Below are 55,394 nucleotides of genomic sequence, written 5' to 3'. Positions count from 1 at the left end.
ATGTGTCCTTAAATCGTCCTCGATTTAAGGACACAGACATGCAGCAATTCAACGTGCGACAGCGGCCTTTGCGCGTAAAGACGCGCGGCGCTGTAGGTAATCAAGCCGAGACGTTGGTCTTCTCCTCGGAGCGATCCGAGTAGATATAGAGCGGTCGTGCCGTTCCCTTGACCACTTCGTCCGAGATCACCACTTCGCGAACGCCCTCAAGCGTCGGCAGTTCGAACATGGTGTCGAGCAGGATCTTTTCCATGATCGAGCGCAGCCCGCGCGCGCCCGTCTTGCGGACGATGGCCCTTCGGGCGATTTCGCGCAGCGCGTCCTCGTGGAAGGTCAATTCGACGTCTTCCATCTCGAACAGCCGCTGGTACTGCTTGACGAGCGCGTTCTTCGGCTCCGAGAGGATCTGTATCAGGGCATCCTCGTCCAAATCCTCGAGCGTGGCGAGAACCGGAAGACGGCCGATGAATTCCGGAATGAGGCCGAACTTGACTAGGTCTTCCGGCTCGAGATCGCGCAGCACTTCGCCGACCCGGCGATCTTCCGGTGCACGAACCGTGGCGCCGAAGCCGATCGAGGTCTTCTCGCCGCGGGCGGAGATGATCTTGTCGAGGCCGGCGAAAGCGCCGCCGCAGATGAACAGGATGTTCGTCGTATCCACCTGCAGGAATTCCTGCTGCGGATGCTTGCGGCCGCCCTGCGGCGGAACGGAGGCGACGGTACCTTCCATGATCTTCAGAAGCGCCTGCTGGACGCCCTCGCCCGAAACATCGCGGGTGATCGACGGGTTGTCTGACTTGCGCGAAATCTTGTCGACCTCGTCGATGTAGACGATGCCGCGCTGGGCGCGCTCGACATTGTAGTCGGCGGCCTGGAGCAGCTTCAGGATGATGTTTTCGACGTCTTCGCCGACATAACCCGCTTCCGTCAACGTCGTGGCGTCGGCCATGGTGAAGGGAACGTCGATGATACGGGCGAGCGTCTGCGCCAGATAGGTCTTGCCGCAGCCGGTCGGGCCGACGAGCATGATATTCGACTTGGCCAGTTCCACGTCGCTGCTCTTTGCCGCATGGGCAAGGCGCTTGTAGTGGTTGTGCACGGCGACCGACAGGATGCGCTTCGCCTGCTGTTGCCCGATGACATATTCGTCGAGAACCTTGATGATTTCCTGCGGCGTGGGAACGCCGTCGCGGGACTTGACCATCGAGGTCTTGTTCTCTTCCCGGATGATGTCCATGCAGAGTTCCACGCACTCATCGCAGATGAATACCGTGGGCCCGGCAATCAGCTTGCGCACTTCGTGCTGGCTCTTGCCGCAAAACGAACAATAGAGGGTATTCTTCGAGTCACCGCCGTTGCTACCGCTGACCTTGCTCATTTTCACTTCCTTCCAGCACGCCGGACACCTTCGGAAAGATATCACGGACCAGTCAATTCGCCTTGCGCACAGCAAACAGCGCCGCGCAAGGTTCCTGGGAGTACTCACCGCCTCAGGGCAATGCCTGATTTCGGTTGCAACGACTCTCCCGTCGAAATCCGAATGCTATACCCTAAACACCGGCACAGCATTAACGGTTCATATTAACGGCTTTGCCCTTCCGATAAAGCCCTCAGCCGTTACAATTGTGTCACATTCGCGTCTGCGGCGGCAGACGCGCCTGGCTTCAACCCTGTTCGCCGCCCTCCGCGGCTTCGCGCGAGGTGATCACCTTATCGATCAGGCCCCAATCGAGCGCCTCGTCGGCACTCATGAAATGATCGCGATCGAGCGTCTGCTCGACTTCCTCATAGGTGCGGCCGCAATGCTTGACATAGACCTCGTTCAAGCGGCGCTTCATCTTGAGGATGTCTCTGGCATGCCGTTCGATGTCGGAAGCTTGGCCCTGGAACCCGCCGGAGGGCTGGTGCACCATGATGCGCGCATTGGGCGTCGCAAAGCGCATGTCCTTGTGGCCGGCCGCCAGCAGCAGCGAGCCCATCGACGCTGCCTGGCCTATGCAAAGCGTCGAGACCGCCGGCTTGATGAACTGCATGGTGTCGTAGATCGCCATGCCGGCCGTGACGACGCCGCCCGGCGAGTTGATGTAGAGGGCGATTTCCTTCTTCGGATTTTCCGCTTCCAGGAAGAGCAATTGCGCGCAGACGAGCGTCGCCATGTGGTCTTCGACCGGGCCCGTAAGGAAGATAATGCGCTCCTTGAGCAGCCGCGAATAGATGTCGTAGGACCGTTCGCCGCGGTTGGTCTGCTCAACAACCATCGGCACAAGAGCCATGGCCGTATCAACTGGATTTCTCATATCGAACCTTCATAGTCGGGCCCGCAATCCCTTCGCGGACCGGGAATCATCGGATAAGCCTCAGTCCTTACATAGAGTGTCAATGCCCTTCACTTCAAGTCGCGAACATTCGATAAGCTTAATGGTCGCAGCGCTTGGAACCAACGTTTTTCATTGACCCCGTCGTCCTGCCGATAAAACACTTTTCCAGGTCCGCCACCCGATGGCATCGCCATTTCAGCCTTGCTCACAGGCATTCGCGGCGTCGGGGTAAACGATCCGTAAAGCTGATGCCCCGGCTGTCAGAGTTGGGATTCGAGCGGCAGGAAACGGATCGCTCCGGCAATCAGGCGACGGTGGGCGCCGGCGTCGGGCTCGCGCGCGAGCAGCCGGATCGCTCCGTTCGCCCGGTCGCGCCAGACGAGCCTTCCGCCTTCGAGTGCCAGCCGATAACTCCTCTCCGGCAGCGTCTCCTCGTCGAAGATGGACTGGAGCTCGTCGGCGAGCGCCGCGTCGGAGAAGATCACTCCCATCTCGGTGTTGAGGGAAGCGGAACGCGGATCGAAATTCATCGATCCCACATAGCCGAACCTGCCATCGACGACGAAGGCCTTCGTGTGCAGGCTAGCATTGCGGGCGCCGAACAGCGACATGCGATGGCGGTCGATCACCTCGCCGTATTCCTTGAGTTCATAGAGCTCGATGCCCCCCTCAAGCAGGCCCTTGCGATACTTCATATAGCCGCCGTGGACGGCTGCGACGTCCGTTGCGGCAAGCGAGTTCGTCAGCACGGCCACGCGCACGCCTTTCTTCGCGAGCGCCGTCAGCTGGCGCGTTCCCTCAGCCCCTGGAATGAAATATGGCGACATGATGCGCAGGTCGCGCTCGGCGTCGTTGATCAGCGGAAAAAGCTCGCGCAGCAGCCAGTTCTGCCGCTTCTGCAGCAGGGCCTTTTCGGGCGGGTCGAAGGCGAGCCGGACGCCGTCGCTCCGGTGAAGCCTGCGGCCGCCCCAGTAGAGATCCGCTCCGGCGTCGGCGTCACTCACTCTTTCCAGATAGAAGCGTGCCGCCGCGGTGCGCGCCAGCGTATCGAGTGTTTCGCAGAGCGCCGGCAGGTAGTGCTTGCGCGGCGTCCGGAGTGCTGCGATCGGCAACACGGATGCGCTGTTCCAGTATTGGTCGAACATCGCCGTGGCCTGATCGGCGACGGGTCCCGTGAGCCAGACATCCAGGTCGCGGAAATTCGACAGTTCGGCCGCATCAAAATAGGCGTCGCCGATATTGCGTCCCCCGGCGATCGCTACCCGGCCATCGGCAATCCACAATTTATTGTGCATGCGCCGCGTCGCGCTCAAGGCGCGCACCGCCATTTCAAAGCCGCGGCGGAACCGATCGGTGCGCGCCCGGCTGGGATTGAACAGGCGCACGTCGATATTCGGATGCGCGTCGAGCGCTATGCAGAGCCGGTCGTGGATGCCGGCATTGATGTCGTCGAGCAGCAGCCGCACCCTCACGCCCCGGTCGGCCGCCTTGATGATCTCGCGGGTGAGGAGAAAACCTGTCAGCTCGTCCTTCCAGTAGTAATATTGCAGGTCGAGACTGCGGCCAGCGGCGCGGGCGGAATGGGCACGCGCGACGAAGGCCTCGATGTTGTCCGAGATCAGCGCAACGGCGCACTCGCCGGGACTGGCGGAAAGAAGCGAAGCAACGCTTGCATCGATCCGGGTCGGCTTGCCGCCGACAGGCAGGGCGAAGGACCTGGGGGCCTGCGGACGGCGCCCGAACACGCCGTAGACATATAATGTCGCGGCGGCGACAAGAACCAGGAGAACGGCAAGAAAGAACGCAATCCAGAAGAACATCCACGCCGTCCACAGCATCGGCTGCGTCCTCAGACGCGCCGCGGCTCCTTTAACATCTTGGGTTCTCGACCAATTCTACTTGAAATCGAACCCGATTTAAGAGGCTGTTCGGACGGCTTCACGCCGACGCCAGGTCGATCAGCCCTGCCCGGTTGTCGGTGCCGCCGTCCTTGAGAGCAGCCTTGAGATCGATCGACGCCTTCACCGGAAGGTGATCGGACGCCACCCGCGCCAGCGGCGTGTCGTGCACCGACACCGACGTCACGAGATGATGCGGATTGCCAAGCACGCGATCGAGCGGCAACAGCGGGAAACGCGATGGAAAGCTCGCAACTGTCGCATGGGTCGGGTCGAAAATGGGACTGAGGAAGCTCAGCGAAGAACGTCTACCCATGCGCCACTCGTTGAGGTCGCCGATGAGCAGCGTCGGCCGGCCGACGCCGTCGGCCGCAACCCGCAGGATACTCTCCGCCTGCCGCGCCCGGGAGTGGCGCAACAGGCCGAGATGGGCGGCGATCACCCGCAGCGGTCCGGCCTTGAGATCAAGATCGACGACCAGCGCGCCACGCGGCTCGACGCCCGGAAGATTGAGCTGCCGAACGTCGGATACGGCGCCTTCCCTGAGCAGGAGGACATTGCCATGCCAGCCGTGCCCCTTTTCCGAGAAAGGGGAGATCGGCACCGAAACAAGATGGGCCTCGCGTCGCAGATGCTCGAGATCCAGGAGCCCGGCGCGTTCGCCAAACCGCTGGTCGGCCTCCTGGAGCGCGACGATATCCGCGCCGATCTCGGTGATGACCTGAGCGATGCGGCCCGGATCGAAGCGCCCGTCCGTGCCTACGCATTTGTGGATATTGTAGGAGGCGATCACGATATCGCCACGGCTCACGGCCGCGTCGCGATTGACCACGGTCGGCCGCCGTTTCCGGATCGCGGCCATGATGCCCGCGGAAAAACTGCCTTGCGTTTTTGCCATGCCGCTCCCTGCTGCTGCCGCATCATGCTCAATGAGATCAATCATTGCCACTGAAAAAGTCGATATTGCGGATGTTGTTCCTTGAGGCCGATGCCGATCGATTGCTCTTGCCGCAGTCCCGCCCGGCGCAATAGAGATGGGGGTGGAAGCATCAGCCTGCCTATTTATCGAGAGCCCGATATCATGTCTCCAGCCCCCGGCATTACCATCGACGGCCCCGCGCGGCGCGTTTCTCTCGACGTTCGCAACCCCGACTTTTTCCGCAATCCGCTGCCGGCCTATAGCGCACTCCATGCGCAATGTCCGGCCTTCTTCTGGGAAGAACCGCAACAGTGGTATTTCGCAGGCTACGACCAGGTGAACGCCCTTCTGCGCGACCGGCGCTTCGGCCGGCAGATCCTGCATGTGGCGACGCGGGAGGAACTCGGCCTGCCCGCACCGAAATCGCATCTCAAGGATTTCGACGCGCTCGAAGAACATTCGCTGCTGGAGCTCGAGCCGCCGGCCCATACGCGGTTGCGCACGCTCGTCAACCGAGCCTTCGTTTCGCGGCAGATCGAGCAGCTTCGGCCGGATATCGAAACGCTCTCGCATGCGATCATCGACGGCTTCGAAAAGGACGGCGAGGTCGAACTCTTGAAGACCTACGCCGAGACGATCCCGGTCACCATCATCGCCCGCATGCTCGGCATTCCGGTCGAGAGCGCTCCTCGCCTCCTCGACTGGTCGCACCGGATGGTGAAGATGTATGTCTTCAATCCAAGCTTCGAGACCGAACTCGACGCCAACCGGGCTTCCACCGAATTTGCCGCATATCTGAAGGATATCATCGCGGAGAAGCGCGTCAGTCCGGCAGACGACCTGCTGACCCATATGATCAGCTCGGAGAAGGACGGCGAGCGCCTCTCGGAGGCCGAATTGATCTCGACGACGGTGCTGCTTCTGAACGCCGGTCACGAGGCGACCGTGCACCAGATCGGCAATGCGGTCAGCACCATCCTGAAATCCGGCCTTTCTCCCGACACGCTGTTTGCGAGCGAGGAAGCGACGGCTCGAACGGTGGAAGAATGCCTGCGCTTCGCCGCGCCGCTCCATATCTTCCAGCGCTACGCCCTCTCGGATATCGGACTGGAAGACGGCATCTCTCTCAGGAAAGGCGACAAAATCGGCCTGATGCTCGGGGCGGCCAATGTCGATCCGCGCAAGTTCACTGCCCCGGACACGTTCAGGCCGGACCGCAACGAGGGCGCCAATGTCTCCTTCGGCGCCGGCCTGCACTTCTGCATCGGCGCGCCGCTCGCACGGCTTGAACTCAATCTTTCCCTGCCGATCCTGTTCCGCCGCCTGCCCGGGCTGCGGCTCAAGCGCGAGCCGCCGGTCAAGGACAGCTTCCACTTTCACGGGCTGGAGCGGCTGGATCTCGTCTGGTAGCCGGAAAGGCACACCTTCGTTCAGAGTCGATTAAGCATAAGGCCCTATTCGGCTCTGAACGGAACCGTCACAGGAGCCTGCCGATGTCGCCGATCAAGTTCACAAGCCTGGTTCTCCTCAGCCTTGCCTTGAGCGGCTGCCAGAGCGAGCTGGCAACAGTTGCCGACGCAGCTTTCAGGAATCCGCCCCTGGTCGCGCAACCTGACACGGGCCGGCCAACCACGCCCACAACGCCAGCCGACCCGCCGACACTTCCCTCCCCTCCGCCAGTCGAGACTGTCGATGCCAAGCCGGGCTGCGACGCGGAGGTTCAATCCAAGCTGAAGGCGCCCGGAACCAATCCGGTGACACTTGCCTGCAGCCTTCGGCTGACCTCTGCCGATGTCATCACCCATCCACTGGTCTTCGAGGGAAGTGCCGCGTCCGGATCGGTGCTCGACTGCGGCGGCGGAACGCTCGGTGTCAGTGCAGGTCAATCGCGCAAGGAGAAGACCGCTGTCGCCGTTCGCTCCAGGAAAGCGGGCTCCGGCCCCTGGGATGCGCCGTCGAACGTGACGATCCGCAATTGCAGGATCAAAGGCTTCGTCCGCGTCTACGGCCTCGGCGAGAACGCCAACGGCGGGACCATGAAGGCATCATCGCGCAACCCCGACCACACGGCTTTCGCCCAGGCATCGGCTCCGAGGAACGTGCGGCTCGAAAACATCGCCTTCGACGCTCCGGATGGAATACCCTTCTATGTGGGGCCCGGCGTCACCAACGCGGCTCTCGTCAACTCGCAGATCGACGGCCGGTCGACGGCCGTCGCCGTCTATCTCGATGCGGAGTCCGCCAACAACACGATCAGCAACAACGTCTTCGGGATCTCCACGGAGAAGCGCGAATTGATCGCCATCGACGGCTCGGCGAACAACCGGATCACCAACAACATCTTCGAGCGCTCCGACAATGGCGGCATATTCGTTTACCGTAACTGCGGCGAAGGCGGCGTCATCCGGCACCAAAAACCGCAGCACAATCAGATCGTCGGCAACACCTTCCGCTACCGGTCCTCATTCCTCGCCCGGCCGGCGGTCTGGTTGAATTCCCGCAACGGCAGCAGCAGCTATTGCTTCACGGACCCGGCCTACCCCTTCGGCAGCAGCGCCAGCAATCGCGATTTCGCGCAGAACAATGTGGTGCGCAACAACAAGCTCGAAGGCGGATCGGACAGCCTCATCCGCAATGACGATCCCACCAACGACATCGGCGCGAATACCGCGACCGGCGGATAGGCGGTCGAAAACCGCCGCGCGTCAAAGCCGGATCACGTAATCCTTGCGGGTCGTCTCGACGACCTCCCAGGTTCCGGCAAAACCCGGCCGCAGCACTAGGCTGTCGCCGGGCTTGAGGTGCATCGGCCCGCCGCCGTCCTCCGTCACGACCGAATGGCCGGAGAGGACGTGGAAATACTCCCATTCGTCATAGACGATACGCCACTTTCCGGGTGTCGCCTCCCAGATGCCGGCATAGAGCCCGTCCGGCGCTTCCTCGAAATTCCAGGTGCGGAACTCCGGGTTTCCCGAAATCAGCCGATCGGGCGCCGGGGCACCGATTTCCGGCTCAACCGAAGCAAGGTCGAATTTCAGCACGTAACTCATGAGCCCCCTCCGTCGCAGCGGCGCGTCCGTCGCCGGTTCAAATTGCAGTTCCTCGCATACGACGCGGCCCGATCCTACGACGCTGAATTCAAATGCAGGAATATGCTTCGTTCACCTGCGCTCATGGCAGGCTCGGCGGCGAGATGAACTGATAATAGGCCCACACCAGGACCAACGCGGCTATAACCGCGATCCAGATAAGCGCTTTCCGCTGCAGTGGGCTGGCAGTCCTCTGCTCCTGCTTTGGTTTCCGTCGTTCGAACTTAACGATATTGTCGTGGCTCATGTCATACCCTCAGTCGGCGGTGAATCTCGTCAAATTGCTGCAAGCGCCTGCTCCAGGTCGGCGATGATGTCGTCGACATCCTCGATGCCGATCGACAGCCGCACGACGTCGGGACCCGCCCCGGCCGCGACCTGCTGTTCGGGCGTAAGCTGCCGATGGGTCGTCGAGGCGGGGTGAATGACCAGCGAACGGGTGTCGCCGATATTGGCAAGATGCGAAAACATCTCGAGGCTCTCGACGAAGCGCTTTCCCGCCTCGTACCCGCCCGCGAGACCGAAGGTGAAGACCGCGCCCGCCCCTTTCGGCGAATAGCGCTTCTGAAGCGGATGGTTCGGGTCGTCCTCGAGCCCGGCATAGCGCACCCACGAGACTTTTTCCTGCCGCTGCAGCCACGCCGCGACGGCGAGCGCATTGTCGCAATGGCGCTGCATCCTCAGCGGCAATGTCTCGACGCCGGTCTGGATCAGGAAGGCGTTGAAAGGCGAGATCGCCGGACCGAAATCCCGAAGTCCCAGAACACGCGCGGCGATCGCAAGGGCAAAATTACCGAAGGTCTGGTGCAGCACGATCCCGCCATATTCCGGACGTGGCTCGGAGAGAAGCGGATATTTCCCGGATTTCGACCAATCGAACGTGCCGCCATCGACGATGATCCCGCCCATCGAGTTGCCGTGGCCGCCGATGAACTTGGTCAGCGAGTGGACGACGATATCGGCCCCATGCTCCAGCGGCCGCACCAGATAGGGCGTCGCCATCGTGTTGTCGACGATCAGCGGCAACCCGTGCCGACGCGCGACTTCGGCAATCGCGGCAATATCGACGAAGATGCCGCCGGGGTTGGCAAGGCTTTCGATGAAGATCGCTTTGGTCTTCTCGTCGATCTGCGCCTCGAAGCTTTCGGGGTCGTCGCCATCGGCCCAGCGCACCTGCCAGTCGAAGGACTTGAAGGCCTGGCCGAACTGGTTGACGGAGCCGCCGTAAAGCTGCCTTGCGGCGACGAAATTGTCGCCCGGACTCATGATCGCATGGAAGACGAGAAGCTGGGCCGCGTGCCCGGAGGCGGTGGCCAGCGCCGCCGTGCCGCCCTCGAGCGCTGCGATGCGCTCCTCCAGCACCGCCTGCGTCGGGTTCATGATGCGGGTGTAGATGTTGCCGAATTGCTGCAGGCCGAAGAGCGCCGCCGCGTGATCCGCGTCATTGAAGACGAAGCTCGTCGTCTGATAGATCGGCGTCGCCCGCGCGCCGGTCGTGGGGTCGGGCTGCGCTCCCGCATGGACGGCGAGCGTGCTGAAGCCGGGGCCGGTCTTCATCATTCCTAACTCCATGGTTGGCGGGTCAGCCGATCAGGCGCGGATATTCGATCGCCGGACACCGGTCCATGACCACGTTGATGCCCGCCGCCTCTGCCTTGGCGGCCGCCTTGTCGTCGCGGACCGACAACTGGCCCCAAATGACCTTGGGCAGATTCGGCAGCGAAAGAATTTCGTCTACCAGTGCAGGCAAGGCGTGGGCGGCGCGGAAGACGTCGACCATGTCTACAGGCTCGTCGATATCCGCGAGCCGTGCCACCACGGTCTGGTCGAGGATCGTCCGGCCCGCATGGCCCGGATTGACCGGGATGACGCGGTATCCCTTGCGCAAGAGGAAGGCCATGACGCGGTGGCTCGGTCGCTCCGGCTTCGGCGACGCGCCAACGAGAGCAATGGTCCTGGTCTCGCGCAGGATGTCGGCGAGGTAGTGATCCGGGTAGACATCGTGGTTCATGCTTGCGTCCAAGTATTGTTGTCGTTGCCGCGCGATAGTTGGGGCGGCGCGGCAACGAGTCAACCAAGGCTGCGTTCGCATCCGGCCCTATGCACCGTTTCGTAGCCGTGAGCGCTCTCTCAACGCCAGTTCTCCAAATCCGGTTGCATTTCGGGGGAAGCAAGGCGACAAACGCGGAGAATTCCCTCCAAGTCGCCCGTAGAGGTTCACCTTGCCGCTTGATGTCATCGCGCTCGTGCTCTTCGGGGCGCTGCTGCACGCGATCTGGAACGCGCTGGTCAAGGCGGGCGCGGAAAAATCGCTGGATGCCGCCATGATCGCGCTTGGCGCCGCTGTCGTGGCGCTGCCTTTCCTGCCGTTGCTGCCGCTGCCCGACGCCGAAGCGTGGCCCTATATCCTTGCTTCGGCAGTGCTGCAGTTCGCCTATTTCCAGCTCGTGGCGGCCGCCTACGGCGCCGGGGACATCGGCCTCGTCTACCCGCTGATGCGCGGCGTGGCGCCGCTCATCGTCGCCGCCACCAGCAGCATCGTCGTCGGCGAGCATCTTACCGGCGGCGCGCTCGCCGGCATCCTGACGATCTCGGCCGGCGTGCTGACGCTCGCCTTCGAATCGCGCAAGGGCGGCAAACAGGCGATCGGGCTGGCGCTCTCAAATGCCTGCGTGATCGCCAGCTACACTTTCGTCGACGGTATCGGCGCGCGGGTCTCCGGCAATGCCATTTCCTACACGCTGTGGATGGCGCTGCTGCCGCCCGTCCTGCTCTTTGCTTGGGCCTTCGCCAGCCGCGGCGTCAAGCCCGTGCTCCGCCACGTCCGGCACCACTGGTGGCGCGGCCTCATCGGCGGAGCGGGCTCGATCGGCGCCTACGGACTGGCGCTCTGGGCCATGACCAGGGCGCCCGTCGCGACCGTCGCGGCGCTTCGCGAAACGGCGATCCTTTTTGCGGTGGTGATTTCCGTCGTCTTCCTCAAGGAGCGCGTCAGCGTCTGGCGCATAGCCGCCGCCGGCGTCATTGCCCTTGGTGCCTTGCTCCTAAGACTTGCCTAGTCTTCCTTCCACTCCGGCATGCGTTTGCCGATAAACGCGCCGATCCCTTCCTGCGCATCGCGTGCCAGCATGTTCTCGACCATCACGCCGACCGCATAGTCATAGGCGTCGGCGAGCGGCATCTCTGCCTGGCGGTAGAAGGCCTCTTTGCCGATCCTCAGTGCCTGCGGCGACTTCGAGGCGATGACGGAGGCATACTTGTCGACCACCTGACGCAGATATTGCTGCGGCACGATCCGGTTGACGAGGCCGAAGTCCTTCGCGGTCGAGGCGTCGATCGTTTCGCCCGTCAGCAGCATTTCCATCGCCTGCTTGCGATGGGCCGCGCGCGACAGGGCGACCATCGGAGTCGAACAGAAGAGACCGATATTCACGCCCGGCGTGCAGAAGGTCGAGCTGTCGGTGCAGATGGCGAGATCGCAACTCGCGACCAACTGGCAGCCGGCCGCGGTGGCGAGACCGTCAATCTCGGCGATGACCGCCTGCGGCAGCTTCGTGATCTTCAGCATGATGTCGGCCGCCAACCGAACGGCACTCTCGAAGAAGGCCCTGCCGCCATCCTCATCGGCGCGATTGCAGCGTCATTTCCTTCAGGTCGTGGCCGGCGGAAAAGACCTTACCCGTGGCCGCGATGACGACGACCTTGATCTCCTTGGCGCCGGCAGCGGCGTCGAGTTCGGCCGCAAGCGCCTGCATCAGCGCAATCGACAGTGCGTTGGCCGGAGGGTTGTTGAGCGTCAAGCGCAAGACCGGACCGTTCGTCTCTCGCAGCAAAGGCCCGTTCGGCTCTTCCTTCTTGAATGCAACGACATCCGCCATGGTCTTCTCCGGTTCGCCGTAGGTCGGCCCGTGGTACGCCGCCGCTACCGCTCTTTCAACCCCGGGGCAGCATCTCCGGCTAAGACCATTTTTCGGCTTGCGCGGCGGGCTCGGACGTCCTGTAACGGGTGTAAGCAATGGAGGGATGCGCATGAGCTTGCAGCCGATCATGACCGTCGAGGAGCTCAATCGCTTCCTCGACACGGATTTTCCGCAGGTCCATACGGACGGCAAGGTCTTCGCCGTGACGGCGACCGGCCCCGGTTTTGCGACGATGCGGCTTGACCCGAACGAGCGCCACATCCGCCCGGGCGGCACCGTTTCCGGGCCGACGCTGTTCGCGCTTGCCGACGTCTCGGCCTATATAGCACTGATCGCGCATATCGGTCCGGTCGCGCTCGCGGTCACCACGAACCTCAACATCAACTTCCTGCGCAAGCCTGAGCCCGAGCCGCTCGAATGCACCTGCCGGATCCTGAAGCTGGGCAAGCGGCTTGCGGTCCTCGATGCCTCAATTGCGCCCGTTGGCGGCGACGATCTGGTGGCGCATGCCACCGCGACGTATTCGATTCCGCCTCGCTGAGATGTGGTATTATAAAACCATAGTTCTAAGGATTTGATTTTACATAGAAATCTTTTAGGATCTCAGGAACGTGGCACTTGACCTAACTTTTGCGCTTGCGTATAAGCTGCCCCCAGATCGCGGTCCATTTTGGGCCGCCTTCTTTTTTGGCCTCCTCAGAGCCAAAGCAAGCAACAAGAAACGCCCGGCTCGCTTCCGGGTCCAACGAAAGAGTTTAGATATGGCAACCTTCGTTCAGAAGCCTGCAGAGGTGGAGAAGAAGTGGATCCTCATCGACGCCGAAGGCCTCGTTGTCGGTCGCCTCGCTTCCATCATCGCAAACCGCCTGCGCGGCAAGCATAAGGCCACCTTCACGCCGCACGTCGACGACGGCGACAACGTCATCGTCATCAACGCCGAGAAGGCCGTTCTCACCGGCAAGAAGTACACCGACAAGAAGTACTACTGGCACACCGGCTATCCCGGCGGCATCAAGGAGCGCACCGCTCGCCAGATCATCGAGGGCCGCTTCCCGGAGCGCGTCATCGAGAAGGCCGTCGAGCGCATGGTTCCGCGTGGTCCGCTCGGCCGTCGCCAGATGAAGAACCTGCGTGTCTACGCCGGTACGAACCACCCGCATGAAGCACAGCAGCCGACCGTCCTCGACGTCGCCAAGCTGAACAGCAAGAACACAAGGAGCGCCTGATAATGGCTGACCTTTCCGCTCTCAAGGATATTGCCACGACCGCGGAACCGGCCGCTCCGGTTCACGTCAAGAAGGTCGACGCGCAGGGCCGCTCCTACGCGACCGGCAAGCGCAAGGACGCCGTCGCCCGCGTTTGGGTTAAGGCCGGCTCCGGCAAGATCACCGTCAACGGCAAGCCGTTCTCGGCCTACTTCGCCCGCCCGGTCCTGCAGATGATCCTGCAGCAGCCGATCGTCGCCGCTGCCCGTGACGGCCAGTTCGACGTCGACGCGACCGTTGCCGGCGGCGGCCTCTCCGGCCAGGCCGGTGCCGTTCGTCACGGCATCGCCAAGGCGCTGACCTACTTCGAACCGGGCCTGCGCTCCGTTCTGAAGCGCGGCGGTTTCCTCACCCGCGACAGCCGCGTCGTCGAACGCAAGAAGTACGGCCGTGCGAAGGCACGCCGTTCGTTCCAGTTCTCCAAGCGCTAATCGCGCTCACGGATTACGAGATCGAAAGGCGGGGCTTTCAGCTCCGCCTTTTCTTTTGCGGATCGGTCACGGGAGCGTCGGATGCCCTTCGCCAAATTGCCTGCCCCGCCCTACTACGTCGTCTGCTTCTCTTCCGCCCGAACCGACGGCGACAACGGCTATGGAGACATGGCCGACGCGATGGAGAAACTGGCGCGGGAGCAGCCCGGCTTTCTCGGCCTAGAGAGCGCCCGCGGCAATGACGGCTTCGGGATCACCAATGCCTTCTGGCGCGATGAAGATTCCATCCGAGCCTGGAAAAGAAACGTCGATCATCTCGCCGCGCAAAAGCGCGGCCGTGCCGAATGGTACAGCCACTATGAGGTGCGCGTGGCGCGGGTCGAGCGCGCCTATGGCTTCAGCAAGACAGAGGGTTGAAGATGGCTCCGAAATCCATCGATCACGCGATTACCGCCGGTTCGCTGCACGGTGCCGCCACGGACCCGACCCATGCCGGCGTGCTTTCCTTCATGCGGCGCAAATATTCGAAGCGGCTGCAAGACGTGGATGCCGTCGTCTGGGGCATTCCTTTCGACGCCGCCACCTCGAATCGCCCCGGCGCGCGTTTCGGTCCGCAGGCGATCCGCCGGGCGTCGGCGATCTTCGACAACGATCCCCAATACCCGTTCCAGCGCGATCTCTTCGCCGACATGGCGACGATCGACTATGGCGACTGCCTGCTCGACTATGGCAACCATGCGAAGACCCCAGCCACGATCGAGCGCGAGGCGGCGAAGATCCTGAGGTCGGGCGCCTATCTGCTGACGCTTGGCGGCGACCATTTCGTCACCTATCCGATCCTCAAGGCGCACGCAGCGCTCCACGGCCCCCTCGCGCTCGTGCAATTCGACGCGCATCAGGATACCTGGCCGGATGAAAAGGGCCGTATCGACCACGGCTCCTTTGTCGGTCGGGCCGCGCGCGAGGGGCTGATCGACGTCGAGCGGTCGATCCAGATCGGCATCCGCACGCATGCGCCGGACGACTGCGGCATCCGCATCGTCCACGGCTACGAGGTCGAGGAGATGCGCGCCGAAGAGGTCGCCGACACCATCGTCCGGCATGTCGGCAGCCATTCGGCCTACCTGACCTTCGATATCGATTGCCTCGACCCGGCTTATGCTCCGGGCACCGGCACGCCGGTTGCGGGCGGTCCGTCCAGCGCCAAGATCCTCTCGGTGCTGCGCAAGCTGGGAGCATTGCATATCGCCGGCAGCGACGTCGTCGAGGTGGCGCCCGCCTATGACCATGCCGACCTGACCGCCATTGCTGGCTCGACCATCGCCATGTATATGCTGGGCCTTCGAGCCGAATGGCTGGCGGAACGGCGCGGCTGATCGCCGCCGCTCAAGAAACTGATTCAATTCTATGCCAGATTGAATCCGGAAACCCCGGTAACCATCTGCAGGAGCAGGAAAATCATGAAACCGAAGATCTTCATCGATGGCGAACACGGCACGACGGGCCTGCAGATCCGGACCCGCATGGCCGGTCGTTCCGATCTCGAGCTCCTGTCGATCCCGGAAGCGGAACGCCGTAACGCGGCGATGCGTGAAGACCTTCTGAACAGCGCCGACATTGCCATCCTCTGCCTGCCGGACGACGCCTCGCGCGAAGCGGTCGCCATGGTCGCCGGCAACAATCGGGTGCGGATCATCGACACATCGACAGCGCACCGCGTCGCGCCCGACTGGGCCTATGGCTTTGCCGAGATGGACAAGGCACAGCCCGCCAAAATTCGCGACGCGCGGCACGTCTCAAATCCCGGCTGCTATCCGACCGGCGCCATCGGCCTGATCCGGCCGCTGCGCCAGGCGGGCGTCCTGCCGGACGGCTACCCGGTCACCGTCAACGCCGTCTCCGGCTATACCGGCGGCGGCAAACAGATGATCGCGCAGATCGAGGACGAGAACCACGCCGACCGCATCAGCGCCCCACACTTCCTCTACGGCCTCCCGCTCAAGCACAAGCATGTGCCGGAAATGAAGATGCACGGTCTGCTCGAGCGCGCGCCGGTCTTCTCACCCTCGGTCGGCAAGTTCCCGCAGGGCATGATCGTCCAGGTGCCGCTTTATCTCGACGACCTCGCCGCCGGAACGACGCTCGAAAGCATCCATGCCGCGCTCGCCGCGCACTATGCCGGCCAGTCGATCGTCGAAGTGGTTCCGCTTGCCGACAGCGCAAAGCTTGCCAGGATCGACGCCACCGAGCTCGCCGGCAAGGACACGATGAAGCTCTTCGTATTCGGAACCAGCGGCGGTGCCCATGTGAACCTCGTCGCCCTGCTCGACAATCTCGGCAAGGGCGCCTCGGGCGCGGCCGTCCAGAACATGGACCTGATGCTGTCTGCCTGACAAAGGCTCAGGAAACAAAACCCCGGCAGTCATCGCTGCCGGGGTTTTTCTTTGCGCCTTTCGAGCCGCGGATCAGTTGCGGATTTCGATCGCCGTCGGTCTCGGATATTCGCCGACGAAGCCGCGCCAATGGGCGATCGCGAAGCCGAGCACGACAAGCGCGCCTGCCTGGTGAAGCACGCCCCAGCCGATCGGCACCTGCAGAACGAGCGTCGTGATACCGATCGCGGCCTGGATGGCTATCAATGCAAGGAGAAGCACTGAACGGCGTGCATGCGTCGTGCCCGGCGCGGCTCGAAGGGAGGCGACCATGTGCACGAGCACCAGCGCAAACAGCAGGTAGGCGCCGGCGCGGTGCAGGAACTGCACGGTCTTCGGATTCTCGAAAAGGTTGATCCAGGCGGGCTGCTGCACGAAGAGATCCCCCGGTACGAGGGCGCCATCCATCAGCGGCCAGGTATTGTAGCTCAGGCCGGCGTCGAGACCGGCGACGAGCGCGCCCAGATAGATCTGGAAGAGGCTGATCACTGCGATGATGGCGGCCATCATTCGCGACCTTTGCGTCGGCGCCGCATCGCCGGAATGCGGCGAAAGCCCGCGATAGATCCACATGCAGGCAGCAAAGATCAGACAGGCGATCACCAGATGCGTGGCAAGGCGGTACTGGCTGACCTCCGTGCGCTCGACGAGACCGGAGGAGACCATCCACCAGCCGATGAAGCCCTGAAAGCCCCCGAGCGCCAGAATGCCGAGGAGCGGCAGCCGCAATCGCGGCTCGATCCGCCGGGTCAGCCAGAAGAACAGAAGCGGCAGGGCGAAGACCACGCCGATCCCGCGCGCGAGCAGCCGGTGCGCCCATTCCCACCAGAAGATCGTCTTGAACTCCTCGACGGTCATTCCCTTGTTCATCTGCTCATATTGTGGAATGCGCTGGTAAAGGCGGAACTCCTCCTCCCATTCCTCCGCGGACAGAGGCGGAACGACGCCATGGATCGGCTTCCACTCAGTGATCGACAGGCCGGACTCCGTCAGGCGCGTCGCACCGCCGACAATCACCAGGGCGAACAGGGCGAACAGGACGACCGCGAGCCAACCGCGGATCTGCCGGCGATTGCGCTCGGCTCTGTCGATCTCGCGCCGCAGCGTCTGTTCCGTTGCCAGTTCGGCATGCGCCATGACGTCTTCCTCGTTTGTCGGCGACAACCTTGTAGGGACGGGTTGCCGCCAAGCGTTCGAAAGCCGTTGATTTGCACCAGAGCGGCGTGCAAAACAAGGCCGAAGCCTTTGCGGCATGCCGTCGCGGCCAGTTCCAGGTTGAAGCGGGATGCAGGGAGCCGCAAGCAATTCTCCCGATCCGGCGCGGCTGCCGCCATCCGAAAGACATCCAATGCCCCTACGCCTCAGAAAACTCATCGGCACCGTCCTCATCATCATTCTTGTCATCGTCTATGCGCTGGCGGCAGTCACCTTTGCCTCCCTGCTACTCGGCGCGTCGCCCTGGTGGGTGCATCTTCTCTATTTCTTCTTCACCGGGCTCCTGTGGATCCTTCCGGCGATGCTGATCATCAAGTGGATGGAAAAACCGGCAAACAATCGCTGACCGGCTGAGGTGCACCCATGAAGATCGCCGTCATCTCCGACATTCACGGCAACGACCTGGCACTTGAGGCGGTGCTGGCGGACATCGACGCCCAGGGGATCGACGACATCGTCAATTTGGGTGACCACCTGAGCGGACCGCTCAATGCCGCCCGCACGGCGGACCTCCTGATCGACCGCGGAATGCCGGCGATCCGCGGCAATCACGATCGTTACCTGCTGACGCTGGAGCCGGCCAAAATGGGGCCTTCCGATCGCGCGGCCTGTGACGAACTCGAACCGCGCCACAAGGAATGGCTGGCTGCGCTCCCGGAAACGCTCGTCCATCGCGATACGTTCTTCCTCTGCCACGGCACGCCCACGAGTGACGAGACCTACTGGATGGAGGCGCTGACAGCCGATGGCGTCGTCCACATGGCTGCGCGAAAGGCGATCGAGCGTTTGGCCGATGGTGTCGACTACCCGGTGATCCTCTGCGGACACACGCATATTCCGCGCGCCGTGCGGCTGGCGGACGGGCGCCTCCTCGTCAATCCCGGCAGCGTCGGCTGCCCGGGTTACGATGACGATCAACCCGTGGCGCACAACGTGGAAACCGGCGCGCCGGACGCGCGCTACGCTATCGTCGAATGCACTTCTGACGGTTGGACTGTCAGCTTCCGCTGCCTGCCCTACGACCACAGGGCAATGTCGCGCCTCGCCGCCGAACGCGGCCGAGCCGACTGGGCAGCCGCGCTGGCGACCGGATTTCTGGACTGAGGCTACTCTGCGATTTCAAGCGCCCCAATGTCCGCGCCGGTGATCGCCGCGATGTTGCGCGTCACCTTGTCGGCCGGCCAGTTCCACTAGGCCACCGCCTGCAAGCGCTCGACGATCTCAGCCGGGAACCGCATCCTGACGACCCTTGCCGGGTTGCCCGCGACGATCGCGTAGGGAGGAACGTCCTTGCTCACAACGGATTTCGCCGCCACGATCGCGCCGTCGCCGATGGTAACGCCCGGCAGAACCGTCGCCTCCCTGCCGAGCCAGACATCGTTGCCGACGATCGTGTCGCCGCGATGGCCCGTGCCATAGGCGGACGGATCGAAGCCCTCGCGCCAGGCACCGGGGAAAATGCCGAAAGGGAAGGTCGAAAAGCCGGACAGCGCGTGGTTGGCGCCGTTCGTGATGAAGTGGACAGCGGTCGCCAACGCGCAAAACCGCCCGATAACCAGCCGATCCCCGACGAAGTCATAGTGGTAGAGGACGCACTTCTCCTCGAAACATTCGGGGCCCTCGGGATCGTCGTAGTAGCTGTACTCGCCGGCTTCGATCAACGGCGACCGCACCAGGTTCCTAAGAAATCCTATCCGCGGAAATTCCGCGACCGGAAACTTGGCGTCGGGGTCCGGCAGGGCATGGCTCGGCATCATCAGCAGTTCCGCAGTTGTTTCTTCATGACGTCGTATCGGCCGCGAGATGTAACGCCGCGGCGGCGATTTCCAAGCCGCAGACAAACCAGTCGCTTCACGCTTTGCTAACCGCATTTGCCGATCGCAGGGTAGGCAGCGGCGGATTTAAAGAGGATGTAGCAATTTTTGCCGTCTTATCGATACGCGACGTATGCCGGATGATCCGAGAGATGGCCAATTTCAATTTCACCCTTGCCGCGCCAGAGGGGCAATCCTGGCGCGACCTTTCGATGCGCCCGGCTGCCCATAATCCTTACGCCGACCGGGTCACGCTTTCCGTGCATCGCGATATGGCGGAACTGGAGGCGGACTGGCGTGCGCTCGACGCCAACAATCTCAACTCCCTGCATCAAAGCTTCGACTGGTGTGCCGCCTGGAAGAGAGCGCATGACAGCCAATTGCTGGTCGTGCGCGGCGCCATTGCCGAGCAACTGCTTTTCCTCCTGCCGTTCGAGGTCGAACGGGGCCAATTCTTCCGGACCGCGCGACTGATCGCGACCGGGCACAGCAATCTCAACACCGGCTTGTTTGCTGCCGAGATCGAGCGCGTGCCACGGGACGACCTCGTCCGCTCGCTGAGCGAAGGAGTCCGCCAGGCGCTGCGCGCGCATGCGGATGTCGTTGCCTTCGAAAGGACGCCGGCAGTTTGGCGCGGCCTGCCCCACCCCCTCGCCGCCCTGCCCGGGATCGCCAATCCGAACGCCTCTTTCCAGCTCGGGCTTGCCGGCGACATGGAGCGGACGCTCGCCCAGCTCAATGCAAAACGCCGGCGCAAGAAGATGCGTCTCTCCGAAAGGCGTCTCGCCGAAATCGGTGGCTATGACTATGTGGTTGCCCGTGAGGCGGCGGAGGCGCAGGCGCTGCTGGAGACGTTCTTCCGGCAGAAGGCCGCGCGGCTGGAGGCCCAAGGCTTACCCGACGTCTTCGACGAGCCGGAGACGCGCGCCTTCTTTCGCCTGCTGATCGATCGCCATCGCGCCGGCGACAGGCTGCTCGAACTCAACGCGATCCGTCTCAAGGGCGAGCACGAGGGGCGGATCATCGCCGTGACCGGCCTGTCGCGCAAGGGCGACCATGTCATCTGCCAGTTCGGCTCGATAGATGACACGATCGCCGCCGACAGCAGCCCGGGCGAGTTGCTCTTTTACCGGGTGATCGAGCGTCTTTGCGGCGAAGGCGTCGTACTCTTCGACTTCGGCATCGGCGACCAGCCCTATAAGCGATCGTGGTGTACGATTGAGACCGTCTTGCGGGACATCACCCTGCCGCTGACGCTGCGTGGACATGCGGCAGCCGGCCTGCACCGCGCCGCGGTCCGCGCCAAACGCGCCATCAAGGCAAACAAAGCCCTTTATGCCCTCGTCCAGCGACAGCGGCGCCGGCTGCGGACCACCACGGAAATCGCAGCCGATTGAAGCACCTCACGCCGCGCGGCGGTCGCGAAGCTCGGGACCGCTTTCGCCGCCACCGGTCATCAGCAGGATGTCGCGGTAGCCGCCCTCCCCGAAGCTTGTCAGTGCTTCGATGATCCCGTCCTCGCTGACCGACGGCGCCGAAACGATAATCTCGACCTCCTCGCGCCGCGCCACCTTGGCGACGGAAGCCGCGTCCGCGGCACCGCATTCGACCAGCACAAGATCATAGGCGCTTGTCAGCGCGTCGATGATCATCTGCAGACGCTCGATGCCGCGCATCGCCGTGTGGGGATCTGCGTCGCCCTGCGGGATGATGTGCGCCTCGGAAAACCTGTCCGCATGGATCGTCTCGGTGAAGGCAACCTCGCCGGACAGGAGGTTCGTAATGCCGGGCAGATGCAGCGCCTGGGCCATCAGCCGCGTCGGGCAGGCCGATCCTGAAAGGTCGATGAGCACGACCTTGTGTTCCTCTTCTGCAAGCAGACGCGCCAGCATCACCGTTGCCGTCGATCCTTCATCCCCTCCGGGCGAGACCGAAACGGCGACCCGGACGGCGTTGTCGAGCAGATGTCCGGCCACGGACTCGATCGAGAAGTCGTGCTCTGCTGCGATGCTCGGCTCCTGCTCCTCTCGTGCCCGCTCGTCTTCCGGCACGGCAACGGTTGCCGGCACCTCGTCCGGGACAGTCGTACCAGCAGTTTCGGGCATCCTTCCGGAACCGGAGACCGGCCTCAGCGCCCTGCCGCTGAAGAGTTCGCCGAGCATGATGACGACGCAGCTGATCAGGAAACTCGCAAGCGCGGCGACGATCGTGATCGGCACCACCTTGGGAAAGCTCGCCAACGTCGGCACCACGGCATTGGAAATCACCCGCGCGTCCGCCGGCGTCGCATTCGCGACGGTTCGCGATGTCGCTTCGCGGTAGCGGGCCAGATAGGTCTCCAGGAGCTGGCGTTGGGCCGCCGCCTCGCGCTCCAGCGCACGAAGCCCCACCTCTTCCTCGCCCGCCTGCGCCGATTGCGCCTTCAGCGCGTTCAACTGCTGCAGCAATTGCTGTTCGCGAAGCTGCCCGACCTTCGCCTCGTTCTCGAGACTGGAGAGAATCTTTCGCGTTTCCGAACGTATCTGCTCCCGAATACCTTCGAGCTGTGACTTCAGCCCCTTCAGCCGAGGATGCCCGTCGAGCAGCGAGGTCGATAGATCGGCGATCTGCGCCTGCAGAGTGGCCTGGCTCTCCTTCAGCCGCTGGATCATCGGTGAGCCGACGATATCGGTCAGCGTTTCGACCGGGCGGCCATCGGCAAGCGCTGCGCGCACGCCTTCGGCGCGTGCCGCCGCATTCGCCCTTTCGCCCCGGACCCGCGCCAGCTCGGTCGAAATATCGGTGAGCTGCCTAGTCGCGAAGTTCTCCGTTTCGCCGGTCGGGAGCAAACCGGATTCGGCGCGATAGGCGGCGACCTTGGCCTCCGCCTCGCGAACCTTTTCCCTTAGATTGGCGATCTCCGGCTCCAGCCAGCGGCTGGCTTCCGAGTTGGAGTCGAGCTTCGCACCGCTCTGCAGCGAGAGATAGACCTTGGCCATCTCGTTCGGAATGGCAGCGGCGAGTTTCGGATCCTTCGACGTGAAGGCAATGGCGATCACGCGTGACTTCTCGACCTGGTAGACTTGCAACTTGGTATTGAACTCTTTGAGGATCCGCTCTTCCGGCGGCAGTTCGAGCGGGTTCTTCTTGAGCCCCAGCATGACCAGGAGATCGGAAACGGCCGAGGGATGCGCCGACGGATCGAATTCCTCCAGCTCGTGCAGCTTCATGTTGCGGGCGACCTGCTTGATGAGGTCGGCGGAGCGCAGCACCTGCACCTGGCTGGCGATGCCGGACTCGTCGAAAATTCGGTCCGAACTCGTCTGAGACGCCTGATTGGGACCGCTGAACTCCGGCTCGCGCGATTCGATCAGGACACGCGTTTCGCTTTCATAGCCGGGCGCGATCATCTTCGCCGCGCCGAAGGCAAGCACCGTGGCCCCGACCGTCGCAAGCAAGACACGGGTGCGACGCTGCCAGATGGCGCGAACGAGCCTGCCCAGATCGATATCCACATCCTGCTGACCGCCGACGTCCGACATGCCGCAACCCCAATAGCTTCCGCATTCAGCCGGAAGGTAAAGGAACATGGTAACGCAAGTGTTAATTGCAGGCACAACCGTCGGATGCCGGTGCCGCGGAAGGGTGCGGATCGCCGCCGGATCGGAATTCTACCGGAGTTTACCGGCTATTAACCCTAACGGATCGATAACACCACCGAGAGGTATTCATTTCCGGAGCCAACGAGAACCCGCATGTCGATCGCAGGCACAAAGGCAGCACGCGCTTTCGCCGTGGCAATATTGTCGGCGCTGGCCAGCGGTTGCACGAGCTATCAGCCGGCTCCCAAGGCCTTCAGCGAGGCGACTATCCAACCCTACCGGCTGGACAGCGGCGATCGCCTTCGCGTCACCGTATTCGAACAGCCGGGCCTCAGCGGGACCTACACTGTCGACCAGGCGGGCTACGTCGCCTTCCCGTTGATCGGCGCAGTGCCGTCGCGCGGCCATACGCTTCCGGAACTCGAAGGGATGATCGCGGCGAAGCTCCGCGAGGGCTTTCTGCGCGACCCGGACGTGACCATCGAAATCGATCGCTACCGTTCCGTCTTCATCATGGGCGAAGTGGGCCAATCCGGCCAGTACAGCTACGTTCCCGGAATGACCGTGCAGAACGCGATCGCGGTTGCCGGCGGCTTCACCCCCCGCGCAAACCAGGCGAATGCCGACATCACCCGCAAGGTCAACGGCCGTATCATAACGGGTCGCGTGCCGATCACCGATCCGGTGCTTGCGGGCGACACGATCTATGTTCGCGAACGGCTGTTCTGACGCCATGTCGAACGAGCGGCCCCTGCGCATTCTCCATTGCTTCAGATCGCCGATCGGCGGCATCTTCCGCCACGTTCGCGATCTTGCCGAGGCGCATGCGGCAGCGGGCCATCAGGTGGGAATTCTCTGCGATAGCACCACGGGCGGCGCCTACGAGGATGCCCTCTTCGACGAGATCCGCCCCTTCCTGGCGCTCGGTGTCGTCCGCACGCCGATCCATCGGACGATCGGGCCTTCGGATTTTGCCGCGCTCTGGCGCAGCTACAAGCAGATCAGAAGCTTGCAACCGGATGTGTTGCACGGGCATGGCGCCAAGGGCGGCGTGCTCGCACGCATCATCGGTTCAGCGCTGCGGGTCAACAAGTATCGCGTAGCCCGCCTCTATTCGCCCCACGGGGGCAGCCTCCATTATGAACGGAAGTCGCTCGCCGGCGGCGCCATCTTCCGGATGGAGCGCCTCCAGGAGCGTCTCACCGACGCGCTCGTCTTCGTCTGCGATTTCGAGCGGCAGACCTATTTCGCCAAGGTTGGCCGGCCCGCGGGGCGCAACGAACTGATCTATAACGGCATCGGAGACACGGAGTTCGCGCCGATCGCCGAAAGTCCCGGGGCGGTCGATTTTCTTTATATCGGCATGATGCGGGATCTGAAGGGGCCGGATCTCTTTATCGAGAGCTTCGCCAAGGCCGAAGAACTTGCCGGGCGGCCGCTTTCGGGCCTGATGATCGGCGATGGTCCGCAGCAATCCCGGTATGAAGAAATGATAGCGCGCATGGCGCTTGGCGATCGCGTCAGGATGCGCCCGGCAATGAAGGCGCGCGCGGCCTTCGCGCTTGCCCGGACAGTCGTCATCCCCTCTCGCGCGGAGTCGATGCCCTATATCCTTCTCGAAGCGCTCGCCGCCCGAAAACCGGTCATCGCGTCCCGGGTGGGCGGCATGCCGGAAGTGCTGGGCGCCGACAGCGGAGCGCTCGTCCAGCCCGCAGATGCAAGGGCGTTCGCCGAAGTCATGGCGGCGGCCGCCGTCGACCAGGACTGGGCAGTCCGCACGATGCCCGATCCGGAGGGCTTCAAGTCGCGCTTCTCGGCTGCGGTGATGACCAGGCGCGTGATGCAACTCTACGGTGAACTTACCGAGGAATCGATCTTCGCCGAGGCGCGACTTCGCACAACGTAAGCGTTTCTTAGTGGCTTTCTGCTATCCGGGCGTAGCGGACAGCGCCGGAAAGCCACCATGAACAAGTTTGACAGGCCCGAGACCTTCGATACCGAGGCGCTTCGCAAGAAGGTCTCCGAGATCCGAACGACCGCCGACGGGAAAAAGGCCGGCGACCCTACGCCGCTCAATCCGCTGGCGCGCCAGATCGCACTCCAGTTCCGGGCCGATACCTATTCCCCGTCGATGATCACCGGTCTCATCCGGCTGCTCGACCTCTGCGCGCTGTTCGCGATCGGCTATGCCATCAATACGCAATATGTCCGCCCTCCGCTCCAGGACCTGCCGGTCTACCTCGCCATTCTCGCCTTCGGTTCGGCGCTTGCCGTGATCGCCATGCAGATCGCCGATACCTATCAGGTGCCGGCGCTCAGGGCCTGGCTCCGGATGACGCCGCGCATCCTGGCCGCCTGGACTGCGACATTCGGCACCATCGCGCTCGTCCTGTTCTTTCTGAAGTGGGGCCATCTCTATTCGCGCGTCTGGGTCGGCGGCTGGTTCGTCGCCGGCGCGCTCTTCCTGGTCGCCGAACGCGCCTTCATCGCCTATTCGATCCGGCATTGGTCGCGCAACGGCACGATGGAGCGCCGCGCGGTGATCGTCGGCGGCGGTGCCCCGGCACGAGACCTGATCCGCACGATTGAGCACCAGCCGGATAACGACATCCGCATCTGCGGGATCTTCGACGACCGCGACGAGCGGCGCTCGCCGCATGTGATCGCCGGCTACCCGAAACTCGGAACCGTCGACGAACTCGTCGAATTCGCCCGGCTCGCCCGCATCGACATGCTGATCTTCTCGCTGCCGCTGACGGCGGAGAAGCGCATTCTCGAACTCTTAAGGAAGCTCTGGGTGCTGCCGGTCGACATCCGTCTCGCCGCCCATGCCAACAATCTGCGCTTCCGCCCGCGCAGCTACTCGCATGTCGGCGAGGTGCCGATGCTCGACATTTTCGACAAGCCGATTGCCGATTGGGATTCCGTCGCTAAGCGGTGCTTCGACGTCTTCTTCAGCATCGTGGCGCTCGCCCTGCTTTGGCCGGTGATGCTCGTCGCCGCGCTCGCGGTCAAGCTCACGTCGCCTGGGCCGATCATCTTCAAGCAGCACCGCCACGGCTTCAACAACGAGATCATCGAGGTCTACAAGTTCCGCTCGATGTACACCCATTTGAGCGATCCGAGCGCCCGCAACGCGGTCTCCAAGGGGGACCCCCGCGTCACCCCCGTCGGCCGCTTCCTGCGCAAATCCTCGATCGATGAGCTGCCGCAGCTCGTGAACGTGCTGAAGGGCGAGCTCTCGCTTGTTGGGCCGCGCCCGCATGCCGTTCTCGCGCAAACGCACAACCGCACCTATTCGGATGTGGTGGAAGGCTATTTCGCCCGCCACCGGGTCAAACCTGGCGTCACCGGCTGGGCGCAGATCAACGGCTGGCGGGGAGAAATCGACAACGACGAGAAGATCCGTTTCCGCACCGCCTTTGACCTCTACTACATCGAGAACTGGTCGCTGCTTCTGGACCTGAAGATCCTGTTCCTGACGCCTTTCCGGCTGCTCAATACGGAAAACGCGTATTGATCGCCACCACCTCCCAGCCGGCCATCATCCGGCCCCAGCTCGCCGCGGTTTCGATCATCGGCTCCGGCCTGGTGACGATCGGCGTTTTCCTCTCGGGCTTCGTCATCGCGGAGCCGGCGCCCTACGAGGTCTTCATGGCGGGCCTCATCGGTCTCTGGTCGCTCTTCGGGCTGAGGATTTCACGCCGCGTCGCTCCCCTCCTGGCCCTGCTCGTACTGTTCATGGTCGGCGGCATGCTGTCGCTGACGGTGATGACCGAACTCGCCACCGCACCGATGTACATGGCGGTCTCCGGCTTCCTGGCACTGACCGCCGTCTTCTTCGCTGCGATCATCGAAGACCGTCACCAGCGACTGCGGTTGATCTTCAATGCCTGGGTCTCGGCTGCCGTGCTCACCGCCCTTCTCGGCATTCTCGGCTATTTCGGCGCAATCCCGGCGGCGGCAAACTTCACCCTCTACGACCGCGCCAAGGGTGCCTTCCAGGACCCGAACGTCTTCGGGCCGTTTCTCGCCGCGCCGGTGCTCTATCTGGTACACAACCTGCTGACGGAACCGATCCGGCGTGCTCCGCTCAAAATCGCCGGCCTGCTCGCCCTCACGCTGGGGGTGTTCCTCTCCTTCTCCCGCGCAGCCTGGGCGCTCAATCTCTTCTGCGTGGTCGCGCTGGTCTTCGTCATGCTCCTCAAGGAGCGCAGCGGACTATTCCGGCTGAGAATTCTCGTGCTCGCACTCTGCGGCGCCCTTTTCGTCATGGCGGCCCTTGTCGCCGCCCTGCAATCGGAACAGGTGGCAACGCTCTTTTCAAGCCGCTCCCAACTCGTTCAGGATTACGACGGCGGCCACCTCGGGCGTTTCGACCGGCACCGGATCGGCTTTATGATGTCGATGGAGAGGCCGCTCGGCATCGGCCCGCTGATGTTCGGCGCGATCTTCTTGGAGGACGAGCACAATGTCTGGCTGAAAAGCCTGACGTCCTACGGCTGGATCGGCTTCGTCGCTTATATCACGCTGATCGCGTGGACGCTCACGCTCGGGTTTCGACTTCTTCTGCTCGACCGGCCTTGGCAGCCCTATCTGATGATCGCTTGGGTGACGCTTATCGGCCATGTGGGCATAGGCAACGTCATCGATACCGATCACTGGCGGCATTTCTATTTGCTTCTCGGCATCGTCTGGGGGTGCGCCGCACTCGAATATCGCAATCGTCGGCAGGCCGTGCCGATGAGATCACCTTCGCGATGACGAAACAGGCAGATGTGGGTCTGAGACACACGGACGCGGTCGACGCAGGAAAGCGTCGTCGGCAGATCGCATGTTCGAGTCAAGGCGGAAAGCGGGCCTCGAAGGCAAAGACGCCCGGCGAGACCCGCATTCGCCGCTCTCCTGGCTTATTCTTCGGCGGTCGGTTCGTCTTGCTGCAGCTTCCGCTGCTGCAGGAGAAGCTCGTCGGCCGGCTTGGACTGTTCGGTCTCTGTCACGCTGGCTGTCGTGATCTCCTTGTCCACCGGATCCGCCGAGGCTGTGGTGTTGTGGCCGAGGCACGCGGCTGACGCTGCGGTCGCAGAAAGCGCGAGGGCGGCTGCAAATACGAGGATGCGCTTCATAGGGCTTCTCCTGTTGTTGCAGGCCGTAGTGTATCTGCGCCCCTTGCGCCGACCAAATCACAAAACCGTTCGCTCCACTGCTTTCGGCGGATCCCCAGTTTCTCAACAGCTGCGGAAGGACCGGCGAAATTCCATTTTCCCCTTGCGCCGCTCTTATGTTCCGACTAATGAGAGCGGGCTTGTAACGAAGCGGGTCGGAGCGTAGCGCAGCCCGGTAGCGCACTTGACTGGGGGTCAAGGGGTCGCTGGTTCGAGTCCAGTCGCTCCGACCATTTATTTCCTAAAAATCAAGGCTTAGCCTGTCCCTGCCGCAGTCGCCCGTTGCAAGGACAATGGCTGTCGCGGCCCTCATATCGAACGGATTGCCAGCGAATTCAGCAGCCAAGCCGAGTCGATCGAGATATCGATGCTGACGTCATTGAGCAGCGCCCAGATACGATCGGCAATGCCGACATAGACCCAGAGTTCGCGGCCGGCCGGGAAGGCCACGTCCGTGAACAGGTTGATGATCCGTCTTTCGCCCGGGAGTGCCTGGACGCGGGTGCCGGGGAAGCTCTCGCCGTCGCCGCGGCAGTCGAGACCGGAAATGAACCATTGGTCGCTGACCTCGTTGGCCGGATCGATGTCGTCCCAGTTCCAGAACACCGCCATCACGAGTCTGCCGCGCGTCGTGGCATGGAAGTCGGACCATCCGAACTCGTCATAGGTCGAGATATGATGGCGGCATACGAGGGCCGTGAGGTCGGCCTTGACCTGCAATATGCCGGTACGAAGTGTCTTGAAGGGAACGAGATAGCCGTTCTCCCGATAGGTGCAGAGGAGGTCCACGTCGGACGCGTCGTCGTTGCGGGCGACGAGCTTGGATCCCATGCGGGCGGCGCAATCGAGATAGGACCTGTTCTCGACGATCGCTCCGTCGCCGGTTGCCTGGTTCTGATCAAGCCGGTCCCAACAGCCGCCGAAATGCGGGTAAAACAGCTTTTCCTTGTCCGGATCGGGAGCGACGTAAACGATCGGCGGCTGGACCAATGCGTCAGCAAGGCTTCCGACCACCGATTCATGGAAGTGAAAGGCACTGTAGCCCTTCACCAGTTGACCGAACTTGTCATAGGCCCGGTCATGCAGCCCCTTGACCGCCTTCAGATCGACCTCGGCGTTTCTCGCCTCGATCAGCGACTTGTATCTTAGTCCGGGCCCGCGGGGATCATCCCGCCTTCCGCCCCGTGCAGAGCTTGTCAGCCTGTCGCGCAATGCGGCCGGAAAGACCTGCCGCCGCTCTTCGCTGAACGACTGCCGCAGCGCATCCAGCCTGTCCACCGTCGCGCGCCACTCGTCCTTCTGACGGCGTTGATAAATCGCCTGAAGCCGATCCAGGACCTCCGGCGCCGACCGATCCGGTCTCGTGCGTTCAATGTGGTCAGCTATTTGCATGGCTTCCTCCCATGGTTGCGAATGCCGGCGCCGCCCGACCCGCGAGAGGTCGGATCGGCCCAGTGTATTTTGCCATGGAGTGCCCGCTTTGCGTGTTACCTTTGGAACCCCGCTTGCGGGCCGGCGGATCCCGTCATTTCCGCGGCTCGGGCCGCGACGCGATGAATGCGCCCAGTGCGAGCATGATCGTCGCAACGACGGACGCAATCGGCATGGAGGGTTGGGCGCGGAGCCAGAAGAATGCGAAACCAAGTGCCATCAGCGACAAGGCACACATCTTTGCCCCACGCGATATCGCACCATCCTCTCGCCAATCGCGCAAAGGCTGCCCAAACAGGGGATGATCGAACAGCCATTGTTCGAGACGCGGAGAGGATCGCGCAAAGAGCCAGGCGGCCAGGAGCAGGAAGGGTGTCGTCGGCAGAAGCGGCAGGAATATGCCGACGACGCCGATGCCGACCATGACCCAGCCGAGGCCGAGAAGAACAGGGCGCATGGGAAGGTTACTCGCTTCTCCTTGTCAGGCCATCAACCTGCGGGAGATTTTCTCGGCATCCTGTGGGGTCGGGGCCGGCCTGTCAATGCGAGAGGATTGCTATTGCCGCCGGACCGGTCGCCGCGCAGCCTCGGCCAGCAATTCGCCGACGCCCTAGTGGGAGAAGATCGCCTGTACCTCGGCGCTTTTCTCCGGCTCGGCGAGTGACGACGACGATGCTTTGGTCGGCCGACAACGTGCTATCGCACCTGGTCGAGCAGGCGCTTGCACTCCAAAAGATCGTAGAGCGCTTCCTGCAGCAGCGCCCTGTCCTCCTTGCTGACGGAGGTCTTGCCGATCGAAATCTCCGCATCGTCGCTGCTGGCGCCGAAGGAGAAGAAGCGCCGACTGGCTGGGGCCTTGGGGCGGCCGACGATCTGATCCTCGTCGGCGACGCCGACCTTCGGCGCCGGCGGTTCTTCGTGGCTGGAGGCGGCGAGCGCCTCGACGGTGGCGAGATCGCCGCTCGCGATCGCGGCGACGAACTTGTTGCCATTGGCCTTCAGAAGCTTCTGCACGCCCTTGATCGTATAGCCGTGGTCGTAGAGCAGGTGGCGAATGCCCTTCAGCAGATCGACGTCCTCGGGCCGGTAGTAGCGCCGGCCGCCGCCGCGCTTCATCGGCTTGATCTGCTGGAAACGGGTTTCCCAGAACCGCAACACATGCTGGGGCAGGTCGAGTTCGTCGGCGACCTCGCTTATGGTGCGGAAAGCGTCCGGGCTTTTTTCCATATCGTCCCCATCCCCATATTCATGCGAAGCAAGCAGCCGCATCACTGGACAATTGCGCGATGATCGCACGAATCAGGCCTGTTTCAATGGCTTATGGATGGGTTTTCAACCACATTTGTGATTGTGGCCGTGCCTCAGGAGCCCGCTCCGGCCTGCTTCTGCTTGGCCTTCCGGCTGAGATGCGCCTTCAAGACCCGCTGTTTCAGCACATTGGAGGCCTTGAACGTCATCACCCGGCGCGGCGAGATCGGCACTTCCTCGCCCGTCTTCGGGTTCCGGCCGATGCGCTCGTTCTTGTCGCGGACCTGGAAGGTTGCAAACGAAGACAGCTTCACGCTCTCGCCACGCACGATTGCGTTGCAAATCTCGTCGATGACGGTCTCCACCAATTCGGCAGACTCCGTCCGAGACAAACCGACCTTGCGAAATACCGACTCAGCCAAGTCTGCTCGCGTAACTGTTTTTCCGCTCATCTTCCCCCACCGATGTCTGGCTCGCCGATCAGCGATGAAAGACTATTGCCCTTGCCTTTTTCGGTCAAGCGCCTGCCGTCATTCAATTTTTTTACCAGCGGATGAGAACGGAACCCCAGGTGAAGCCACCACCCATGGCTTCGAGCATCACCAGGTCGCCCTTCTTGATGCGCCCGTCGGAGGCGGCGGCGTCGAGGGCTAGCGGGATGGATGCGGCGGACGTGTTGCCATGCAGATCGACGGTCACCACAACCTTGTCGTTTGGAATGCGGAGCTTCTTCGCCGACCCGTCGATGATGCGCCGATTGGCCTGATGCGGCACCAGCCAATCGACGTCCTCGGCCGTCATTCCCGTGGCCTCGAAGGCGGCCTCGATCACGTCGGTGATCATGCCGACCGCATGCTTGAAGACCTCGCGCCCCTCCATGCGGAGGTGGCCGACGGTGCCGGTCGTCGAGGGGCCGCCGTCGACATAGAGCTTGTCGCCATGGATGCCGTCGGATCGCAATTGCGCCGTCAGCACGCCGCGATCGGCATTTGTGCCCTCGCCCTTTTGTGCTTCTAGGATGATTGCGCCGGCACCGTCGCCGAAGAGCACGCAGGTGGTGCGATCCGACCAGTCGAGGATGCGCGAGAAGGTCTCGGCACCGATCACCAGAGCGCGCCTGGCAAGGCCGCCGCGGATATAGGCGTCGGCCGTCGCCACCGCATAGACGAAGCCGGAACAGACCGCCTGCAGGTCGAAGGCCGCCCCGTGGCGCATGCCGAGACGGTTCTGGATATTGACCGCCGTCGCGGGGAAAGTGTTGTCGGGCGTCGAGGTCGCGACGATGATCAGATCGAGATCATCGGCGGTCATGCCCGCCCTCTCGAGCGCCGCGCGCGCCGCTCCCTCGCCGAGCGAGGCGGTCGTTTCGCCCTCGCCGGCAATGTGGCGCTGGCGAATGCCGGTCCGCTGCACGATCCATTCGTCGGACGTCTCGACCTTGGATTCCATTTCCTTATTGGTCATCACTCGCTTCGGCAGCGCTGCACCGAAGCCGCGAACGACAGAACGGATCATCTAATCAAACCTCTTCAATCATGCCGGCGGCAGGGCTTCGGTCGGCTCGGCGCCGTGATAGCGTGCGAGATCGGCCTCGATCTTGGCCTTCAGGCCGTTCTTCACCATATCGTAGCCGACGTCGATCGCGGCGGCGAAGCCTTCCGCATCGGTGCCGCCGTGGCTCTTGATGACCACGCCGTTGAGCCCCAGGAACACGCCGCCATTAACCTTGCGCGGGTCCATCTTCTCGCGCACCCGATCGAAGGCAGCCTTGGCGAAGACATAGCCGATCTTTGCAAGAAGGGTGCGCGACATGGCGGAGCGCAGATATTCGGCGATCTGGCGGGCCGTGCCCTCGGCCGCCTTCAGCGCGATATTGCCGGAAAAGCCTTCGGTGACGACGACGTCGACGGTGCCGCGACCGATGTCATCGCCCTCGACGAACCCGTAATACTCAATGCCCTCGATATTGGCCTCGCGGATGAGCCTGCCGGCTTCCTTGACCTCCTCCTGGCCCTTGATCTCCTCGACGCCGACATTCAGCAGGCCGACGGAAGGACGTTCGACCTCGAAGAGGGCGCGGGCCATGGCGCCGCCCATCAAGGCGAAATCCATGAGTTGCTGCGCGTCCGCGCCGATCGTCGCGCCGACATCCAGCACGATGCTCTCGCCTTTCAGCGTCGGCCAGATGGCGGCGATCGCCGGACGCTGAATACCTTGCATGGTGCGAAGGCAGAAGACCGACATGGCCATCAGCGCACCCGTATTGCCGGCCGAGACCACCACATCCGCCTCGTCGGCATTGATGGCGTCGATCGCCCTCCACATGCTCGACTTGCCGCGGCCGCGCCGCAGCGCCTGGCTCGGCTTCTCGTCCATGCCGACGGCGATTTCGCAATCGTGAAAAGTGCTGCTTGCCTGAAGCTTCGGGTACTTGGCCAAGAGTTCGGCGCAGCGCGCTTCCTGGCCGAACAGGACGAACTTTATATCCGGGTGACGTTCGAGTGCCCTGGCAGCACCCGGGATGACGACCTCCGGACCATAGTCGCCCCCCATAACGTCAAGTGAAATTCTGACCACGCGTGTCTTATCCCTTCTTCCCGCCACGCGACGCATTCCGCCCCTGCGCAGTCCCTACGCAACGGCGATTCGTCCTTCCCTCTGACACTTGGGCCAGCATGCAGCGTGTCGGCACCACGGCCCCCTCGGCTGAAGTCGGGCCAAAATACTGCTTTTCGTCTGCGTGACAACCGAATTGTAAGCCCGGCCGATTCCGTTTCAATCCTTTTTAAGATCCTTGAGGACCGCGAACGGGTTAGGCCGCTTGTCATCGGCCGCCGAGCTTTCGATGCGCTCGCCGAAGACGGCCCCGTCCTTGCGGGGATAGGGGTCGATCGCAAGCGCCACATGCTCGCTGACGACCACGCCCACGTCGATCGTGTCGCCGGTGAAGGTATCGGGAATGTCCGGACCACCCGGGTCGAGGATCATCTCGCCGCCGTCGTTGTCGGCTTGGCGCGCCAGGCGTGAGCCCTCCGGCACGAAGATCGCCTCAACCGGCTCGGAGATCCCTGCGGTGACGGGCTCGAGCGTGACGACGCAGGTCTGGACGAGTTCGGCCTGCACCTCGCCCTTGATCTTCACGCCATCCTTCTTCCAGCGTCCGATCTGCAAGTCCGCGACCAGCGAACGGACCTCGTTGACCTTCCAAAGTTCCGCCAGCGCCCGCCGCTCGGCGTCGTTGGCGGACAGGCGGACGCTGACCGGATTGGCCGAGATATGCCCTACCCTCACTGGGTAGGAAAATGCCGGTTTGCTTTCGTGCTTCATGACAAGATCCTTCCTGCAGCGCCGCGTCCTTACCGATGCGCAGATGCCGCTGCGTTGGGGGACGCCTATTGGCTCCCGGCCGGCGGTACGCGCAACTGCCCCGTTTCGACCAGCTCTTCCGGGACTTTCGCGAAGGCGGCCTCTATGGACATCAGGTAGCGCGCCAAGCCTGTCATCGCCGGCGCATTGTCTTGCTGCGGATGAAAGTTGCGCTGCAATGCATTGGCAAGCGCGTGCCTGTCGCCGCCGTCGAGCGCCGTCGCATAGGACTCGAGGCGTCCGTAGAACATGCCGGCGAACTTCTTCATCTTCTTCGGCACGCTGACGTCGCCGACGCCAAGCTCGCGGATCGAGTGGTCGACATCCTCGAAGAAGGCATCGACGATCTCCTGGGCGATTTCCTGGCCGGTGCGGGCCGAGGCGCGGGTCCGACGGAAATAGAGAATCAGGATCGCTGACAACATCTCGAAACGGCCCATCACCGTATCGGGCACATCGAGGTCGGTATAGAGAAACGGCTGGCGCGCCGCCGCGGTCAGAAGGCCATACTGGCGCTCCACAATCGCAATGTTGCCGCTTTTTTTCTTGAACAGTCCAAAAATCATAATAAAGCCCAGCCGTGGCTTTCTCGAATCCGTGGGCACGCGCCCATGACGTTATTGCATGATAGCCGAAGCTGGTTTACCGAAGCAGGCACGAATTGCAATGGCGCATATGCCATCGTTACTCCAAGGGGAGCAGTCGTTGACGAAGCGGTATCTGACAACAAACCTGAAAGTTCTTGGCCGTGCCGTGGTCGTGGCTTCCCTATGCACTGCAGTGCTTGCCGGCTGCCAGGCGGCGAATGTCGGTGAAGTCCTGCACCAGGGCTATGTCGTCGATCAGGAAACCCTCAATCTGGTTCCCGTCGGGTCGAGCCGCGAACAGGTGCTGCTGTCGCTCGGCACCCCCTCGACGACGGCGACCTTCGACAACGAGGTGTTCTACTACATCTCGCAGAAGCGAAAGCGTCCTGTCGCCTTCATGAAGCCCAAGCTGATCGACCAATCGATCCTCGCGGTCTATTTCGACAAGGAAGGCGTCGTCAGCCAGCTTGCTCATTATACGATGAAGGACGGCAAGGTCTTCGACATGCTGTCGCGCACGACGCCGACGGGCGGCAAGGAGACGAGCTTCCTCGGCCAGCTCTTGACCGGCCCAGGTGCCGGACAAGCCGCGGCGCGCAACCTGTTCAAGAACTTCGGCAACAACTGACGGAAATCCCGCTCACGCAAAAGCCCGCGGAACTCAGTTCCGCGGGCTTTTCGTTGAAGGCTGATACCGTCAGGCAAGCACGGCGAGCAGCAACAAGGCTACGATATTGGTGATCTTGATCGCGGGGTTGACGGCCGGACCGGCCGTGTCCTTGTAGGGATCGCCGACGGTGTCGCCGGTGACCGAAGCCTTGTGCGCCTCCGAGCCCTTCATGTGGCGCGTGCCGTTCTTGTCGACGAAGCCGTCCTCGAAGCTCTTCTTCGCATTGTCCCAGGCGCCACCCCCGGAGGTCATCGAGACCGCCACGAACAGGCCGTTGACGATGACACCGAGCAGCGAGGCACCGAGCGCCGCGAAGGCCGAGGCCTTCGAGCCGGAAATCAGCAGCACGCCGAAATAGACGACGATCGGCGCCAGCACCGGCAACAGCGACGGAATGATCATTTCGCGGATCGCCGCCTTGGTCAGCATGTCGACGGCGCGGCCATAGTCCGGCCGATCCTTGCCTTCCATGATGCCCGGCTTCTCCTTGAATTGTCGGCGCACTTCCTCGACGACGGCGCCCCCTGCCCTGCCGACGGCGGTCATGGCAATGCCGCCGAAGAGATAGGGAATGAGACCGCCGAATATCAGGCCGGCGACGACATAGGGGTTCGAAAGGTCGAACGAGATCGTGCCGACGTCGGCGAAGTAGGGATGCTTGTCGCCATTCGCCGCGAAAAACGCCAGATCGTTGGAATAGGCGGCGAACAGCACCAGCGCACCGAGCCCCGCAGAGCCGATGGCGTAGCCTTTGGTCACGGCCTTCGTGGTGTTGCCGACCGCGTCCAGGGCGTCGGTCGACTTACGCACCTCGGGCGGCAGGTGCGACATCTCGGCAATGCCTCCTGCATTGTCGGTGACCGGTCCGAAGGCATCGAGCGCCACGATCATGCCCGCCAGGCCCAGCATGGCGGTGACGGCGATCGCGGTGCCGAAGAGACCGGCGAGCTGATAGGTGGTGATGATGCCGCCGACGATGACGATCGCCGGCAGGGCGGTCGATTCGAGGGACACGGCGAGACCCTGGATGACGTTGGTGCCGTGGCCGGTCACCGAGGCTTGCGCAATCGAGTTCACGGGCCGCTTGTTCGTGCCGGTATAATATTCGGTGATCACGACGATGAGCGCGGTGACGACCAGGCCAATGATGCCGCAGACGAACAGCGCCCAGCCGGTGACGTCCTGACCCGCAACGGTTCCGATCGAGCCCCAGCCGATCGTCAACGATGTCGCTGCGCCGAGGCCGAGGATCGACAGTGCGCCGGTTACGATCAGACCTCGATAGAGCGCCCCCATGATCGAGCCGTTGGTGCCGAGCTTGACGAAGAAGGTGCCGATGATCGATGTGATGATGCAGGCGGCGCAGATCGCCAGCGGATAGGTCATGACCGTCGCGAGCACCGGCGCACCGGCGAAGAAGATCGATGCGAGCACCATGGTCGCCACCACGGAGACCGCATAGGTTTCGAAGAGGTCCGCCGCCATGCCGGCGCAGTCGCCGACATTGTCGCCGACATTGTCGGCGATCGTCGCCGGATTGCGCGGATCGTCTTCGGGAATGCCGGCTTCGACCTTGCCGACGAGGTCGCCGCCGACATCGGCGCCCTTGGTGAAGATGCCGCCGCCGAGACGGGCGAAGATCGAGATCAGCGAGGCGCCGAAGCCAAGTGCGACCAGCGCATCGATAACCTCGCGCTCGGCCGGTTCATGGCCGAGGCCGACGGTGAGAATGAAGTAATAGACCGAGACGCCCAGCAGAGCGAGGCCGGCCACCAGAAGACCGGTGATGGCACCGGATTTGAAAGCAATGTCGAGACCGGAGGCGAGACTGACCGATGCGGCCTGGGCCGTGCGGACATTGGCCCTGACCGAAACATGCATGCCGATGAAGCCGGCCGCGCCCGAGAGCACCGCGCCGATCAGGAACCCGATGGCGGCCGCACTCGAGAGCAGAACCCATGCGGCGATGAAGACGACGACACCGACGATGGCAATGGTTGTGTACTGACGAGCGAGGTAGGCCTGTGCCCCCTCCCTGATAAAACCTGCGATCTCCTGCATGCGGGCATTCCCCTGGTCGGCGGCCATCACCGACTGTGTCGCCCAGATGGCATAGGCCACTGAAAGCAACCCGCATGCGATAACGCCCAACAATATGGTCATTTCGCATTATCCTCCGTTAAAACCCGCGGCCTCAACTCCCTGCCGCCGGCCCCTCTTTTCCGCGAATCGCACGCGCCTCCTCAAGCGGCATGCTCCCACGGCGCGGCCAGAGTGCGGTTGCGAATGTGGATCGTCAAGCCCCTGAAAATGCGAAAACATCGGGGTCGTGAGGCTCATGTTTCCCGGCGAAGGACAGCGACTTCAGGCTGCGGCCCTTTTGCCTGCACGCATCAGGAGAAAGAGAAGCACAAGGCAAAAGCCCGCCACCGGCCAAATGACGGCATTGAGCATGTCCCAGCCGTAGACGGCCAGAACCTTCCCGGAGGCGAAGGACGAGCCGGCAACGGTGGAAAACAGCACGACGTCGTGGAAGCCCTGGACCTTGTCCGCCTCGTGCGGACGGTAGCTCTGGGCGACGATCGCCGTCGCGCCGATGAAGCCGAAGTTCCAGCCAAGCCCGAGGAGAACGAGCGCGCCCCAGAAATTCCAGAGCGCCACGCCTAGATGAGCGACGGCCGCACAGCCCATGAGCAGCAGGAGACCGCAGGCAACGACGCGCTCCGCGCCGAAGCGGCTTATCAGCCAGCCGGTGGCGAAGCTTGGAGCGAACATGGCAAGCACGTGCCATTGGATGCCGAGCGTGGCGAGATCGCTCGAAAAGCCGCAGCCGACGACCATGGCGACCGGAGCGCCGGTCATCATGAAGGTCATCAGCGCATAGGAGGAGATGCCGCAGACCATGCCGGTCAGGAAGCGCTGGCTGCCGGCGATCTCGCGAAGCGGGCGGGCGGGTAGGCCTGCTTGCACAGACGCCGCCGCCGTCGTTTTCGGCAGCCGCAGCGGCATGAAGAAGAAAAGGGCGAAGAGGCAGATGGGGATCAGCGCGACGAAAGCGCCGGCGAACCACACCGGTGCGAAGTAATCGCCGGCGAAGATGACGATCTGCGGTCCAAGCACTGCCGAAAGGATGCCGCCGCCCAGAATCCAGGAAATAGCCTTCGCCTTGTAGAAGGAAGGCGACGCATCCGCGGCGGCGAAACGCAATTTTTGGGTAAAGCCGTTCGAGGAGCCGAGCATGGCGAGGCCGGTGGCGAACAGCCAGAAACTCTCGCGGAACAAAGCCGCGGCGGTAACAATGCCGCCTATCGCGGCAATCACCGCGCCGATCATGAAGGCAAAGCGCCGTTCGACCGTGCGCGACAGGATCGCCACCAGGATGACGCCCATCGCCATGCCGACATTGAAGGTGGTCAGGGGCGCGGTCGCGAGCGACTTGTCGTCGCCGAGCAATTGATGGCCGGCAACGCCGCCGACGGCAAAGCTGATCGGCCCGATGACGCCGAGCAGCGCCTGGGCGACAGTAAGCAAAAGGACGTTGCGGCGGGCTTCGCGAAGGACGGTTCCGATGTCTTCCGAAGCCGCAACAAGCATCAGGGCTATTTCCGCCGCTCGCCGCGGATCTGCTTGGCGATCCTGTCGAGAACGGCATTGACGAGCTTCGGCTCCTCGTCCTCGAAGAAGGCCTTGGCGATCTCGACATATTCGGTGACGATCACCGGCACCGGCACGTCCTTGCGCTCCAGCAATTCGAAGGTGCCGGCGCGCAGGATGGCGCGGACGGTGGAATCGAGCCGCGACAGTGCCCAATCGTCCTGAAGGGCCGATCCGATCAATGGGTCGAGCTTGCGCTGGTCGCGCACGACGCCGGAGACGATCGCGCGGAACCAGGAGGCGTCCGCCTTCAGGTAGGTCTCGCCGTCCAGTTCCTGGCCGAGGCGATGCGCCTCGAACTCGGCAACGATCTCGAGCACGCCGGTTCCGCCGACTTCCATCTGGTAAAGCGCCTGAACGGCCGCAAGACGCGCCGCGCCGCGCTGGTTGACCTGCTTCAGCGGCTGATCCGGGGGTGTGTTCGTCACTGTTCTGCACTCAGCTTGTTTTTCAGTTCGATCATGGTAAGCGCGGCGCGCGCCGCAAAGCCGCCCTTGTCGCCTTCCGACCGGCGGGCCCGCGCCCAGGCCTGCTCCTCATTCTCCACCGTCAGAATGCCATTGCCGAGCGCCAGGCTCTCGCTGACCGCAAGATCCATCAAGGCGCGCGCCGACTCGTTGGCGACGATGTCGAAATGATAGGTTTCTCCGCGGATCACCATGCCGAGCGCGACGAAACCGTCGTATTCGGTGCCGCCTTCGTCGGCGCCGTCGAGCGCCATGGCGATGGCCGCGGGGATTTCCAGCGCCCCCGGGACCGTGACGATGTCATAGGCCGCACCGGCTGCGTCGAGCGCATGTTTCGCTCCGTCGAGCATTGCATCCGCCATATCGTCATAGAAGCGCGCTTCCACAATCAGGATGCGGACGGGCTTGGTCTTCGCCATGGATCACCTGTCTTGAAAATATCGGCCGGCCTTGGCCGGCGCAGGCGGCGGTCAAACCACGGCCTGCACAGAATGGCAAGCAAATTCCTCTATCAGGAGGCCATTTGCCGCGCCATGTTCCTCTTTGGACTATCCCGATGACAGTTCCGACATATACTAGCCCTAAAACCTCAAGTATATTGCGGCCGATTCTACAAGGTGAAGCTGTTCATGCTGCGGAAGGCCGCCGCGGCCGGGAGGAGAGCCATGACGGAAGACAGAAAACCGATGGTCAGCCTCAAGGAGCTCGCCCTCGACCATTGGCGCCGCGGCTCCTTCTTCGAATCGCGCGACGCTTCCTTCGGCGCGCTTCTCGGCCTGAAGGAGCTCGGCATCAGCTATGGCGAGGTGCCGCCCGGCAAATCCGGCTGCCCCTTTCACAACCATCATGTCGAGGAAGAACTGTTCGTCATTCTCGAGGGAGAAGGCACATACCGCTTCGGAACGGAACGCTTTGCCGTCGGGCCCGGCGACGTGCTTGGCGCACCGGCCGGCGGCCCCGAAACGGCCCATCACCTGATCAATACCGGGACGCTGCCGCTCAAATATCTGTCGATCTCCACGATGGCGGCGACGGAAATCTGCGAATATCCCGATTCAGGCAAGTTCCTGGCGAGAACCCGGCGGCCCGGCACGGGCGAGGCTTCGTTCGACTTTATCGGCCGCCCGCATTTCGTTGTCGACTACTGGGACGGGGAGCCCGGGGCTCAGGTTCAAGATCCGATACCATTTCCCCCATCAGCCAAACCGGAGTGAAAATGCATCGTGTGCCCGTGATCGAGACCGAGCGGCTTCTTCTGCGTCCCTACCGTCGGGACGACTTTCCTTCCTACAACGCGCTCTTTTCAGACGAGGAGGTGACACGCTACGCGGGCGGCGTTCCCTACACGCGTGAACAGTCCTGGACGCGCTTCTTGCGTCAGGTCGGCATGTGGCACTATTTCGGCTTCGGCTTCTTCGCCCTCCAGGATAAGGAGAGCGGTGCCTTTATCGGTGAGGCCGGCTTCCATGACCCCCACCGCCAGATCACACCGTCGCTCGAGGGAACGATGGAGATGGGCTGGGCGCTTTCTCCAAAGAGCCATGGCCGCGGCCTTGCGTCGGAGGCCGTCTCCGCCGCGCTGGCCTGGGGCGACCGAGAGTTCCCCGCCCTCAGAAAGACCTGCATCATTGAGCCCGGCAACGAGGCCTCGATCCGGGTCGCGCTCAAGCACGGCTTCAGGGAATTCTGGCGGACGACCTATCACGGCAGGTCGATGCTCATGTTCGAACGGCGGTGGACGGGCACGGTCTGAAAGCCCACTTCTTCGCCGGCCTCCTCAACTCGGCGAACATGAAAAATTTTTAATGATTTTTCAGTGACTTACGTCATGGAAACGGCCACATTCCGGCCCAGTTTCCTAACCGTTGGCACGGCGCGGCACCCGAGAGCAAAAGGGCAAACGCCGCCTCAACCAGTCGAAACAGTCCAGCACCCCTTCGCTGCGGATGGTCCCACCCGCAAACGGCTTGTGCTGGCCATGCGGAGCTCGTCAGGACGGCTCGGCAATCGCAACGGGTCATGCGTTCGATTGCCGGTCCGGGCAGCAGCCGCGAACCAAAGGAGCGTGACAATGAACCGCTTTGCGACTTTTTCCGTCATCGCCGCCCTCTCCACATTGAGCTTCGGCGGCATCACCTATGCCACCGACGCCAAGATGAACTGGCCGAGCCACATCGACCAAAGCGTTCGCGCCTTCAAGGGCGACAATGTCAGGATCATCGACATCGACACTTTGAAGCAGGAAAGCCAGACCCGAATGTGGATCGATGAGGCATCGGCGCAGCAACGGGCCGCCCTGTTTGCCGCAGTCGAAGCCAACAAGCCGCTGGCGACCAAGCTGAAGGCGCAAAATGTCGAGATGAACAACATCGCCGGCGCCGAGGAAGCCGCCGACGGCGGCCTGACGATCTACGTACGCTAAGCGAGCACCCGAGAGAGCAGGCTAGGCAAGCATGTCCGGTTCTTGCCTGTGGCCCGGCTCTGTGAATGATCCCGGGTCGTTTTTCGACCCGGGATCATTCACGACGCCAGTGCGAAGCTTGACCTCTTACCCCTGCCGTTGGATTTTTCCAGACACTTTCCAATTGTGCAGCGGGCAGAGTATAGTTCGCCAGCAGCTCGACTGCTGAGAGGGGAGCGCCAATGAGTGGAAAGCTTGGGCAGCGCTTGGGCAGGTTCGTGGGGCTGGATCAGCCTCCTACTCTCACCACTCGTTATTTACAGTTGGCAGAAATCTCCGGCAGCCGACACTGTTGGGACGGCTCCGAGGCCGCAGCGCCTGTCCGAATGGAAACCAGCAACGGCTACCTGCTTTGTCTTCAGCGGCGCGAACTGCCCGCAATCCCCTATTGGGTAAACGGAAAGCCGGTGTCCATGATGCCGCTAAATCGAGGGCAGTTTCTCTTTCTCGATCTGAACGAGGAGCATGCCTCCGTAACGCGTGGCACCGTGGACTGCGTCTCAATGTACGCGCCGCGTGCAGCGATCCGGCAGTTCGAACACGAGCACGATATGAAGTCGGTGGGCGAGCTTAGAACGGCCAACGGCGTGGCCTTTAGCGATAACGTCATCAGACATCTCGGAGCATGCCTTGCACCTGCATTCGAGCGCCCAGAGACGACGAGCCGCCTTTTCGTCGATTACATCGCTTTGGCGCTGCTCACGCACATCACCACCCACTATGCAGAGAATCCTGCCGTCGCGCGTCCGATAGGAGGACTGGCACCGTGGCAGGAACGCCGGGCAAAGGAGATGTTACTGGCCCATTTGGACGGAAAGATCGGCCTTGATGAACTCGCCCGCGCCTGTCGGCTCTCGCGCAGTCATTTCGCCCGCGCCTTCAAGGCCACGACAGGATCGTCTCCTCTGCAGTGGCTGCTCGGCCGACGCATAGAACGCGCACAGGAACTCCTCGTCAATTCAGAGTTGCCGATCGAGCAGATCGCAAGTCGCTGTGGCTTTACGGATCAAAGTCATCTCACCCGCAGTTTTGTCAAAGCCATGAATGTAACGCCAAGCCATTGGCGCCGCCTGCGTCTCGCGTAGCAAATCGAGCCTTTGGCTTATGTGCTGCTATCGGGGCGGTACTTCGCACGGCTCGGAGACAGCACTCTCGTGCAAGAAACAGCACTCCGATCACTGGCGGGCGTCAAGGAAACGAATAGCTTTTTCATCCGAAGCCGCGGGGATCGCGGTTCAGACCTGCATGTTCATAGGATCGCAGCCGTTTCACGGCATTCTCAGGAGAATCTGATGATCAATCGGCAGCCACCATCAACCAATGCAGAAGCAGCTTCGCCTCCCTTCCCGGCCATCGTATCGCGCCGGGCGGTGCTGCAAATGGCCGGAGGCGCCGCTTCGCTCGCGACGATTTCCACTGTCGCCGCCCAGCCCGCTCCTCCCCCAGGCCAAACCGGCAATGCACTCGAGCGGGTCCGTTTGGTCGTCAATGGCGATGCACGAGAACTTGAGCTCGATCCTCGTCAGTCGCTGCTTGATGTCCTGCGGGAAACTCTTGACCTGACCGGAACGAAAAAGGGCTGCAACCAGGGCGCCTGTGGTGCCTGCACTGTTCTTCTCAACGGCAGGCGGGTCGTTTCCTGCCTGACGCTGGCCGCCATGCACGACGGCGCCGAGATCACAACAATCGAGGGTCTTTCCAGGGGCGAGGAGCTTCATCCGCTGCAGGCAGCTTTCATCGAGCATGACGGGCTGCAATGCGGCTACTGCACACCCGGCCAGATCATGTCGGGCGTCGGCTGCATCGCGGAAGGCCACGCCGGCTCGCCTGAAGAAATCCAGTTCTGGATGAGCGGCAATATCTGTCGGTGCGGCGCCTACCCCGGCATCGTCGCGGCAGTAGCGGATGCTGCGGAGAGGAGCTGACCATGTTCCCCTTCACTCTCGAGAAGGCGAGGACAGCCGAACAGGCGATTGCCGCCGCCGCGGCGGGCTCCCGCTTTATCGCCGGCGGCACGACCCTCATCGATCTCATGCGCGAGGAGGTGGAGCGCCCCGAACAGCTCATCGATATCAACGCACTTCCCCTGGCGGAAATCCGTGTGGAGAACGACATTCTTGTCATCGGTGCACTCGCTCGCATGGCTGATGTTGCGGCTCACCCGGAGGTGCAAGCCCGGCAGCCGCTCATCGCCGAAAGCCTGATCGAGGGCGCCTCGCCGCAACTCAGGAATATGGCCTCGATCGGCGGCAATTTGCTCCAGCGCGTCCGCTGTCCCTATTTCCGGATGCTCGACGCGCCGTGCAACAAGCGCGATCCGGGTTCGGGCTGCTCGGCAATCGACGGTCTCCATGCCGGCCACGCCATTCTCGGCACGAGCGATCACTGCATTGCAACGCATCCTTCCGACCTCGCGGTCGCTCTTGTCGCTCTCGATGCGACAATGCGGGTCCTTGGTCCGCAGGGGGAGCGCAGCTTTCCGGTGGAGGACCTCTTCCGTCTACCGGGCGACGCGCCGCATCTCGAACACACTTTGCTGCCCGGCGAACTCATCATTGACGTGCAGGTCCCAGCGGGCGCCTATAGCCGTCGCGCGCGCTATCTGAAAGTGCGCGATCGGGCTTCGTACGAATTCGCGCTCGTCTCGGCAGCGGTCGCACTGGACACTGAGAGCGGCCAGATCCGTCAAGCGCGGATTGCCACCGGCGGCGTGGGGACACGGCCGTGGCGCATGCGCGCCGTGGAGGAGGCGCTGGCGGGTAAGCCGCCACAGCGCCAGGCGTTCGAGGCGGCCGCCCAGTTGGCGGTGCGAGAGGCCCGGCCGCTGAGAGACAACCACTATAAGATGGAGCTCTTGCCGCGGACGATCGTCCGGGCACTTGAATTGGCAGGAGAAGTCGCATGACAACGAGCGTCATCGGAAAACCGCTGCCGCGAGTGGACGGACGCGCCAAGGTCACCGGGGATGCGCGCTACGCCGCGGATTTCAATCAGCCGGGCCAGGTCTATGCGGTGATCGTCAGCGCCACTGCCGGCCTTGGCCGCATCGCCGGTGTCGACAGCGCCATGGTGGAGTCCATGCCCGGCGTCATTGCGGTGATCACGCATCGGAACGCACCACGCCTGCCCTATGGCGAGCATAAGAGCTACATCGACCCGGCTGTCGGCGAGCGGCTGCATGTGCTGCAGGACGACCGCGTACGCTTTTACGGTCAACCCGTGGCGATCGTCGTTGCCGACACGCTCGACCGAGCCGAACGGGCAGCCTCATCGTTGAAGCTCGCGTACGAAGCGGAGCGGCCGATCGTCGATCCCGCGGACCCGACAGTGGAAGCGATCGCCCCGGCAGCGGGACACGCGGACACTTCACGCGGCAACGCCGACGCGATGCTGGCCAGCGCACCCGTAAAGGTCGACGAAACCTATGACATCGCACGGGAGAACCACAACCCGATGGAGCCGCATGCGACGATCGCTGCCTGGAGCGGCGATCGTCTGACGCTTTGGAGCAAGAGCCAGTTCGTCGTTAATGAACAGGCGGAGATCGCGGCAATATTCGGCATTCCTCCCGAAAACGTGCAGGTGGTCTGTCCTTTCATCGGCGGCGCCTTCGGCACGAGCCTCAGGACATGGCCGCATGTAACGCTTGCTGCCATGGCCGCGCGGCAGACCGGGCGGGCCATCAAGCTCGTGCTGACGCGCAAGCAGATGTTCTTCACCACCGGTCACCGCCCGCGCACCCTTCAGCGGATCGCAATCGGCGCAAACGCGGACGGCAGGCTGACAAGCCTCATCCATGAAGGCGCTGGCGAAACCAGCCGCTACGAACAGTTCACCGAGGCGCTCACCAGCGCCAGCGGCTACATGTATTCCTGCCGGAACGTGCGTACGCGGTACAGACTGCAGCAGCTCGACATCAGCACGCCAAACCATATGCGTGGACCGGGCGAGGCGAGCGGCATCTTTGCGCTCGAATGTGCGTTGGATGAGTTGTCCTACAGCCTCGGGCTCGATCCCATCGAACTGCGGCGGCGAAACGAACCTGAGATCGACGAGAGCGAGAACAAGCCCTTCTCCAGCCGTTCGCTGATGAAGTGTTACGACCTGGCCGCGGGCCACTTCGGCTGGTCACGCCGAACTCCGGAGCCGCGCTCCATGCGCGACGGCCGCCTCCTGATCGGAATGGGGGTGGCCTCGGCCACCTATCCGGCTTACCACGCGCCGTCCAGCGCACGCGTGCGCCTGCTCCCCGACGGCACTGCCGAAGTCGCCGTCGCGGCGAGCGACATGGGTCCCGGGACCTATACGTCGATGACACAGGTCGCCGCCGAAACGCTCGGCCTGCCGGTGGAACAGGTGCGCTTCAGCCTCGGCCGCTCTGACTATCCGCCTGCTCCCTCCCATGGAGGCTCATGGACCATGGCCTCTGTCGGCTCGGCAATCCGCGCCGCCTGCATCGCGGTGCAGGAGAAGGCTGCACAACAGGCTGTTGCCGACCAGCGCCTGCCAGTCTTCGGAGCGGCGCTCGATGCGATCGAATGGACCGGAGGCCGGCTGCGTCGCCGTGGCGACCCGTCGCCCGGCCAGTCCTATGGAGATGTCGTGTCGAGCCTCGGGACCCCGATCGAGGTGGAGGCGTCTGCGCAGCGTGATCCGGACGTTGCCGAACGCTATTCGATGCATTCCTTCGGAGCCGTGTTTGTCGAGGTCGCCGTCGATCCGGACGTCGGGACAATCCGCGTGCGCCGCGCGGTCGGCGCATACGCTATCGGCCGCGTCGTCAATCCGCGCCTCGCAGCAAGCCAGTGCACCGGCGGCATGATTGGCGGCATCGGCATGGCGCTGATGGAGCGAACCGTCCTCGATCCGCGCGACGGGCGCCCGGTCAACGCCCACATGGCCGACTATCTCGTGCCCGTAAATCTGGATATCCCGAAGCTGGAGGCGCATTTCGTCGAAGAACTCGACCCGCACGTCAATCCGCTCGGCGTCAAAGGGCTTGGCGAGATCGCGCTCGTCGGCATGGCCCCGGCGATTGCCAATGCGGTCTTCCACGCGACCGGCAAGCGCGTGCGCACCCTGCCGATCCGAATAGAGGACGTGCTGACCGTTTAGATCAGATGGCTCCGCCAGTCGACCATCATTCCCCCTTCGGAGCGGGAAACTCGGCAAGCCGGGCCGCATAACGCGCTATCGTATCGACCTCGAAATTGACGAAATCGCCGGCCTGGCGTTCACCCCAGGTGGTGACCTCGAGCGAATGGCGGATCAACAGCACGTCGAACTCGGCGCCATCGACCCGATTGACCGTCAGCGACGTCCCGTCGAGCGCCACCGACCCTTTTGGCGCGACGAAGCGGGCGAGATGTTCCGGTGCCCGGAGCCGGAAGCGCACCGCATCGCCCTCCGCCTCGACGGCGAGGATTTCCGCCTGGCCGTCCACATGGCCGGAGACGATATGCCCGCCGAGCTCGTCGCCAATCTTCAGCGAGCGCTCGAGATTGATACGCGTCCCCTCCCGCCAGCCCGAAACGGTCGTCAGTCTCAGGGCCTCCTCCCAGGCCTCGACCTCGAACCAGCGCTCGTTGCTGCCGGTCTCCGGCAGTGCCGTCACCGTCAGGCACACGCCGGCATGGGCGATCGAGGCGCCCATGTCGATCGTCTTCGGATCATAATTGGTGGCGACGCGAAGCTTGAGGCCCTCTTTGAGCGCCGTGATCTTCGCCACCGTACCGATATCGGTGATTATGCCTGTGAACATGCGGTATCTCTTTCGTAATCGTCGAAAATATCATCGCCGTAACGGGCGCTGCGCTTGAGCGAGAACCCCGCGGGTACGGTCGTCCGATCAAATGGGGATCGAATGCCGCCTTCGCCAATGGCCGACGGACCCGAATAGAGCAGGATGCGATCGACGAGATCCGCATCGAGAAATTGCCGCGCCGCCCGCGCCCCGCCTTCCACCAGAAGCGAGGAAATGCCGCGCGAGGCAAGGGCGGTCAACAGATCGGAGACGGTATCGGCGTTCAGCACCTCCACGCCCGCGGCTTCGAGAGCCGCGCGGCGGATAGCCGTATCACCCCCTCTCCCCGCGAACGGGGCCGGGGTCAGGGGCAATGGAGCAAGTTCGACCTGCCCCTCATCCGCCCTTGGGGCACCTTCTCCGCGCTCGCGGGGAGAAGGAAGGCCGGCGTCACCTGCGACGATGATCAGTGGAACTTGCCGCGCCGAGCGCACGAGCTTGGAGTTCAACGGCAGATCGAGACGGCGATCAAGGACGATCCGCACTGGCGAGCGCTCTTCAAGCCCGGGCAACCGAACCGTGAGTTCCGGATCGTCGGCATTTGCCGTGCCGACCCCGACGAGGATCGCATCGGTCTCGGCTCGTAATACCTGGACCTGGGCGCGCGAGACCGAACCGGTGATCCTGACCTGCCCTTCGCCCTTTCGGCCGATCATGCCGTCGGCAGAAACTGCAAGCTTCAGAGTCACATATGGGCGTTTCATGCGCTGGCGCATGAGGTAGGCCTCGAGGACGCGCTCGCCTTGCTCATGGAGAACGCCGATGTCGACATCGATGCCGGCGTCGCGCAGCATCACCCCCCCGCGGCCGGCGACCCGCTCGTCGGGATCGACAAGGCAGACGACAACGCGAGCAACGCCCGAGGCAATCAGCGCATCGGCGCAGGGCGGCGTCCTGCCGTGATGCGAACAGGGCTCGAGGGTGACATAGGCGGTCGCCCCCCTCGCCTGCTCGCCGGCATCGGCGAGTGCTTGCGTCTCGGCATGCGGGCGTCCGCCCGCCGCCGTCACGGCCCGCCCGACGATCGTTCCGTCCTTGACGACAAGGCAAGCGACGGAAGGATTTGTGGAGGTCAGACCAAGATTGCGACGGGCGAGGCGCAGCGCCGCCGCCATGAATCTCTCGTCCTCACGCGTCGGCCCGCCCATGCGCTTCTCCGCCAGAGCTACTCGCTCGGATCGCGCGCGATCTTGGCGCTGATCTCGGCAATGACCTTTTCGAAATCCTCGGCGTGGGAGAAATCCCGATAGACGGATGCGTATCGCACGAAGGCGACGTCGTCGAGGCTCTTCAGGGCCTCGAGCACCTGGAGACCGATTTCTTCCGAGGGAATCTCGGTCTCGCCGGAGCTTTCGAGACGGCGGACGATGCCGGATACCGCCCGCTCGATACGATCGCGATCGACCGGGCGCTTGCGCAGCGCGATCTCGAAGGATCGCAACAGCTTGTCCCGGTCGAAAGGCACCTTCCGACCGGTCTTCTTGATGATCATCAGCTCACGCAGCTGCACCCGCTCGAAGGTCGTGAACCGGCCGCCGCAGTCCGGGCAGATGCGGCGGCGGCGAATGGCGTTCCCGTCCTCGGCCGGACGGGAATCCTTCACCTGGCTGTCTTCAGAACCGCAATAGGGGCAGCGCATGCAACCTTCCGATCACATGTAGCCGTACATCGGGAAGCGGTCGGTAAGCTTCACCACCTTTTCGCGGACGGCGGCTTCGACGGCGGCATTGCCCTCGTCGGAGTTTGCGGCCTTGAGGCCGTCAAGCACTTCGACGATCAATTCGCCGATTTCCTTGAATTCCGCCTCCTTGAAGCCGCGCGTCGTGCCGGCCGGCGCGCCGAGGCGAACGCCCGAGGTGACGAAGGGCTTTTCCGGGTCGAAGGGGATGCCGTTCTTGTTGCAGGTGATGTAGCCGCGACCGAGCGCCGCCTCGGCACGCTTGCCCGTGGCATTCTTCTTGCGCAGGTCGACGAGCATCAGGTGGTTATCGGTGCCGCCGGAAACGATGTCGAGGCCATTGGCCTTCAGCGTTTCGGCGAGCGTACGCGCATTCTTGACGATCTGAGCCGCATAGTCCTTGAAGGAAGGCTGCAGCGCCTCGCCGAACGCAACGGCCTTGGCGGCAATCACATGCATCAGCGGACCGCCCTGCAGGCCCGGGAAGACGGCCGAGTTGATCTTCTTGGCGATGTCCTCGTCATTGGTGAGGATCATGCCGCCGCGCGGGCCGCGCAGCGACTTGTGCGTCGTGGTCGTCGCGACGTGGCAGTGCGGGAACGGCGAAGGATGCTGGCCGCCGGCGACGAGGCCGGCAATATGGGCCATGTCGACCATCAGCCAGGCGCCGATTTCATCGGCGATCTCGCGGAAGCGCTTCCAGTCCCAGATGCGCGAATAGGCGGTGCCGCCGGCGATGATCAGCTTCGGCTTGTGCTGGCGGGCCTTCTCGGCGAGGTCGTCCATGTCGAGCAGGTGATCGTCTTCGCGCACGCCGTAGGAAACGACATTGAACCACTTGCCCGACATGTTGACGGGCGAACCATGGGTCAGGTGACCGCCGGAGTTGAGGTCGAGACCCATGAACGTATCGCCCGGCTGCAGGAGCGCCAGGAACACCGCCTGGTTCATCTGTGAACCGGAATTGGGCTGTACGTTGGCGAAATTGACGCCGAACAGCTTCTTGGCACGATCGATCGCCAGTTCCTCGGCGATGTCGACATATTGGCAGCCGCCGTAATAGCGCTTGCCCGGATAGCCCTCGGCATATTTGTTGGTCATGATCGAGCCCTGCGCCTCGAGCACGGCGCGCGACACGATGTTCTCGGAGGCAATCAGCTCAATCTCATGGCGCTGGCGGCCCAGCTCCTTCTCGATCGCACCGAAGATTTCCGGATCGCTATCGGCGAGAGAGCGGGTGAAGAAGGCGTCATTGGTCTGTGGAAGCATGGGCTCGCGGCTCCTCTCAAGGGTGGCTGTTCCTTTAGCTTCCTCGCACGCCGAGAGCAATATCCGCTGTGCGGTTTGCGTCATTTCCACGATCCGCCGCGCCCAAACACCGCTGGCGCCAATCATGCAAAAGGCCGCGCATCCTGGAGATGCGCGGCCTTTGCAATTGAACGCGGGACTTTGCTTATTGCGGCAGGGCGTCGGCGTCGATCGGGCCCGGCGATTGCTCGACTCCGGTCGTCGTCTGGAGGGCGAGCTCCGCCGCGCCGTCGCGCTGGTAGATATCGTCGCGGAACTGGACGACACGGTCCTTTGCCGACCAGGCGGTGATGTAAGTGAAATAGACCGGCACCTCTTCGGCAAGCTTGATCGGCGTGTTGACGCCCGACTTGATGGTCGCCTCGATCTGCTGGCGCGACCAGCCGGGCGTTTCCTTGAGCAGCCAGGTGGAGAGGTCGCGGACATTCTGCACGCGCACGCAGCCCGACGATTCGAAGCGCATCAGCTTGTTGAACAGGCCCTGCTGCGGCGTGTCGTGCATGTAGACCGAATGCTCGTTGTGGAAATTGATCTTGGTCGAGGACATGGCGTTGATCTTGCCCGGGTCCTGACGGAACATCAGGTTCGGCGCCTTCTCCGCATTCCAGTCGACGGTTTCAGGAGACACCTCGTTGCCGCTGCCGTCGAAGAGGCGGATGGCGTTGCGCTCGAGATAGGTCGGGTCCTTGCGCATCAATGGCATGATGTCCTTCTGGACGATCGATCGCGGCGCGGTCCAATAGGGATTGAGGATAACCTCGTAGATCTTCGAATTGAGGATCGGCGATTGGCGGTCGATCTTGCCCACGACCGCAGCATGACGCAGCACGACGCGACCGTTCTCGACCGCCTCGATATAGGCGGCGGGAATGTTGACCATGACATAGCGCCGACCGAGATCGCCCGACATCGACTGAAGTCGCACGAGGTTGGTCTCGAGCTGGGCCAGCCGCGTCGCGGCGTCGACGTTCAGGGCCTTGAACGTATATTCGCCGATCACGCCATCCGCCGGCAGGCCGTGGCGTGCCTGGAAGCGCTTGACCGCGCCGTCGACATAGGAGTCGAAGGAGGAGGAAATCCCGGCGGACTGCGGCAGGTCGCCGGAGATCATCAGGCGCTGACGCAACTGCTGCACGGAGGGATCGGTGACGCCGAGCTCCAGCTTTACCCCGGTCTGCGGAACCTGGGGCCAACCGCCGGCGGCAACGATCTGCTGATAGTCGAAGATGGCCTGCTGCACATGGCCGATGGTCTGGGGGCCGAAAACCGGCGTGTTGGAGAGGACTGCCGTCGCGGTGCGAGAGGCCTTGGCGTCAAACTGGTCGTCCCAGGAGCCGCGGCGCGGCGAATTGATGAGCTCGCCCAGGGCGTCCTGGGCACTCGCGGAGCCTGCCCATGCGGCGGCACCGATCGTAGCGGCCGAACGCAGAAACGCGCGGCGCGAGAGAGCATCAATTCCGTTCTTTTTCGACATAGTCCCTACCATCTCAAGGCGCTGAAGCGCGCGCTGCCCGAGCCCTAGCACAAACGTGGTTAACAAACGTAAACCCGCGTGCCACCCCGGCCCTCAAGTTGCCTTCACGATCGTGCGAGCGAGAGCCATTCCAGCAGGTCGGACGAAAACGAATCGCCGCGATAAACGCCATTGCGCACCTGCCGCATCTTAAGCGTCGCTGTCATAGCAATATGGCCAATTCGTGTCTCGGCACTGCCGGGCGACCTGCGGGCAGGCTTTGCTACGACAATTCGGCCGGGAAAAGTCGGCAAGGATCGGACACGCAGGGATTGCGCCCGACCCTTGAAACTGGAGGTTGTTATGCCTGCAGTTACAGGCGATACATGATGCTGTCGTTCCAGAAGCGATCGAGGCGCTGCAGGAGCTTGTTCATCTGAGTGAACTCATCAGAACCGATGCCGCCGACCTTGTGGATAGAACCGATATGGCGCTCGTAGAGCTTGGCAACGGTTTCGGCAATCTCCTGGCCGTCTTCCGTCAGGCTGATGCGCACCGAGCGGCGGTCGATGCGGGAGCGCTGATGGTTGATGAGGCCAAGATCGACGAGCTTCTTGACGTTGTAGGATACGTTGGAACCGAGATAGTAACCACGCGAACGAAGCTCGCCGGCGGTCAGTTCGGAGTTGCCGATGTTGAACAGCAGCAGCGCCTGGACGGCGTTGACGTCGCTGCGGCCCTGCCGGTCGAACTCGTCCTTGATGACGTCGAGCAGACGGCGATGCAGACGCTCGACGAGGTGAAGGGATTCCATGTAGAGACCACGGATCGTCTCTTTCTGCGGGTCCCGTGGTGCAGCTACCTGCGGCTTCATCTTGGTGTTCATTTTCGTGCCTCACTGTTTCGTTTGGCGGTGTTTCTTTGTCTTCCCGCCTTGAGTGAGACCCTATCGAATACGTATAAAATTCTACTTAAACCGCAGCCTTAACATGTACTTACCATCCGCGGAGCCTGTCTCAGGGTGAATCAACCCTTACCTGCCGCGCCTGGCGCAGGCGCTGCCAGAAGAGCGCCGCACGGAAAAGAATGAAGGTCGCCGCGACCGCCCCGTGGAGCAAGAGGAGCAGCGGACGGGCCCCGAGCATGCCTGGATAGAATTCGAGCATGGCTACCTCGATGGTCGCCGCGAGCACCCAGATAACCGGTCCCCAGGAGACGAGCAACCAAAGCCCGATGGCAGCGACCGGATAAAGGACGGCAAGCGCGGTCGCGGCGGCGCGCCACTCTGGCGCCAGCAAATCGAAACGCCCGGCGCCGCCGTGGGAAAAGCCGATCAGCATCGCCCAGTAGTTCAGCGCAAACCAGAAGCAGGAGGCCGAGACCAGTCGCAGGAACCAGCCGAACAGCACTTCGGTGAGCGATGGCTTCGGCACATGAGCAGAATCGTGAAGCATGGCCGGCAAGATAGGCCGAGTGCCGGCAATCCACCAGCGCAAAGCAGGAGAGTCCGCCCCGAGCGGCTCACTCGCGGGAGGAAATGCCGCAGCCGTCCTCCCGCAACGCCGTTTTCAATCGACCGGGGCGCATGATAAACCGCCTTCGACCAACGCAGTGAAAGAAGAAGGAAGCGGGCGCGATGAACGACAGGACAAATCTTGTGGACAGGATCACTGGACACCGTCGCATGCGCCGCAACCGCAAGGCGGACTGGACGCGCCGCCTAGTGCAGGAGAACCGCTTGACCGTGGACGACCTGATCTGGCCGATCTTCATCGTGCCGGGCAGCGGCATCGTTCAGCCGATCGACGCGATGCCCGGCGTCAACCGCATGAGCGTCGACAAGGCCGTCGAGGCGGTGAAGGAGGCGGCCGATCTCGGAATTCCCGCCGTCGCCACCTTCCCGAACATCGAGATGGAGCTCCGCAACGAAACCGGTTCGAACAGCCTTGCCCCCGACAACCTGATCAACCAGGCGACGCGGGCGATCAGGAGCGCCGTTCCGAATATCGGCGTCATCACCGATGTGGCGCTTGATCCTTTCACCAGCCACGGTCACGACGGCATCCTGCGCGGCGGCGAGATCGTCAATGACGAGACGGTGGAAGCGGTGGCGCGCGCGGCAGTAATGCAGGCGGATGCCGGCTCCGACATCATCGCACCTTCCGAAATGATGGACGGACGGGTCGGCGCCATCCGCGAGGCGCTCGATGCGGCAGGCCACCAGAATGTCGGCATCATGTCCTATGCGACGAAATTCGCCTCCGCCTTCTATGGCCCCTATCGCGAGGCGATCGGCACCGGCGGGCTGCTGAAGGGCGACAAGAAGACCTATTACATCGATCCGGCCAACGGCACCGAAGCGATCCGCGACGCCGCGCTCGACGTCGAGGAAGGCGCCGACATGCTGATGGTGAAGCCCGGTCTGCCCTATCTCGACATCTGCTGGCGGATGAAGGAAGCCTTCGGCTTGCCGGTCTTCGCCTACCAGGTCTCGGGCGAATACGCGCAGATCAAGGCGGCGGCGGCGAATGGATGGATCGACGGCGAGCGCATCATGCTCGAGACGCTGCTTGCCTTCAAGCGCGCCGGCTGCGACGGCATTCTCAGCTATTTCGCCGTCGAAGTGGCAAGGATGCTGGCAAAGCGATGAGCGGCCGGTTCGCACGACAGACGCATTGTTTTGTCGAATACGGTCCCCATATGTGAGCGAAACGATGCGAGGCTGACATGAGCATGCATAACCAGGAACTCCGACTTCCGAGCCAGGACTGGCGCGCTTACCAGGGTGTCCTGTCGCGCCGGGTGTTCGCCTTCATTGTCGACTATCTGATTGTCGCGCTCCTGTGGATCCCGGCTGCGGTCGTCGTCTTCTTTTTGGGCATCCTGACGCTCGGCCTCGGATTCTTCCTCTATCCGGTGCTCTTCGCGCTGGTGGCGATGCTGTATTTCGGGCTGACGGTCGGCGGCCGCGAGCAGGCATCGCTCGGCATGCGGATCATGGGCGTTGCGATCGCCCGGACGGACGGCCGGCCGATGGATTTCCTGACCGCAATCGTACATCTCGCGATCTTTTGGATCGCCAATGCGCTGTTGACGCCGCTCGTCCTGCTGATCGGATTGTTCACGGATCGCGGCCGATTGCTGCACGACCTTCTGATCGGCACCGTCGGCGTCCGCCGAGACATGTATTGACGGTGGCGGGACGAGAACACCGTTTCAAC

55 protein-coding genes, 1 tRNA gene and 2 pseudogenes are annotated in these 55,394 nt (G+C 62.9%); 27 read left to right on the top strand and 31 right to left on the bottom strand.

Going from position 1 to position 55,394, the window contains the following annotated elements:
• Nucleotides 1–100 precede the first annotated feature (100 nt).
• The 4 genes from clpX to NXT3_RS06630 form a co-directional block, all read right to left on the bottom strand.
• A complete protein-coding gene (gene clpX, locus NXT3_RS06645; RefSeq protein WP_018239383.1) occupies nucleotides 101–1,378 on the bottom strand; it encodes an ATP-dependent Clp protease ATP-binding subunit ClpX in 1,278 nt (425 codons plus the stop codon).
• Nucleotides 1,379–1,664: 286 nt separating this feature from the next.
• Nucleotides 1,665–2,297 carry an ATP-dependent Clp endopeptidase proteolytic subunit ClpP gene (gene clpP, locus NXT3_RS06640; RefSeq protein WP_037389081.1) on the bottom strand — a complete coding sequence of 211 codons (633 nt, stop codon included), beginning with the start codon at nucleotides 2,295–2,297 and terminating at the stop codon, nucleotides 1,665–1,667.
• A 281-nt stretch (nucleotides 2,298–2,578) separates the two neighbouring features.
• Entirely contained in the window at nucleotides 2,579–4,138 is a 1,560-nt protein-coding gene (locus tag NXT3_RS06635) for a phospholipase D family protein (protein ID WP_037414121.1), read from the bottom strand.
• 118 nt (nucleotides 4,139–4,256) lie between these two features.
• Complete coding sequence (locus tag NXT3_RS06630) at nucleotides 4,257–5,114, bottom strand: endonuclease/exonuclease/phosphatase family protein (protein WP_104839950.1); 858 nt, start codon at nucleotides 5,112–5,114, stop codon at nucleotides 4,257–4,259.
• 183 nt (nucleotides 5,115–5,297) lie between these two features.
• On the opposite strand from NXT3_RS06630, the gene NXT3_RS06625 reads away from it, so the two are divergent.
• Entirely contained in the window at nucleotides 5,298–6,545 is a 1,248-nt protein-coding gene (locus tag NXT3_RS06625) for a cytochrome P450 (RefSeq protein WP_104838993.1), read from the top strand.
• An 83-nt stretch (nucleotides 6,546–6,628) separates the two neighbouring features.
• Nucleotides 6,629–7,819, top strand: coding sequence for a NosD domain-containing protein (locus NXT3_RS06620; RefSeq protein ID WP_104838992.1), 1,191 nt, complete (start codon nucleotides 6,629–6,631; stop codon nucleotides 7,817–7,819).
• 21 nt (nucleotides 7,820–7,840) lie between these two features.
• Here NXT3_RS06620 and NXT3_RS06615 read toward each other — a convergent pair whose 3' ends face one another.
• From NXT3_RS06615 to NXT3_RS06600, 3 genes are all read right to left on the bottom strand, one after another.
• On the bottom strand, nucleotides 7,841–8,185 hold the full coding sequence (locus NXT3_RS06615) for a cupin domain-containing protein (protein ID WP_097526441.1): 345 nt from the start codon (nucleotides 8,183–8,185) through the stop codon (nucleotides 7,841–7,843).
• Nucleotides 8,186–8,500: 315 nt separating this feature from the next.
• Nucleotides 8,501–9,781 carry an O-acetylhomoserine aminocarboxypropyltransferase gene (locus tag NXT3_RS06605; protein ID WP_097526558.1) on the bottom strand — a complete coding sequence of 427 codons (1,281 nt, stop codon included), beginning with the start codon at nucleotides 9,779–9,781 and terminating at the stop codon, nucleotides 8,501–8,503.
• A 25-nt stretch (nucleotides 9,782–9,806) separates the two neighbouring features.
• On the bottom strand, nucleotides 9,807–10,235 hold the full coding sequence (locus NXT3_RS06600; RefSeq protein ID WP_037414077.1) for a CoA-binding protein: 429 nt from the start codon (nucleotides 10,233–10,235) through the stop codon (nucleotides 9,807–9,809).
• A gap of 211 nt (nucleotides 10,236–10,446) precedes the next feature.
• Between NXT3_RS06600 and NXT3_RS06595 the strand changes: the two genes are divergently transcribed.
• Nucleotides 10,447–11,283, top strand: coding sequence for an EamA family transporter (locus tag NXT3_RS06595; protein ID WP_104838991.1), 837 nt, complete (start codon nucleotides 10,447–10,449; stop codon nucleotides 11,281–11,283).
• Here the strand turns inward: NXT3_RS06595 and NXT3_RS06590 are convergent.
• Nucleotides 11,280–12,102: pseudogene (locus tag NXT3_RS06590) on the bottom strand (enoyl-CoA hydratase). The gene NXT3_RS06595 and the pseudogene NXT3_RS06590 overlap by 4 nt on opposite strands.
• A 151-nt stretch (nucleotides 12,103–12,253) precedes the next feature.
• Here NXT3_RS06590 and NXT3_RS06585 point away from each other — a divergent pair.
• The 6 genes from NXT3_RS06585 (at nucleotide 12,254) to argC (ending at nucleotide 16,233) form a co-directional block, all read left to right on the top strand.
• A complete protein-coding gene (locus tag NXT3_RS06585; protein ID WP_037414071.1) occupies nucleotides 12,254–12,685 on the top strand; it encodes a PaaI family thioesterase in 432 nt (143 codons plus the stop codon).
• A gap of 220 nt (nucleotides 12,686–12,905) precedes the next feature.
• Nucleotides 12,906–13,370: a 50S ribosomal protein L13 gene (gene rplM / locus NXT3_RS06580; protein ID WP_014327963.1), complete on the top strand. Its 465-nt coding sequence runs from the start codon at nucleotides 12,906–12,908 to the stop codon at nucleotides 13,368–13,370.
• Nucleotides 13,371–13,372: 2 nt separating this feature from the next.
• Nucleotides 13,373–13,840 (top strand): 30S ribosomal protein S9, encoded by a 468-nt coding sequence (gene rpsI, locus NXT3_RS06575; RefSeq protein WP_018239369.1) that lies wholly within the window; start codon nucleotides 13,373–13,375, stop codon nucleotides 13,838–13,840.
• Nucleotides 13,841–13,921: 81 nt separating this feature from the next.
• Nucleotides 13,922–14,257: an antibiotic biosynthesis monooxygenase family protein gene (locus NXT3_RS06570; protein ID WP_037414064.1), complete on the top strand. Its 336-nt coding sequence runs from the start codon at nucleotides 13,922–13,924 to the stop codon at nucleotides 14,255–14,257.
• A 2-nt stretch (nucleotides 14,258–14,259) separates the two neighbouring features.
• Nucleotides 14,260–15,216, top strand: a complete 957-nt coding sequence (gene speB / locus NXT3_RS06565) for an agmatinase (RefSeq protein ID WP_037414062.1) — start codon at nucleotides 14,260–14,262, stop codon at nucleotides 15,214–15,216.
• Nucleotides 15,217–15,300: 84 nt separating this feature from the next.
• Entirely contained in the window at nucleotides 15,301–16,233 is a 933-nt protein-coding gene (gene argC, locus NXT3_RS06560) for an N-acetyl-gamma-glutamyl-phosphate reductase (RefSeq protein WP_097526444.1), read from the top strand.
• Nucleotides 16,234–16,305: 72 nt separating this feature from the next.
• Here argC and NXT3_RS06555 read toward each other — a convergent pair whose 3' ends face one another.
• Nucleotides 16,306–17,409, bottom strand: coding sequence for a COX15/CtaA family protein (locus NXT3_RS06555; RefSeq protein ID WP_095677929.1), 1,104 nt, complete (start codon nucleotides 17,407–17,409; stop codon nucleotides 16,306–16,308).
• A gap of 211 nt (nucleotides 17,410–17,620) precedes the next feature.
• Between NXT3_RS06555 and NXT3_RS06550 the strand changes: the two genes are divergently transcribed.
• Both NXT3_RS06550 and NXT3_RS06545 read left to right on the top strand, forming a co-directional pair.
• On the top strand, nucleotides 17,621–17,833 hold the full coding sequence (locus tag NXT3_RS06550) for a DUF2842 domain-containing protein (RefSeq protein ID WP_037414046.1): 213 nt from the start codon (nucleotides 17,621–17,623) through the stop codon (nucleotides 17,831–17,833).
• Nucleotides 17,834–17,850: 17 nt separating this feature from the next.
• On the top strand, nucleotides 17,851–18,591 hold the full coding sequence (locus tag NXT3_RS06545) for a metallophosphoesterase family protein (RefSeq protein ID WP_097526446.1): 741 nt from the start codon (nucleotides 17,851–17,853) through the stop codon (nucleotides 18,589–18,591).
• A 2-nt stretch (nucleotides 18,592–18,593) separates the two neighbouring features.
• Here the strand turns inward: NXT3_RS06545 and NXT3_RS32895 are convergent.
• A pseudogene (locus NXT3_RS32895) lies at nucleotides 18,594–19,241 on the bottom strand (CatB-related O-acetyltransferase).
• Nucleotides 19,242–19,453: 212 nt separating this feature from the next.
• Between NXT3_RS32895 and NXT3_RS06535 the strand changes: the two are divergent.
• Nucleotides 19,454–20,698, top strand: a complete 1,245-nt coding sequence (locus tag NXT3_RS06535; protein ID WP_097526447.1) for a GNAT family N-acetyltransferase — start codon at nucleotides 19,454–19,456, stop codon at nucleotides 20,696–20,698.
• A gap of 6 nt (nucleotides 20,699–20,704) precedes the next feature.
• Here NXT3_RS06535 and NXT3_RS06530 read toward each other — a convergent pair whose 3' ends face one another.
• Nucleotides 20,705–22,822, bottom strand: a complete 2,118-nt coding sequence (locus NXT3_RS06530; protein ID WP_104838990.1) for a GumC family protein — start codon at nucleotides 22,820–22,822, stop codon at nucleotides 20,705–20,707.
• A gap of 213 nt (nucleotides 22,823–23,035) precedes the next feature.
• Between NXT3_RS06530 and NXT3_RS06525 the strand changes: the two genes are divergently transcribed.
• Genes NXT3_RS06525 through NXT3_RS06510 form a run of 4 tightly spaced genes read left to right on the top strand, consistent with a single transcriptional unit; the run spans nucleotide 23,036 to nucleotide 27,646 of the window.
• Nucleotides 23,036–23,611 carry a polysaccharide biosynthesis/export family protein gene (locus NXT3_RS06525; protein ID WP_104838989.1) on the top strand — a complete coding sequence of 192 codons (576 nt, stop codon included), beginning with the start codon at nucleotides 23,036–23,038 and terminating at the stop codon, nucleotides 23,609–23,611.
• Nucleotides 23,612–23,615: 4 nt separating this feature from the next.
• Nucleotides 23,616–24,788, top strand: a complete 1,173-nt coding sequence (locus NXT3_RS06520) for a glycosyltransferase family 4 protein (RefSeq protein ID WP_037414051.1) — start codon at nucleotides 23,616–23,618, stop codon at nucleotides 24,786–24,788.
• 57 nt (nucleotides 24,789–24,845) lie between these two features.
• Complete coding sequence (locus NXT3_RS06515; RefSeq protein WP_037414038.1) at nucleotides 24,846–26,402, top strand: undecaprenyl-phosphate glucose phosphotransferase; 1,557 nt, start codon at nucleotides 24,846–24,848, stop codon at nucleotides 26,400–26,402.
• Nucleotides 26,399–27,646: an O-antigen ligase family protein gene (locus NXT3_RS06510; protein ID WP_104838988.1), complete on the top strand. Its 1,248-nt coding sequence runs from the start codon at nucleotides 26,399–26,401 to the stop codon at nucleotides 27,644–27,646. Before NXT3_RS06515 ends, NXT3_RS06510 begins: the two co-directional genes overlap by 4 nt.
• 146 nt (nucleotides 27,647–27,792) lie before the next feature.
• Here the strand turns inward: NXT3_RS06510 and NXT3_RS06505 are convergent, their stop codons facing one another.
• Nucleotides 27,793–28,008, bottom strand: coding sequence for a hypothetical protein (locus tag NXT3_RS06505; RefSeq protein WP_037414035.1), 216 nt, complete (start codon nucleotides 28,006–28,008; stop codon nucleotides 27,793–27,795).
• Between the two features lie 195 nt (nucleotides 28,009–28,203).
• Between NXT3_RS06505 and NXT3_RS06500 the strand changes: the two genes are divergently transcribed.
• Nucleotides 28,204–28,280 (top strand) — tRNA-Pro (locus NXT3_RS06500).
• 76 nt (nucleotides 28,281–28,356) lie between these two features.
• On the opposite strand, the gene NXT3_RS06495 is transcribed toward NXT3_RS06500, so the two are convergent.
• The 8 genes from NXT3_RS06495 to NXT3_RS06460 form a co-directional block, all read right to left on the bottom strand.
• Nucleotides 28,357–29,439: a hypothetical protein gene (locus tag NXT3_RS06495; protein WP_104838987.1), complete on the bottom strand. Its 1,083-nt coding sequence runs from the start codon at nucleotides 29,437–29,439 to the stop codon at nucleotides 28,357–28,359.
• A 133-nt stretch (nucleotides 29,440–29,572) separates the two neighbouring features.
• Entirely contained in the window at nucleotides 29,573–29,935 is a 363-nt protein-coding gene (locus tag NXT3_RS06490; protein ID WP_037414033.1) for a YbaN family protein, read from the bottom strand.
• 239 nt (nucleotides 29,936–30,174) lie between these two features.
• A complete protein-coding gene (locus NXT3_RS06485; protein ID WP_097526452.1) occupies nucleotides 30,175–30,705 on the bottom strand; it encodes a MerR family transcriptional regulator in 531 nt (176 codons plus the stop codon).
• A 134-nt stretch (nucleotides 30,706–30,839) separates the two neighbouring features.
• Nucleotides 30,840–31,178: an integration host factor subunit alpha gene (locus NXT3_RS06480; RefSeq protein ID WP_037414032.1), complete on the bottom strand. Its 339-nt coding sequence runs from the start codon at nucleotides 31,176–31,178 to the stop codon at nucleotides 30,840–30,842.
• Nucleotides 31,179–31,269: 91 nt separating this feature from the next.
• Nucleotides 31,270–32,241 (bottom strand): beta-ketoacyl-ACP synthase III, encoded by a 972-nt coding sequence (locus tag NXT3_RS06475; protein WP_104838986.1) that lies wholly within the window; start codon nucleotides 32,239–32,241, stop codon nucleotides 31,270–31,272.
• Between the two features lie 18 nt (nucleotides 32,242–32,259).
• Nucleotides 32,260–33,303 carry a phosphate acyltransferase PlsX gene (gene plsX, locus NXT3_RS06470; protein WP_097526454.1) on the bottom strand — a complete coding sequence of 348 codons (1,044 nt, stop codon included), beginning with the start codon at nucleotides 33,301–33,303 and terminating at the stop codon, nucleotides 32,260–32,262.
• Between the two features lie 198 nt (nucleotides 33,304–33,501).
• Nucleotides 33,502–34,053 carry a YceD family protein gene (locus tag NXT3_RS06465; RefSeq protein ID WP_097526455.1) on the bottom strand — a complete coding sequence of 184 codons (552 nt, stop codon included), beginning with the start codon at nucleotides 34,051–34,053 and terminating at the stop codon, nucleotides 33,502–33,504.
• A gap of 65 nt (nucleotides 34,054–34,118) precedes the next feature.
• Nucleotides 34,119–34,658 carry a ubiquinol-cytochrome C chaperone family protein gene (locus NXT3_RS06460; RefSeq protein WP_104838985.1) on the bottom strand — a complete coding sequence of 180 codons (540 nt, stop codon included), beginning with the start codon at nucleotides 34,656–34,658 and terminating at the stop codon, nucleotides 34,119–34,121.
• A 139-nt stretch (nucleotides 34,659–34,797) separates the two neighbouring features.
• Between NXT3_RS06460 and NXT3_RS06455 the strand changes: the two genes are divergently transcribed.
• On the top strand, nucleotides 34,798–35,307 hold the full coding sequence (locus NXT3_RS06455) for an outer membrane protein assembly factor BamE (protein ID WP_083853857.1): 510 nt from the start codon (nucleotides 34,798–34,800) through the stop codon (nucleotides 35,305–35,307).
• Nucleotides 35,308–35,376: 69 nt separating this feature from the next.
• On the opposite strand, the gene NXT3_RS06450 is transcribed toward NXT3_RS06455, so the two are convergent.
• From NXT3_RS06450 to NXT3_RS06435, 4 genes are all read right to left on the bottom strand, one after another.
• Nucleotides 35,377–37,512 (bottom strand): sodium-translocating pyrophosphatase, encoded by a 2,136-nt coding sequence (locus NXT3_RS06450; protein ID WP_037414025.1) that lies wholly within the window; start codon nucleotides 37,510–37,512, stop codon nucleotides 35,377–35,379.
• A 201-nt stretch (nucleotides 37,513–37,713) separates the two neighbouring features.
• Nucleotides 37,714–38,943 carry an MFS transporter gene (locus NXT3_RS06445; protein ID WP_037414023.1) on the bottom strand — a complete coding sequence of 410 codons (1,230 nt, stop codon included), beginning with the start codon at nucleotides 38,941–38,943 and terminating at the stop codon, nucleotides 37,714–37,716.
• Between the two features lie 5 nt (nucleotides 38,944–38,948).
• Nucleotides 38,949–39,431, bottom strand: coding sequence for a transcription antitermination factor NusB (gene nusB, locus NXT3_RS06440; RefSeq protein ID WP_037414021.1), 483 nt, complete (start codon nucleotides 39,429–39,431; stop codon nucleotides 38,949–38,951).
• Entirely contained in the window at nucleotides 39,428–39,889 is a 462-nt protein-coding gene (locus tag NXT3_RS06435; RefSeq protein ID WP_097539426.1) for a 6,7-dimethyl-8-ribityllumazine synthase, read from the bottom strand. The genes nusB and NXT3_RS06435 overlap by 4 nt, the downstream gene beginning before the upstream one ends.
• Before the next feature lie 246 nt (nucleotides 39,890–40,135).
• Between NXT3_RS06435 and NXT3_RS06430 the strand changes: the two genes are divergently transcribed.
• The 7 genes from NXT3_RS06430 to NXT3_RS06400 all read left to right on the top strand — a co-directional run bounded on the left by NXT3_RS06430 (nucleotide 40,136) and on the right by NXT3_RS06400 (nucleotide 47,046).
• Complete coding sequence (locus NXT3_RS06430) at nucleotides 40,136–40,684, top strand: cupin domain-containing protein (RefSeq protein WP_097539425.1); 549 nt, start codon at nucleotides 40,136–40,138, stop codon at nucleotides 40,682–40,684.
• A gap of 2 nt (nucleotides 40,685–40,686) precedes the next feature.
• Nucleotides 40,687–41,223, top strand: a complete 537-nt coding sequence (locus tag NXT3_RS06425; protein WP_097526459.1) for a GNAT family N-acetyltransferase — start codon at nucleotides 40,687–40,689, stop codon at nucleotides 41,221–41,223.
• Nucleotides 41,224–41,541: 318 nt separating this feature from the next.
• Complete coding sequence (locus NXT3_RS06420) at nucleotides 41,542–41,892, top strand: hypothetical protein (protein ID WP_097526460.1); 351 nt, start codon at nucleotides 41,542–41,544, stop codon at nucleotides 41,890–41,892.
• A gap of 221 nt (nucleotides 41,893–42,113) precedes the next feature.
• Nucleotides 42,114–43,016, top strand: coding sequence for a helix-turn-helix domain-containing protein (locus NXT3_RS06415; RefSeq protein ID WP_104838984.1), 903 nt, complete (start codon nucleotides 42,114–42,116; stop codon nucleotides 43,014–43,016).
• A gap of 207 nt (nucleotides 43,017–43,223) precedes the next feature.
• Nucleotides 43,224–43,856, top strand: a complete 633-nt coding sequence (locus NXT3_RS06410; RefSeq protein ID WP_423827931.1) for a (2Fe-2S)-binding protein — start codon at nucleotides 43,224–43,226, stop codon at nucleotides 43,854–43,856.
• Between the two features lie 2 nt (nucleotides 43,857–43,858).
• Nucleotides 43,859–44,836, top strand: coding sequence for an FAD binding domain-containing protein (locus NXT3_RS06405; RefSeq protein WP_104838983.1), 978 nt, complete (start codon nucleotides 43,859–43,861; stop codon nucleotides 44,834–44,836).
• Complete coding sequence (locus tag NXT3_RS06400) at nucleotides 44,833–47,046, top strand: xanthine dehydrogenase family protein molybdopterin-binding subunit (RefSeq protein WP_104838982.1); 2,214 nt, start codon at nucleotides 44,833–44,835, stop codon at nucleotides 47,044–47,046. Before NXT3_RS06405 ends, NXT3_RS06400 begins: the two co-directional genes overlap by 4 nt.
• A 25-nt stretch (nucleotides 47,047–47,071) precedes the next feature.
• Here NXT3_RS06400 and NXT3_RS06395 read toward each other — a convergent pair whose 3' ends face one another.
• The 7 genes from NXT3_RS06395 to NXT3_RS06365 all read right to left on the bottom strand — a co-directional run bounded on the left by NXT3_RS06395 (nucleotide 47,072) and on the right by NXT3_RS06365 (nucleotide 53,627).
• A complete protein-coding gene (locus tag NXT3_RS06395) occupies nucleotides 47,072–47,692 on the bottom strand; it encodes a riboflavin synthase (RefSeq protein ID WP_104838981.1) in 621 nt (206 codons plus the stop codon).
• Complete coding sequence (gene ribD, locus NXT3_RS06390) at nucleotides 47,677–48,882, bottom strand: bifunctional diaminohydroxyphosphoribosylaminopyrimidine deaminase/5-amino-6-(5-phosphoribosylamino)uracil reductase RibD (RefSeq protein ID WP_104838980.1); 1,206 nt, start codon at nucleotides 48,880–48,882, stop codon at nucleotides 47,677–47,679. The genes NXT3_RS06395 and ribD overlap by 16 nt, the downstream gene beginning before the upstream one ends.
• A gap of 17 nt (nucleotides 48,883–48,899) precedes the next feature.
• Nucleotides 48,900–49,373 carry a transcriptional regulator NrdR gene (gene nrdR, locus NXT3_RS06385; RefSeq protein ID WP_026612571.1) on the bottom strand — a complete coding sequence of 158 codons (474 nt, stop codon included), beginning with the start codon at nucleotides 49,371–49,373 and terminating at the stop codon, nucleotides 48,900–48,902.
• Nucleotides 49,374–49,385: 12 nt separating this feature from the next.
• The gene (gene glyA / locus NXT3_RS06380) at nucleotides 49,386–50,681 is read right to left on the bottom strand and encodes a serine hydroxymethyltransferase (RefSeq protein ID WP_095677927.1); all 1,296 of its coding nucleotides are present in this window, start codon (nucleotides 50,679–50,681) and stop codon (nucleotides 49,386–49,388) included.
• A 184-nt stretch (nucleotides 50,682–50,865) separates the two neighbouring features.
• Complete coding sequence (locus NXT3_RS06375; RefSeq protein WP_037413991.1) at nucleotides 50,866–52,194, bottom strand: L,D-transpeptidase family protein; 1,329 nt, start codon at nucleotides 52,192–52,194, stop codon at nucleotides 50,866–50,868.
• A 352-nt stretch (nucleotides 52,195–52,546) separates the two neighbouring features.
• A complete protein-coding gene (ldtR, locus tag NXT3_RS06370) occupies nucleotides 52,547–53,059 on the bottom strand; it encodes a transcriptional regulator LdtR (protein ID WP_104838979.1) in 513 nt (170 codons plus the stop codon).
• A gap of 130 nt (nucleotides 53,060–53,189) precedes the next feature.
• Entirely contained in the window at nucleotides 53,190–53,627 is a 438-nt protein-coding gene (locus tag NXT3_RS06365) for a DUF6163 family protein (protein WP_097539418.1), read from the bottom strand.
• Between the two features lie 182 nt (nucleotides 53,628–53,809).
• Between NXT3_RS06365 and hemB the strand changes: the two genes are divergently transcribed.
• Complete coding sequence (hemB, locus tag NXT3_RS06360) at nucleotides 53,810–54,823, top strand: porphobilinogen synthase (protein ID WP_097526469.1); 1,014 nt, start codon at nucleotides 53,810–53,812, stop codon at nucleotides 54,821–54,823.
• Nucleotides 54,824–54,900: 77 nt separating this feature from the next.
• A complete protein-coding gene (locus NXT3_RS06355) occupies nucleotides 54,901–55,365 on the top strand; it encodes an RDD family protein (RefSeq protein WP_037413959.1) in 465 nt (154 codons plus the stop codon).
• Nucleotides 55,366–55,394: the final 29 nt, after the last annotated feature.

The sequence above is a fragment of the Sinorhizobium fredii genome (assembly GCF_002944405.1).
Taxonomy (GTDB): domain Bacteria; phylum Pseudomonadota; class Alphaproteobacteria; order Rhizobiales; family Rhizobiaceae; genus Sinorhizobium; species Sinorhizobium fredii_C.
The sequence above is the reverse complement of the archived record's forward strand: the minus strand, read 5'-3'. Positions and strand labels throughout refer to the sequence as shown.

Bases quoted from the DNA above. Each gene is read 5' to 3' on its own strand.
- clpX (WP_018239383.1), bottom strand. From the start codon at position 1,378: ATGAGCAAGGTCAGCGGTAGCAACGGCGGTGACTCGAAGAATACCCTC.
- NXT3_RS06570 (WP_037414064.1), top strand. From the start codon at position 13,922: ATGCCCTTCGCCAAATTGCCTGCCCCGCCCTACTACGTCGTCTGCTTC.
- ribD (WP_104838980.1), bottom strand. From the start codon at position 48,882: ATGGGCGGGCCGACGCGTGAGGACGAGAGATTCATGGCGGCGGCGCTG.
- NXT3_RS06415 (WP_104838984.1), top strand. From the start codon at position 42,114: ATGAGTGGAAAGCTTGGGCAGCGCTTGGGCAGGTTCGTGGGGCTGGAT.
- NXT3_RS06535 (WP_097526447.1), top strand. From the start codon at position 19,454: ATGGCCAATTTCAATTTCACCCTTGCCGCGCCAGAGGGGCAATCCTGG.
- NXT3_RS06395 (WP_104838981.1), bottom strand. From the start codon at position 47,692: ATGTTCACAGGCATAATCACCGATATCGGTACGGTGGCGAAGATCACG.
- NXT3_RS06365 (WP_097539418.1), bottom strand. From the start codon at position 53,627: ATGCTTCACGATTCTGCTCATGTGCCGAAGCCATCGCTCACCGAAGTG.
- speB (WP_037414062.1), top strand. From the start codon at position 14,260: ATGGCTCCGAAATCCATCGATCACGCGATTACCGCCGGTTCGCTGCAC.
- NXT3_RS06480 (WP_037414032.1), bottom strand. From the start codon at position 31,178: ATGAGCGGAAAAACAGTTACGCGAGCAGACTTGGCTGAGTCGGTATTT.
- argC (WP_097526444.1), top strand. From the start codon at position 15,301: ATGAAACCGAAGATCTTCATCGATGGCGAACACGGCACGACGGGCCTG.
- NXT3_RS06545 (WP_097526446.1), top strand. From the start codon at position 17,851: ATGAAGATCGCCGTCATCTCCGACATTCACGGCAACGACCTGGCACTT.
- NXT3_RS06585 (WP_037414071.1), top strand. From the start codon at position 12,254: ATGAGCTTGCAGCCGATCATGACCGTCGAGGAGCTCAATCGCTTCCTC.
- NXT3_RS06355 (WP_037413959.1), top strand. From the start codon at position 54,901: ATGAGCATGCATAACCAGGAACTCCGACTTCCGAGCCAGGACTGGCGC.
- NXT3_RS06495 (WP_104838987.1), bottom strand. From the start codon at position 29,439: ATGCAAATAGCTGACCACATTGAACGCACGAGACCGGATCGGTCGGCG.
- NXT3_RS06605 (WP_097526558.1), bottom strand. From the start codon at position 9,781: ATGAAGACCGGCCCCGGCTTCAGCACGCTCGCCGTCCATGCGGGAGCG.
- NXT3_RS06525 (WP_104838989.1), top strand. From the start codon at position 23,036: ATGTCGATCGCAGGCACAAAGGCAGCACGCGCTTTCGCCGTGGCAATA.
- NXT3_RS06400 (WP_104838982.1), top strand. From the start codon at position 44,833: ATGACAACGAGCGTCATCGGAAAACCGCTGCCGCGAGTGGACGGACGC.
- NXT3_RS06625 (WP_104838993.1), top strand. From the start codon at position 5,298: ATGTCTCCAGCCCCCGGCATTACCATCGACGGCCCCGCGCGGCGCGTT.
- NXT3_RS06485 (WP_097526452.1), bottom strand. From the start codon at position 30,705: ATGGAAAAAAGCCCGGACGCTTTCCGCACCATAAGCGAGGTCGCCGAC.
- NXT3_RS06435 (WP_097539426.1), bottom strand. From the start codon at position 39,889: ATGGCGAAGACCAAGCCCGTCCGCATCCTGATTGTGGAAGCGCGCTTC.
- NXT3_RS06475 (WP_104838986.1), bottom strand. From the start codon at position 32,241: ATGATCCGTTCTGTCGTTCGCGGCTTCGGTGCAGCGCTGCCGAAGCGA.
- NXT3_RS06630 (WP_104839950.1), bottom strand. From the start codon at position 5,114: ATGGCAAAAACGCAAGGCAGTTTTTCCGCGGGCATCATGGCCGCGATC.
- NXT3_RS06420 (WP_097526460.1), top strand. From the start codon at position 41,542: ATGAACCGCTTTGCGACTTTTTCCGTCATCGCCGCCCTCTCCACATTG.
- NXT3_RS06620 (WP_104838992.1), top strand. From the start codon at position 6,629: ATGTCGCCGATCAAGTTCACAAGCCTGGTTCTCCTCAGCCTTGCCTTG.
- hemB (WP_097526469.1), top strand. From the start codon at position 53,810: ATGAACGACAGGACAAATCTTGTGGACAGGATCACTGGACACCGTCGC.
- NXT3_RS06430 (WP_097539425.1), top strand. From the start codon at position 40,136: ATGACGGAAGACAGAAAACCGATGGTCAGCCTCAAGGAGCTCGCCCTC.
- NXT3_RS06555 (WP_095677929.1), bottom strand. From the start codon at position 17,409: ATGGCGCATGCCGAACTGGCAACGGAACAGACGCTGCGGCGCGAGATC.
- NXT3_RS06515 (WP_037414038.1), top strand. From the start codon at position 24,846: ATGAACAAGTTTGACAGGCCCGAGACCTTCGATACCGAGGCGCTTCGC.
- clpP (WP_037389081.1), bottom strand. From the start codon at position 2,297: ATGAGAAATCCAGTTGATACGGCCATGGCTCTTGTGCCGATGGTTGTT.
- ldtR (WP_104838979.1), bottom strand. From the start codon at position 53,059: ATGAACACCAAGATGAAGCCGCAGGTAGCTGCACCACGGGACCCGCAG.
- NXT3_RS06505 (WP_037414035.1), bottom strand. From the start codon at position 28,008: ATGAAGCGCATCCTCGTATTTGCAGCCGCCCTCGCGCTTTCTGCGACC.
- rplM (WP_014327963.1), top strand. From the start codon at position 12,906: ATGGCAACCTTCGTTCAGAAGCCTGCAGAGGTGGAGAAGAAGTGGATC.
- NXT3_RS06445 (WP_037414023.1), bottom strand. From the start codon at position 38,943: ATGCTTGTTGCGGCTTCGGAAGACATCGGAACCGTCCTTCGCGAAGCC.
- NXT3_RS06550 (WP_037414046.1), top strand. From the start codon at position 17,621: ATGCCCCTACGCCTCAGAAAACTCATCGGCACCGTCCTCATCATCATT.
- NXT3_RS06465 (WP_097526455.1), bottom strand. From the start codon at position 34,053: ATGAAGCACGAAAGCAAACCGGCATTTTCCTACCCAGTGAGGGTAGGG.
- NXT3_RS06615 (WP_097526441.1), bottom strand. From the start codon at position 8,185: ATGAGTTACGTGCTGAAATTCGACCTTGCTTCGGTTGAGCCGGAAATC.
- NXT3_RS06450 (WP_037414025.1), bottom strand. From the start codon at position 37,512: ATGACCATATTGTTGGGCGTTATCGCATGCGGGTTGCTTTCAGTGGCC.
- glyA (WP_095677927.1), bottom strand. From the start codon at position 50,681: ATGCTTCCACAGACCAATGACGCCTTCTTCACCCGCTCTCTCGCCGAT.
- NXT3_RS06520 (WP_037414051.1), top strand. From the start codon at position 23,616: ATGTCGAACGAGCGGCCCCTGCGCATTCTCCATTGCTTCAGATCGCCG.
- NXT3_RS06425 (WP_097526459.1), top strand. From the start codon at position 40,687: ATGCATCGTGTGCCCGTGATCGAGACCGAGCGGCTTCTTCTGCGTCCC.
- NXT3_RS06600 (WP_037414077.1), bottom strand. From the start codon at position 10,235: ATGAACCACGATGTCTACCCGGATCACTACCTCGCCGACATCCTGCGC.
- NXT3_RS06405 (WP_104838983.1), top strand. From the start codon at position 43,859: ATGTTCCCCTTCACTCTCGAGAAGGCGAGGACAGCCGAACAGGCGATT.
- rpsI (WP_018239369.1), top strand. From the start codon at position 13,373: ATGGCTGACCTTTCCGCTCTCAAGGATATTGCCACGACCGCGGAACCG.
- NXT3_RS06530 (WP_104838990.1), bottom strand. From the start codon at position 22,822: ATGTCGGACGTCGGCGGTCAGCAGGATGTGGATATCGATCTGGGCAGG.
- nrdR (WP_026612571.1), bottom strand. From the start codon at position 49,373: ATGCGCTGCCCCTATTGCGGTTCTGAAGACAGCCAGGTGAAGGATTCC.
- NXT3_RS06635 (WP_037414121.1), bottom strand. From the start codon at position 4,138: ATGTTCTTCTGGATTGCGTTCTTTCTTGCCGTTCTCCTGGTTCTTGTC.
- NXT3_RS06460 (WP_104838985.1), bottom strand. From the start codon at position 34,658: ATGATTTTTGGACTGTTCAAGAAAAAAAGCGGCAACATTGCGATTGTG.
- NXT3_RS06410 (WP_423827931.1), top strand. From the start codon at position 43,224: ATGATCAATCGGCAGCCACCATCAACCAATGCAGAAGCAGCTTCGCCT.
- NXT3_RS06375 (WP_037413991.1), bottom strand. From the start codon at position 52,194: ATGTCGAAAAAGAACGGAATTGATGCTCTCTCGCGCCGCGCGTTTCTG.
- NXT3_RS06490 (WP_037414033.1), bottom strand. From the start codon at position 29,935: ATGCGCCCTGTTCTTCTCGGCCTCGGCTGGGTCATGGTCGGCATCGGC.